Raw genomic sequence first — 54,027 nt, 5'->3', positions numbered from 1 at the left:
TAATTTCGGATAACAATCATCCGTATTCAAACTTGAAGGTGTTTTTATTTGTCTCATCTTATGGGGTCAGTCCCACCCGCCGGGGTGTTTTTTTTACAGCTCATTCCTCAGACGGCCGTTTTGTAAGAGCTTTCTCCGAAAATCTTTTTGACGGAATTTAATATACAATATATAATATATCACATGTAAGGAGTTCGTTTTCCTAATTATTGTAAGTTAATATCAGAACATCAGAATCGGGGGTGTCTATCCTGGAAAAACACGCTGCTCTTTCTTATTCACGAACAACAGGCATTTGGCTTGTGCTTACAGGAGCTATCTTATGGGGGGTCTCGGGAACGGTTGCCCAGTATCTGTTCCAGCACCGCCATTTTAATACAGAATGGCTGACTTCGGTGCGCCTTCTGGTGTCAGGGGCGCTTCTGCTCGGCATCGCGTACCGCAAAGAAAAAGGACGGATATGGGCTGTTTGGAAAGACAGACGGGACAGAATTCCCCTTCTTTTATTCGGGATTTTCGGAATGTTAGGCGTTCAATACACCTACTTCGCGGCAATTGAGTACGGCAACGCGGCAACTGCTACCGTTCTTCAGTATTTAGGGCCAGCGATCATTACATGCTTTTTAGCGATTCGCGCAAAGAGAATTCCTTCAGGAAAAGAGCTGCTCGCCGTCTTATTGGCGGTTGCCGGCACATTCATTTTGGTCACGCACGGGAATGTCGGAAGCCTGTCCGTATCCGGTCTGGCCGTCTTTTGGGGCATCAGTTCGGCGTTTGCACTGGCGTTTTACACCCTTCAGCCGCATCGTCTGCTGAAGAAATGGGGATCTGCCATTATTGTCGGATGGGGCATGCTGATCGGCGGAGCCGCCCTCAGCTTGATCCGCCCGCCCTGGAAATTTGAAGGCGAGTGGTCCTTTCCTGCATATGCCGCGATTGTGTTTATCATCATTTTCGGAACGCTCATCGCTTTTTATTGCTACTTGGAAAGCCTGAAATATCTGAGTGCCTCTGAAACCAGCCTGCTCGCTTGTGCAGAGCCGCTGTCGGCAGCTTTTTTAGCTGTGATCTGGCTGCATGTTCCCTTCGGAATATCAGAATGGCTGGGTACTTTGCTGATTTTAGCTACCATCGCTTTATTATCTATCAAGAAAAAATAACCTCTCTTTTTTAGAGAGGTTTTTTCCTAGGCCCAGAGCATCCCTTAGTCTCAATTACCCATATATTAAAAGGCCTTTTTTCATTTTACTATCATCCAAAAGAGGAAAATAGACCAGTTGTCAATAGAATCAGAGTCTAATAGAATGATGTCGACAAGTAAATCATGCAGGATTGTTACTGATAAAGCAGGCAAGACCTAAAATGTGTTAAGGGCAAAGTGTATTCTTTGGCGTCACCCCATACATATTTTAGGTCTTTTTTTCTGTAACAAACCTGCCATCCATGAATGCAGGAGGATCGAATCGGCAGATCGCAAAAAAAGGTACATACAAAAGGAGACATGAACATGAACATCAAAAAATTTGCAAAACGAGCCACAGTTCTAACTTTTACGACTGCACTTCTGGCAGGGGGAGCGACTCAAGCCTTCGCGAAAGAAAATACCCAAAAACCTTACAAAGAAACGTACGGCGTCTCTCACATCACACGCCATGATATGCTGCAGATCCCTAAACAGCAGCAAAGTGAAAAATACCAAGTGCCTCAATTCGACCAATCAACAATTAAAAATATCGAGTCCGCAAAAGGACTGGATGTGTGGGACAGCTGGCCGCTCCAAAACGCTGACGGAACAGTAGCTGAATACAACGGCTATCACGTCGTGTTTGCTCTTGCCGGAAGCCCGAAAGACGCTGATGACACATCCATCTACATGTTTTATCAAAAAGTCGGCGACAACTCGATCGACAGCTGGAAAAACGCGGGCCGTGTCTTTAAAGACAGCGATAAGTTCGACGCCAACGATGAAATCCTGAAAGAACAGACACAAGAATGGTCCGGTTCTGCAACCTTTACATCTGACGGGAAAATTCGTTTATTCTACACTGACTTTTCCGGTAAACATTACGGCAAACAAAGCCTGACAACGGCGCAGGTAAATGTGTCAAAATCTGATGACACGCTCAAGATCAACGGAGTGGAAGATCATAAAACGATTTTTGACGGTGACGGAAAAACATATCAAAACGTTCAGCAGTTTATCGATGAAGGGAACTATACATCCGGCGACAACCATACGCTGAGAGACCCTCACTACGTTGAAGACAAAGGCCATAAATACCTTGTATTCGAAGCCAACACGGGAACAGATAACGGATACCAAGGCGAAGAATCTTTATTTAACAAAGCGTACTACGGCGGCAGCACAAACTTCTTCCGTAAAGAAAGTCAGAAGCTTCAGCAAAGTGCTAAAAAACGCGATGCTGAATTAGCGAACGGCGCCCTCGGCATCGTAGAATTAAACAATGACTACACATTGAAAAAAGTCATGAAGCCGTTGATCACTTCAAACACGGTAACTGATGAAATCGAGCGCGCGAATGTTTTCAAAATGAACGGCAAATGGTACCTGTTCACTGATTCACGCGGTTCAAAAATGACGATCGACGGTATTAACTCCAACGATATCTACATGCTTGGTTATGTATCAAACTCTTTAACAGGTCCTTACAAGCCGCTGAACAAAACTGGTCTTGTACTGCAAATGGGTCTTGATCCTAACGATGTAACGTTCACTTACTCTCACTTCGCAGTGCCGCAAGCCAAAGGCAACAATGTCGTGATCACAAGCTACATGACAAACAGAGGCTTCTTTGAGGATAAAAAGGCAACATTTGCGCCAAGCTTCTTAATGAACATCAAAGGCAAGAAAACATCCGTTGTTAAAAACAGCATCCTTGAACAAGGACAGCTTACGGTTAACAACTAATAACAACAAAAAGAAAATGCCGATACTTCATTGGCATTTTCTTTTATTTCTCAACAAGATGGTGAACTCAATCATGGCACGAAAATGGCCCGTTGTAATATTGATCTTTTTGGGTGCGTTCCTGTTTGTCGGCTTACTGCCGAACAAAAGCCACAATTCCTCTGACACAAACACGGAGCATAAGAAAGATTACCGTGCGGCGTATCATTTTACGACCCCGGACAAATGGAAAAACGACCCTCAAAAGCCCATTTTTTTCGAGGGGAAATATCATTACTACTATCTTTATAATCGGGATTACCCGAACGGCAACGGCACAGAATGGCGGCACGCCGTATCAGAGGACTTGGTGCACTGGACGGACGAAGGCACGGCTATTCCGAAATACACCAACGAAAACGGCGATATATGGTCCGGTTCTGTCGTCATTGATAAACACAACACCGCGGGCTTCGGCAAAAACGCGCTGGTCGCCGTCACAACGCAGCCGACAGCCAAAACAAAAGCCCAGGAACAATATTTATGGTACAGCACGGACAAAGGAAAAACGTTTACTTCCTATAGTGATCAGCCCGTGATGAAAAATCCGGGAACTAAGGATTTCCGGGACCCGAAAGTGATCTGGGATGAACAGGATGACAAATGGGTGATGGCCATGGCCGAAGGCGAAAAAATCGGTTTTTATGAATCACCCGATTTAAAAAATTGGAAATACACGGGCGGTTTTATCACTCAGCAGATCGGCCTCGTCGAATGCCCCGACCTTTATATGATGCGTGCAGATGACGGAACAGCCAAGTGGGTTCTGGGCGCAAGCGCAAACGGCAAACCCGCAGGCAAACCGAATACGTACGCGTATTGGACCGGAAACTTTGACGGGAAGGAATTTTCCGCCGATCAAGAAGAACCGCAATGGCTCGATTACGGCTTTGACTGGTACGGCGGCGTCACATTTAAGGACGGTAATAGCGAAGATCCGCTGACAAAACGCTATGCGCTGGCATGGATGAACAATTGGGATTATCCGAATGAAACACCGACACTAAAAAACGGCTTTAACGGTACGGATTCTATCGTCCGTGAAATCCGCCTTCAGCAGCAGGACGGCGGCACATACAGCCTTGTGTCAGAGCCGGTTGAAGCATTGAACCAATTAACCTCTTCAACTGACAGCATAGAACACAAACAGGTGAACGGTTCAGAGACACTGCCGATCAAAGGTGATACATATCAGCTTGATATGGATATCGCTTGGTCAGATATCAAAAATGCAGGCGTCAGACTCAGAGAATCAGCAGACCAAAGTCGGCATATTGATGTCGGTATTTCGGCAGAAGACGGCTATGCCTATGTGAACAGATCGTTTACAGACCAGCCTGATAAAACCGGTGCATACGCCGAAAGCAAAGCCCCATTTGACGGAAACAAAGGGCGCGTCCATCTGAAAATTCTCGTGGATAAAACAAGTATTGAAGTATTTGCAGACGACGGAAAAACCGTTTTGACAAATGAAGTGTTCCCAAAACACGAAGATCAGGGAATCACGCTCTTTTCTGAAGGCGGCTCCGCTGACTTTCAGCATATTGAGATGAAGCATCTCGGTTCGATTCATTCTTAGACGTCCCTCTTCATTTCTAACCAGCGCCCGGACTGTGGTAAAATGCAAATATGTATACTACGATTCATGAGGTGTTCCATTGGATAATCAAAACAAAGAACCTGTGCTGAAAAGAACCATCATGCGGGACGAAGTGTATCGCACACTCAGAAACTGGATCATAACGGGCAAGCTCAAACCGGAAACAAAGTTAAAGGACAAGGATTTGTCGGAAACATTGGGAATCAGCCGCACCCCGATACGGGAAGCCTTATTGCGGCTGGAAGATGACGGCTTGGTGATAACAAAAGCGAACAGATGGACGCTTGTCGCTCCGATTGAGTTAAAAGAAGCGGAAAACTTGTATTCCATCGTCTGGACGCTTGAAAAACTCGCATTGCAGCAAGCTCTCCCGCATGTGGACGATGCCGTGATTCAGGAATTGAAACAGCTGAATGAAAATCTTCTTCAAACAATGAAAGACGGCGATAAACTGGCCATCCTGGAAGCGGACAATGCATTTCACCATCGCATCATTCTGCTTGCGGACAACGCCGAACTTCACAAATTGCTAGTAAGCCTGAAAGTCAAAATTCAGAGAATGGAAATCCGCTATTTCAGTGAAAACGGCGCTTTAAACAGATCATATAATGAACACTCTGATATCATTCACGCATTAGAACAGCAAGATGCCGCCGCTGCTTTTACAGCGCTTGAAGCGAATTGGAAAAACAGTTTAGAACGGCTGCAGAACATGGCATAGCAAATGAAAAAGCCAAATCACTCATATGATTTGGCTTTTTTACGGATATCACAAGACAGCCGCGTTGGCTGTCTTGTTTACTTATTGTTTATATATAAATACATACCGTAATCCGTCGGCACAGAAGCATACCCCATCTGTCTGAGCATGGCTGTTATATTCCCGCGATGATACGTTCCGTGGTTCACAACATGGAGGATCATATCGGCCGCTGCGGTTTTCATGATGTCACCTGACGGATGCTCTATTTCAAGAGGGAGACTGATATTTTCTTCCTTTTGCAAAAATAATTGATACCGGTCTGATAATTCCGAGAACATATCTTCCAGCTCTTCTATCTCTTTAGACAAGATGTGCTCTTTTTGCTGTTCAGCTGATTTCAGCGTATCCTCCAGACGCTCTCCGGAGAACACATCAAACCACCCCTTATCCGACAGATACACATGAGTCAATACACCGGCTATCGACGGAAAGACACTTTGAATCTCCTTACGGTACACATCCTCCGGAAGCTCTTTAAGCCGGGTGAATATTTGCTGATTTGCCCAAAGATGATAATCATACAATTGCAGTGCCAGATGTCCCACATTACCCTCTCCTCTCTCGATATAGAACGTACGTTCCTAATTATACTACACTACATGCGGCTTTGTACCATCTTCTTCATTCGCAGCTGAGAAAATCCGATAAAAGCCGAAATTAATAAGAGGAGGCCTGCGCCAATATAAATAAACCGCACGCCGAATACATCCGAGATAACCCCCGTTCCGATAATGGAAAACATAAAAATGAACTGAACTAAAGCTGATCTCGCCGCTAATATATTGACCCGTGTCTTTTCGGTCGTGATGTTTTGAAGGAATGTTTCCTGCGTGAGATCTCGTAATACACAAGCCGGCCCCATACACAGCACCAGAAAAAGGGCCGTAACGGCGCTTGTGATCAACCCATAAATAAACGTGAACATTCCATATGCCAAGGCTCCCGTCAGCATAAGCGGAATGAGATGATGCTGAAACTTACCGGATAACTTATAGATGATCAGTCCGCCGATCATCGTCCCTGCATAATAGACTCCGTTGACATACCCCCACCAAGCCTCTCCTTTATGAAGGACGTCATGCACATAAGTCAAGGACACAGACCCAATCCATATCATGCCTGCCCACGATTCGATCACATCCATCACAATGAGAACCCTGAGCTGTTTTTGCTGAAATAAATACACCCAGCCGCTTGCCGCATCTGCAAAAAGGGAACGTTCCCTGACTGCTGCCGGCGCACACAAGCGTACTTGAAGAAACAGAATGATGCCCAAAACCGAAGAAACCAATAACATGACAGTGACGATCATTGTATCGCTCTCTCCCAAGAACGCTATGATGACGCCGCCCAGAGACCACCCCGCAAACTGAACGGTCTGATCCGCCGCAGATAATAAACCGTTCGCTTTCGCCCTTCGATCAGGAGGAATGATTTCCCCAATCAGTGCGCTTTTTATCGGAGCAAACCATCCGTTGCAAAAAGAAATGCCTCCGATCAGACAAAACATCAGAAAAAAGAATGCGGATGAACCGGTTTGGATGACAAAAAACAAACAGACTAACAGTGTGATCTGTATCAATTGAGAACCGATTAACAAAGACCGAAGCGTGAACCGGCCGGTGACCAGCGGCAAAATGGCGCTGCCCAATACGCGACATACAATGCTGACGAACGTCATAAGAGAGGCCATCGCCGTCGAACCGGTTTTTGTAAACAAAAACAAGATGACAGCCATCGTATAAAGTGAGAACCCCAAGTTGATAGCGGTCTGGCTGTATAAAATAGCATAATACGGTCTCTTCATATTCATCTTCTCACTCCCTGATTATGTAAATCATACCATATTTGCTGATCAGCTCTCTTTTTTTAAAAAAGGTAGGTATGGAGTCAAAGCTGGCTGACATCGAAAATGTCATTAAGATTCCGGACAAAAACAAAAGCCGATGCGCGCAGGCATCGGCTTTCAAATTAACCTATCATCTCAAGAACAAGCGACACAAAAGCTTCAGCGGCCGGAAGCTGCCATTTTTTCTTTTTGACCAGCATATGAGAATAAAGCCGCTCGAACGGCTCAGACTGCTGAAGAATTTTCAGCTTCCCCGCTTTTACCTCTTCTTTTACCGTAATATAAGGTAAAACGGAGAAACCGAGTCCGCTCATCACCGTCTGCTTAATTGCTTCTATACTCCACAATTCCATTGTTTGTAAATGACTGATATCATGCTTGACGAGAAATCGTTCAAACATAGTCCGATAGCTGCATCCTTCTTCATTTGTAATAAAAAAGTGCTTGCCGCTTTGTTGATAGTCGTCAAAATGTTCCGGTGCGTCACTGCCCGCCACGAGGACGATGCGTTCCTCCAATAAAGAATGATGTATGCATTTTTCCATTTGTATCTCCGGATACACCATAAATGCGATATCCACGCGGCCGCTTACTAATTCCACCTGATTCTGCCCGCATGTTCCGTTGCTCAATATGATATTGACGTTCGGATACTTCATGGAATATTCTCTGATAATCGGCCCCAGTCTGGAAATGGTCAAAGACTCCGGCGCCGCAATTTTTAAAACGCCCTTCACCTCGTGAATGCTTTGCATATTTTTGATCTTGTCATGGGCGGAAAGTAAATCCTCGGCTAACGGTATCAGCTCTCTCCCTAAAGGCGTCAGTTTCAGACGCCTTTTTTCGTACGTAAATAATGCGCCGCCGATCTCCTGTTCAAGCGCCTGAATATGAGTCGTAATCGTCGACTGCGTATATCCCAGCTTCGCCGCGGCCCCTGTATAGCTTCCCTTATCTACAATGGCCTGAAATGTAATAAGATGTCTGATCTCCATATGAATTCACCTCTAAGATGTATCGAAAAAATCAATAATGCGATTTTATTTTTCAATTTTATTTATAACTATTCTTATCATACAATAAAAAACGGTTCCATCACATTAGCAAATGAAGGTGATTTAATGAGTATCATAGCTTTTCTTTCTTATGTCCTAATGACATCTATTACACCCGGACCGAGCAATATTTTAATGATGAATGAAGCGCGCAGAGCCGGCTTTATCGGTTCATGGCGTTTTAACGGCGGCATCCTGACGGGATTTGCAGTGCTCGGCATTCTCAGCGGTCTGTTTACCATGAGTGTTTATCATTGGATTCCCGTCGTGGAACCTTACTTTAAAATTGCCGGAGCCGTCTATTTGCTCTATTTGGCTTGGCAGATCTCGCTGCCCAAAACATCAAAAGGCGATTCTGAAAAAACCCGATCGTCTTTTCTATCGGGATTTCTGTTTCAAATGATCAATATAAAGAGTATTTTATTCTTTTTAACCTTAATGAGCGCTTTTATATTGCCATTTCAGCACACGTATCCATTGATTGCGTTCTGGCTCGCGTCGGCTATTCTCCTGGGCTGGGCGGCTTTACTGCTGTGGTCGGCGTTCGGCTCTGTTTTTAAACATCTCTTTGAGAAACACGATAAAGCGTTTCGCATCGTGATGTGTCTGCTGCTCATCTATTCTGCGGTAAGCATTTATCTGTAATTCAAAAAAGATCCGCCTAAGGAATGATTTTCAAAACAGAATAAAAAAAGAGGGCTTCCTTTCCGGAAGCCCTCTTTCCGTCTGCTACGCCAATAAAAGAAAAATAAGCGCTAAAACAGCCGGAAGTCCTTGTTTTACGATAATTGATTTGTTTGAAGTAAAGCCTCCGAAAATGGCCGCGATGACCACGCAGATGACGAAAAACATTTGAATCATATGGCCAATCGGATCAGCTCCGAGGATCAGCCCCCAAATGAGGCCGGCAGCCAGAAATCCATTATACAGACCCTGATTTGCAAACATGACCGCTACATTCCGATCACCTTCTAAATGCTTCGGCAATTTGAAGGACCGCTTAGCTGCCTTCGAATTGATAAAAAACATTTCAAGTATCATGATAAATACATGTTCTAAAGCTACAATTCCGACGAAAACAGCTGCAATAATCTCCACTGTCCCTCTCCCCTCAGCTTCACTTCAACCTTATTTCCATTGTGCGATTGTTTCGATAGGAAGACGGTAGGAAGCATATCCTTCGTCTGCCGCTTTTCCGATTGATAACAGCATGACCGGTACATAACGCTCTTTATCCATTCCGAAAACCTCGGCAATCTTTTCTTTATCGTAGCCGCCGATCGGGTTTGTGTCATAGCCGTGCGCGCGCGCCGTAAGCATCAGCTGCATGGAAACGAGTCCTCCGTCAATCAGAATCGTTTCACGGTTCACTTGCTCCGGCAGTTTTTCAAAATGCGCCGTCAACGCAGCGATTTGTCTGTCTTTTACTTCCTGCGGCATGTAGCCCAGTTCGACCGCTTTTGAATAAATTTCTTCTAAATAGTCATCACTGTTCATATCTGCGAAAACCGCGATCACCGCAGATGATGTGCTGACTTGTGTTTGGTTAAAGCTGGCAAGCGGCGCGAGTTTTTCTTTTCCTTCAGGGCTGTCAATGACGAGAAAACGCCACGGCTGCGCGTTGACTGAAGACGGTGCTGTCGTTGCTTCTTCCAGGATTTGAGTCATTTCTTCTTTGCTGATTTTAACAGCCGGATCGTAATTCCGAATGGAACGGCGGCCTTTCATAATGTCCATAAAGTCGTTTGTTTTCAGTTCTGTTTTCATGTGTAAAACACTCCTATGCTTTCATATTTTCTATATTATTCTGCATCTGTGACAATACGTTTTTTAACATACTGCGTTCTTCCGCGCTGACACCGGCAAGCATTTCCTTTATGAAACGCTCCTTCTCCTTTTTGGAAGCCTCAATTCTCTCCCGCCCCTGTTCAGTAAGCCGGACAAGTATAATTCGGTTGTCCTCGGGCTTCCGCCTTCTCGTAACCATTTCTTTGGCTTCAAGCTGTTTCAAGTGTCGCGTAACAGCTGCACCATCAATATTCACCTTTTTCTGAAGATCGCTTTGGCTGATCTCGTCGACGTAAAAAAGCACGGCGAGAAGCTCAAGGCGGGATTGGCTGATTCCGGTGCACGCTTCAAACTTCGTGCCGATCACTTTATGCAGTGATTGGAGCTGATATAAAATCTCGCCTTCCTCTGAACAACATGCTGTCAAAACCCATCCCCACTTTCTTTTGCGCAATTAATTGACTAGTCAATGTTTGATATATCAATAATATACAGCCGTCATTCTATTTTTGCAAGTTTTTTCTCCTTTTTTAAAAAAAGCTGCCGATTAACGGCAGCTCTCTACTTAATGATTATGGACTTTTCTGAAATTACTGCCTTTTACTTCTGCGACATCATATACCGTCACAAAGGCTTGTTTATCAATGTCATTAATAATTTCTTTCAGTTTGGTTTCTTCCAAACGGTTGATGACACATGTGATTTCTTGGAATTTTTCATGAGAAAAACCGCCGTATGCTTCTTTATAAGTAGCGCTCCGGCCCAATTCTTCACGAATGGTCTCTACCATTAATGCAGGCTCATTGGTGATAATCTGAAAAGTTTTAGAACCGCTTAAGCCTTCCTCAACCACATGGATCACCTTAGATGCAATGTAGTAAGCAATGACGGAAAGCAATGCGCCTTGCAGCCCGAATACAAAAGAAACAAAAATAAACACAAACATGTTTAAAAATAAAATGAGGTCGCTCGTGCCAAACGGCAATTTCCGTGACAGAAGCACAGCCAGCATATCAATTCCATCTAAGGCGCCGCCGTTGCGCAATGCCAATCCCATTCCCAAGCCGAGAATAATCCCGCCGACAACGGTGATTAACAGGGTATCTCCCTCAATGATAGCCGGTGTGTGGTGGAAAAAACTCGTGCCCGCGGCAAGTGAGACAATACCGATAATTGATAGAAACGCAAAACCTTTCCCGATTTGCTTATATCCTAACCAGACAAACGGTATATTGATCACCGCAATTAAGATCCCAAGAGGCAAATGAAACAGCTGTGAACCGACAATGCTGAGTCCGGTCACACCGCCGTCAGATACACTATTCGGAATCAATACGGTTTCCAGTCCATACGCGGCAATAATTCCGCCGATGATGACCATGATGGCCCGTACGATTGATTTCGCTCTGAATTTCTTACGTCTTTGTTTTTCGATTGTACTCATATCATTCCCCGCTTCAATTATTTTTTCTTATTTAAATATACCATAATTGATACTTTTCGTTAAAAATAAGCCTATCGGCTATGTTGAAGCAGGAACCGAGGAAGGAGATTTCACAGATAACGTATCCATTTATGACTTTAATCATTCACAACGCAATCATTCACTAAAAGGAATTAATGACCATTAATAATCTCTTTTATTCCCCTTCTTCACAAATTCCCAATCATGTTCTATATTTTTTCTCACCCGCTGAAGAAGGCTGAAAATGGTTTCTTTTTCCTCAGATGTAAAGCCGGACAGGGCTACCTCCGCAGAATGCTCTCCTTCTCTTTGCAATAACGGATAAACCTTTCTCCCTTTTTCAGTCGGAAACAGTTTTTTTATTTTTTTATTTTGATCATCAGGACGCTTTTCAATAAACCCTTGTATTTCCAATTTTTTGATTGCTCTCGCCGCTGTTGTTCGGTCGACTTTAATCATTTCCGCCACTTTTTCCTGTATCACTCCCGGGTTTTCACATATCCGCACAAGATAGAGATACTGCCCTTTTGTTAAGTCTAATTCTTTAAATTCAATATTGCTGATGGAATCCAGTGCCCGTGCGATCATGCCGATTTCCCGCAAAATATCAGTCATATCTTTTCAAACCCTTCATGTTTTTGTTGCATATGCAATATAATTGTTTTATCGTTACTTCTATAAGACCACAAGCAAGCCGTGCAGTCCAGACTAATATGTGAAAAGGATTGATTGATCATGAGGATAAAAAGAATAACAACGGAAATTGGTTTGCAAGCAGCGCTTGAGATTAGAAAAGCAGTATTCATTGAGGAACAGCAAGTACCTGAATCCGATGAATTTGATCAGTTCGATACGCTTCAGGAACAGTGCGGGCATGTCTTGGTTTATCATGAAAATCAGCCTGCCGGCACAGGACGCGTCCGCATTGTAAACCATACAGGCAAGCTCGAACGAATCTGCATCCTGAAGCCTTACCGTAAATACGGGTTGGGCAAAGTCATCATAAGCGAATTAGAAAACATGGTAAAAGAAAAAGGCATCACCCAATGTAAACTGCATGGACAAACACATGCGGAAGGCTTTTATCACAAACTGGGCTATCAGACAGATTCACCGGAATTTATGGAAGACGGCATCCCGCATGTCTTGATGACAAAAGAGCTGTGAGCTGTCACTGAATGAGCAGCCAAACGGCTGTATATGAATTATTTACCGAAAGCCTTGTATAAAGGCTTTTTTTCTTAGCCTGAAACTCAAATTAAAAGGGATGTGTGCTCAGCCGGTGCTTGTCACAAATGGCCGCCACAAAAAAATTAAAGCTGGAATAAAACTACCAATTTAAGCTTTTAATCTATTAAAAATTAACAGTTAAAGAGATTATAAAAAGGGAAGAAAATCTCAAATTATACAAGGAAGGCTGATTCTCTCTAATATGGACTGCTGACGCGTTACATTTTTTCTATCTTCACATATCTTTAATACTACGTACGTTATAAATAGATTCCAGGAGGAGATATGAAGTGGAAGAAACGAGTATGGAGCCATCACGGCTCTGCAAAGAATTTGCTAGAATTCTCAATTCAACGCCCAGTGTCGTAAACGGCGTATGTACGGCGACAAGATTTCGAAGCAACATTCATCCGGTGGTACTCGGAAGAAGAGCCGAGGCATTTCCTTTTATTCCTCAGGCCTTTTCATTTGAAAGCATGGATCGGGAAGGCAGAGCTTTATGTTTAGGTGAGACTGTTTTACTGCAAGAAGAAGTGAACCCGTTAATGAGTGAGCTGCGCAAATTCGGTATCATCGTAACTGCCGTTCATAACCATTGGCTGTTTGATAAACCGCGCCTGATGTTTATGCATTTTGAATCAATTGATAAACCTCTCAATTTTGCAAGAAAAGTGAGAGAGGCCCTGAGGGTTCTAACTACTAAAACTGTGCGTGCGGTACCAAAAACTGACGGGGAAATGATTGAACGGCATGGTCTTTGTGACGAGTTCAACGATATTCTAGGCGGAACCATGCATACGTTTGAAAATGGAATTTGTACAGTAATGAGATCACGAACGAATATAAAACCTGTAGTACTTGGACGGCCCGGAAGATCATTCTTGCTCATTCCGCAAATGTTTTCATTTGAATCAATGACAAAAGACGGCCGTGCTCTTTGCAGCGGAGAAACTGTCATTCTGCAAAAAGAAATCAATCCATTTATCAGCGTTCTTCGGAAACATGATCTGATTGTAACGTCACTTCACAATCACTGGCTGTTTGATAAACCGAGACTGATGTATATTCATTTCGAATCGATTGATAAACCTGTCAACTTCGCCTTAAAAGTGAGAGATGCTTTAAAAGTGCTTACTGATAAAGAGGTCAAAGCTTAGCATGTTTTGAAGTATCAAAAAGCGATTAAAATAATCGCTTTTACATATGATCAACCGAAAACAAAAAAGAGACCATATATAGGCCTGGCACAGACTTTTTTTATGATAAGCGAGACTATTAAAAAACAGCCTTATAGGCTGTCGTTTTGTGTATATTCTATTGATGAGTTTATACTAATTCATCCCGCATTCCCCAAGCTCTTTATTTCTCAATGGTTTTCTACATGTCGTTGTGCAAACACTTTCTTAGCCACTGAAAGAGCATTAAGTACACGCGGGAATCCTGTATAAGGAACCAATTGGGTGATACTCTCTACAATCTCAGTCGGTGTTAATCCGGATGTAAGCCCTGTATTGATATGAAGTTCAAGCTGCGGTTCGGTTCCCTGCGTGACAAGGGATGAGATGGTGACAAGGGCACGCTGTTGGTTGGTTAATCCCGGTCGTGAATATATATCTCCATAAGCAAATTCTATAATGTACTTACTTACATCCGGAGCGATATCTTTCAAGTCTTCTGAAATCTTTAAATGCGTAGAGATTTTATCATCGCTTGTTAAAGTGTACTCCATTAATTTGTCTAATCCTTGTTGGTAACGGTTTTGATCCATTTGAATTTCCTCCTGAAAGGTACTGATTTTCTGATATAAGATAATATATCGCAGCCCTCTCTAACCGTAAAATACATAAAAACTATAAAAATCATTCATTTTTTTCATGAGTTATTCTTTATCTGCGTAATTACTCTTACAAAAAGTTGAAATATACCGGATAAATTCGCGTACTGCGTATGAAACATATTTGCCTTTTTTTAAAATAATCGCCACTTTCCAAGGAATTGATGGATTGACAATGGAAATTGCTTTAACTAAACTTTGATCAGTCTTTTTCACTATAGACTGAGGGAAAATGGAAATCCCTAGTTCTTCTCCAATCATTTCGCTGATAAAATCCCATTGAGAACTTTCATAAACAACATTCGGCCGGAAACCAGCTCTAATGCACTCTTGAATAATCCGATCGTGGAGAGAAAAGTCTTCACTAAACAGGATGAAAGGTTCATTTTTCAAGTCTTGCATTTCCACAATCTCTTTATGAACAAGCGGGTGAGCGGAATGAACGAAGAGCATCAGTTCTTCATTAAGCAATGGAATGATATCAAACTGCTCTTCGTCCACTGGTTCAATAACCACGCCAAGATCCAGTACCCCATCTTCAACCTCCTGTTTCACCTTGTTTCCCCCATGTTCTATCAGCTTGATGCTCACATCAGGATACAATTGTTTAAATCCTCTAATGATTTTAGGAAAAAACAAGACACCGATAAGCGGCGGTATTCCAATTTTCACTTTTCCTTTTTTTAAATGTAAGAGATCGTATAAGTTCGTCGACAAGTCATCTATTGACTTCATAATCATTTGGCCTTGCTCAAATACAATTTCGCCTGCATCTGTCAAAGCGATTTGTCTAGCTGATCGATCAATGAGCTCAACCTTTAATTCCTCTTCCAAACTTTTCACCATCTTACTTAAGGCAGGCTGTGACAAATGCAGATTTTCTGATGCCTTAGTAAAACTGTTGGATTTAGCAACTTCAAGAAAGTAAGTGATTTGGCGTATATCCATCGTATGATCTCCATTCCATAAGTTTAACGAATACATTATATTCTTTTTATTCATTTTACTTATACAACTGCTGGGTGTAAACTTTTAGGAGACCAAAATGAATCCTGGAGGGGTTACTATGAGTAAATTATTGGAAAGTAAAGTTGCTCTTGTTACAGGCGCGGCGAGTGGAATTGGTTTAGAAATTGCACGTGAATTCGCTAAAGAAGGCGCAAAAGTTGTGATTTCCGATTTGAACGAAAAAGCCGTGCAACATGCAGCTGAGGAACTTACGGAACAAGGATACGAAGTCCTCTCTGCGGTTTGTGATGTAACAAACGAAGAACAAGTAGAAAAAAGTGTCTCTAAGACACTTGAAACCTTTGGACGATTGGATATTCTGGTAAACAATGCGGGGATTCAGCATGTGTCGGATATAGAAAACTTCCCGACTGATAAGTTTGAATTTATGCTGAAATTAATGCTTACTGCTCCTTTTAGTGCGACAAAAAGAGTATTCCCTTTGATGAAAAAACAAAAATTTGGCCGCATCATCAATATGGCTTCCATAAATGGTTTAATTGGTTTTGCAGGGAAAGCGGCTTATTGCAGCGCCAAACACGGTCTGATCGGTTTAACTAAAGTATCAGCATTGGAAGGAGCGGAATACGGAATTACCGTCAACGCCTTGTGCCCGGGATATATCGACACTCCATTGGTGCAAAACCAGTTAAACGATATTGCAGAGACTAGAGGCATTTCTAAAGAAAAGGTATTTGAAGAAGTCATTTACCCCTTGGTTCCTCAAAAACGTTTGTTAGCCGTGCAAGAAATCGCTGATTACGCAGTATTCCTCGCCAGTGACAAAGCGAAAGGCGTTACAGGGCAGGCAGTCGTAATGGATGGCGGTTATACGGCCCAATGATCTGAATTTCATCTGCAGGAGTCATAGCGCTTTGGATTAAATGATTTACTCTTCAAGAACCAAGCCGCTGTTCTTCTAGGAGAGACATAGCCATACAGATTGAAGTTTGAATAAAAACAAGGAGAGCAGAAATTAACATTTTTTTGACATTCGGCATCTTAACTTAAGAAAAGCCGCTTTGTTGGCGGCTTTTTTACTGGTTTTCATGAGGGAGAAGAAGCCTTTGAATAAGCGAAACGCGAAAACAAGCCGATTCTTGTCATTGATAGCATGTCCCTGTCTTTTAGTAATCATTATATATTTATCTGCTTGCCAATTCCTTAATCATCAAACCCAATTCATAAATTCCCTTTTGAAGGTCTTCAAGAGATGCATAAGCATATGATAAGCGAATATAATTCCCTTTTTCTTGAGCATAGATACTGCCGAGATTGAGAAGTATCCCTTTTGTCAAAGCTTTTGTATAAAGTAATTTCATAGATAGTGAAGGCAATATTTTTACCCAGACAAAGAATCCTCCCTTCGGCATATTCCATGCAGCGACATTCTTCAAATTGGTTTCTAAGAGACTCATGACCAATTGCCTTCTCACCTTTAATTGACTTCTCACCTGTTCTAGATGTTGCTGGTATTCACCGGATGTAAACCACTCTGCCGCTACTCTCTGAGATAACGAACTGGAGCCGTAATCTGTTTGCATTTTTATGTCGGATAAACGTTCAATCACTGGTTCCGGACCGACGATCCATCCAATCCTCAAACCCGGACTTAACGTTTTCGATAAACTGCCTATGTAAAGCACATGCCCATTTTTATCTATTGTTTTAATAGGATCTGGAGGAATCTCATCTATCCATAACTCACGATAAATGTCATCTTCAATAATGGGAAGCTGTGCATTCTCACTTGCCGCAAGGATTTCTTCCCGTCTCTTTTTTGACATTAAAATACCTGTCGGATTATGAAAACAAGGATTTGTATATAAGATAGCCCTCCCCCGTTCCCCCCTTGCCATGTGGATGTGTTCCGGCAAAAGCCCATCGTTATCCATAGGAACTCCAGTCAGCTTCATACCGGCTGATTGAAATACGTGTAATGAATAAAGATAGGACGGCTGATCGAGAAATACGGTCGATCCCCTTTGTAAAAGCCCCATTGATATAAGCTGCAAGGCTTGCAGTGCGCCCGAAACAATAAGAATGGAAGAAGGAGACGCTTGAATGCCGATTGTTCTTAAATAGCCGCTTAATGCCTCTCTCAAAGGCAAATAGCCTTTTGGTTCCTCATATCCGAATGCCTCTATGTTTTGAGATACCTTTCCCATGATCTCTTTCATAACAGCTAAAGGAAAAATCTCATGTGAAAGTTCTCCTTTACTGAGCTGTATAAGATCAGAATTTGATTCTGATTTATTGATCTCTTGAACGATTTTTTGGCTTGGCTGCTGGATTCCGGAGGTTACATACTGATCCCAATCGGGGGCGGAATTCTTAGCCAAAAGTGTCCATGTATTGTTCGTAACAACTGTCCCTTTGCCCATTCTGCCTTCGATTAATCCATCCGCCGTCAATTCCTCTAAAGCTGTAATGACTGTGCTCCTGTTCACCTCAAAGTGTTTAGCAAGCGTGCGCTGGCTTGGAATCTTACTTCCAATCGGCCATTCTCCATTTCCTATTTTCTCTTTTATAAATTGAATGATTTGTATGTACTTAGGAAGCTTTTTCATCTTTTTTTCTTCTGGAGCGCTCATAAAAAGGATCCTCCTTAAAAGTGGTTGGGTCAAAATCTATTTAACTGGTTGAAGTCATATCATCAAATCTTTATTAATATAGAAACACATTAAATAACTGGTTGGTTTTTGTAAAGAGGAGTGAGAAAGCTGCAAAAGAAAACAGTTCGAATCGGCATATCTTACAGTCTGATGATTGGGTTGTGGGCATCAGCTTTCCCGGGAATTCGCGCGGGTTTGGAGAGTTACACGCCGGAACACCTCGCTTTGTTTCGCTTGTTGATTGGGTCAATGGTGCTGGTGGTTTTTGCTATTTTGACTCATATGCGTTTACCTGACATGAAGGATATTCCTGCTATTTTATCGTTAGGATTTTTAGGTTTTGCACTATATCACATTTTGCTGAATATCGGAGAAAAAACAGTCAGCGCAGGGGTAGCAAGCTTACTCGTGACCATGACACCTATTTTTTCTGCAATGTTATCCCGTCTGTTTTTTGGTGAACATTTTGGGCTTTATAAATGGATTGGCTCTATCATAAGTTTATTGGGTGTGTCGATCATTTCATTTGGGGCAGGAAACTATACAAATTCAGTGAACGGCATTTTGTTAATCCTGCTGGCAGCTTTTTCGGAGAGTATTTATTTCGTTTTTCAAGCTCGCTATATAAAAAAATATGGATTTATTCCATTCGTTACATTCACTATTTGGGGCGGGACAGTACCTATGCTTGTATTTCTGCCTGGCTTAGGGGAAGAGTTTTTGAACGCTTCAATGAACTCAACATTGTCTATCGTTTACTTAGGTTTATTACCAACGGTTGTGCCTTACTTTGCACTTGCTTATGTAACTTCACTCGTCGGTGCTTCAGAAGCAACCATTTCACTTTATTTAACACCCGCTATAGCCTTGGTCATTTCTTGGGTGTGGTTAGGTGAAGTACCTGCGTTTATTGCACTGACAGGCGGGATGGTTACAGTCGCCGGAGTGTGTTTCACCTATCTAACAGTAAATAAAACGATAAAGATTTTAAATCCTTACTTCTTATCTAAAAAGCAATAAGGTAGATGAAGTTTAACCCCGAAAATAGAGTCATAAGCAGTTCTCCTTTTTAATGACTTGGGTGTGGTTCACAAAGTTGAGTGTATGAATTTTTTTAGAGGATTGTGGTATGTTAAACATACAAATATTAATAGAAAGCAGGTGAGCCCATGCCAAACAATAGTAAACCCAACAGTTTAATCACGGAGAAGTCCCCCTATCTGCTCCAACACGCCCACAACCCCGTAAACTGGCATCCTTGGGGAAAAGAAGCCTTCGAAAAAGCAAAACGCGAAAACAAGCCGGTTCTTGTCAGCATCGGCTATTCGACGTGTCACTGGTGTCACGTAATGGCCCACGAGTCCTTTGAGGACGAAGAGATCGCCGGTATATTAAACGATAAATTCATAGCCATCAAGGTTGATCGTGAGGAGCGGCCTGATGTGGATTCCGTGTATATGAGAATCTGCCAGCTGATGACGGGGCAGGGCGGGTGGCCGCTGAACGTGTTCGTCACCCCAGATCAGAAGCCGTTTTATGCGGGGACATATTTTCCGAAGACGAGCAAATTTAACCGTCCGGGCTTTATCGATGTGCTTGAACATCTGTCCGAAACGTTTGCGAATGACCGGCAGCATGTCGAGGATATCGCCGAAAACGCCGCCGCTCATCTTGAAGTCAAGGTTCACCCGGCCGAGGGCATGCTTGGCGAACAGGCTGTTCATGACACGTATCGCCAGCTGGCCGGCGGGTTTGATCCAGTGTACGGCGGGTTCGGCCAGGCTCCAAAATTTCCGATGCCGCATATGCTCATGTTTCTGCTTCGCTACTACAGCTATACGGGCAAGGAACAGGCTTTGGCCGGCGTAACCAAGACACTCGACGGCATGGCGAACGGCGGGATTTTTGACCACATCGGGTTCGGCTTTGCCCGCTACTCGACTGATAATGAATGGCTCGTGCCGCATTTTGAGAAAATGCTGTATGACAACGCCCTTCTCCTGACCGCATATACAGAAGCCTGCCAAGTCACGGGTAATGAGCGCTACAAACAGATTGCGATGCAGATCGTAACGTTTATTCAGCGGGAAATGATGCATGAAGACGGCAGCTTTTTCTCAGCTTTAGACGCTGATACCGAAGGCCGTGAGGGGAAATATTACATATGGTCCAAAAAAGAGGTTATGAACCTTCTCGGTGATGAACTCGGCCCGCTTTACTGCAAGGTGTATAACATCACAGATCAAGGCAATTTTGAAGGCGAAAACATCCCGCACCTCATTTTCACGCGGCGTGAGGCCATCCTCGAAGAGACCGGCCTCACCGGACATGAGCTGGCCGAACGCCTTGAAGAGGCAAGAACAAAATTGCTGGAAGCGCGTGAAAACAGAAGCTATCCGCATACAGATGACAAAGTGCTGACCTCATGGAACGCGCTCATGATTGCCGGGCTGGCAAAAGCCGCAAAGGTATTTCACGAGCCTGACTTTCTCAGCATGGCGGAAACAGCGATCCGCTTTCTCGAACGGCACCTCATGCCGGACGGGCGCGTCATGGTCCGCTATCGCGAGGGCGAAGTGAAAAACAAAGGGTTTATCGATGATTATGCTTTTCTCATCTGGGCTTATCTTGAACTGTATGAAGCGGGTTTTAATCCGTCTTATCTGCAGAAAGCGAAAACGTTATGTACAAGCATGCTGGAGCTGTTCTGGGATGAACGGCACGGAGGTTTCTTCTTTACGGGGAATGATGCCGAGACCCTTCTTGTCAGGGAAAAAGAGGTTTATGACGGGGCCGTGCCTTCCGGAAACAGCGCGGCTGCCGTACAGCTGCTTCGTCTCGGCCGCCTGACGGGTGATATATCACTGATTGAAAAAGCCGAAGCGATGTTTTCCGTGTTCAAACGGGAAATAGAGGCCTATCCGAGCAGCAACGCTTTCTTCATGCAAAGCGTACTGGCACATACAATGCCCCAAAAAGAAATCGTTGTTTTCGGAAGGAAAGATGACCCGGACAGAAAACGTTTCATTGAGGCGCTTCAGGAGCATTTCACTCCCGCCTATACGATTCTCGCCGCAGAACATCCGGAAGAGCTTGCCGGCATTTCTGACTTTGCCGCGGGTTATCGAATGATCGATGGGAGGACAACGGTCTACATTTGCGAGAATTTCGCCTGCCGGAGGCCGACGACGGATATTGATGAAGCGATGAACACCTTACAAATCAGCAGCAGAGCCTAGGCGGCCTGCTGCTTTTCTTTTTTCACAAAACGGAATGCGAGCCATGCGAAGATGATATTGATCACCAGAGTCGATATGCAATCATATATTTCATAGCCGCCGGCTGCTGTTGTAAATATCGACGGAATGCCGCCGTACACCGAATGATCCTCTGTGAGAAAGATAAATAAAAACATATTATTGGCAGCGTGACCGCCAAGGGACATCTCCAGACTGCCCGTTTTAATCGTGATAAAGGTCCAGATCATGCCGATGGTGACATATCCGATTCCCGCCCAGAGAGCTCCATTTTCCATCTCCGGATTCCCGAAATGAAGTGCGCCGAATAATCCGCCGATAATGACTGTCAGAACCACCGCGTTTGCCGTCAATTTTCCGGCGAACTGAAGCAGAAAACCGCGAAAGAGAAATTCCTCCGCAGAGGTTTGAATCGGCACCAACAAGACGGCCGCCGCTAACAGCAGCAGAAAACGTGAAGCATGGAATTCCTGAAGCATGAAACGATCCGGATGAATTGTAAAATCAATCAGCCCCGCGACAAACATCAGCACAACATATGTGCCGAATCCAAAGAAAATCCTCTTCCAGTTCAGCGACTGATTCGGTGTGATGATGGATAAAAACCGCCGTTTCATAATGAAACGAACCGCTATCCAAATGCCCGGAATCGCTATGAAATAGACGATATGCTGTAAATAAATATCCGCCAGCGGGTCACTTAATGCCCCCTCATCCCAATTTATCGTCAGTGAAGGATTGAAAGCGGACGTGAGAAACATATAAAACACGGTCAGTATGCTTCCGAAAAAGAACAAACCCACAATGACCAACAGAGAAAGGAGATATCTCGATACACTATTTTTTCCCTCTGCGGGCCGTACAAACGTATTCATATTTATGCATCAACTTCCTTTCCTTCAACATTTTACAATATAAACAAAAACAGATATAGGAAATGTTATATATTTTAAGAAGAAAGCGCTATGCCGTTTCCTTTGGCTCTGGTTATTTACACTCTGTTTTTGCCAAAAAAAGACCTTTATAATGTATTCGTCAGATAAATTCACAGTATTTTCTGATTACAATTGCAAAGTCAGGGGGTTGTTTATGAAACATCAGACATTCTCAAATGTAGCGAACCGATTAGACCGTCTCCCCATTTCACGTGTGCATTATCAAGTATTAACCGCTCTCGGAATCATCTATTTTTTTGATCTCGCTGATCTGTTTACGCTCAGCAACGTGGCTCCGGCGCTGATTGAGCATTGGGGCGTGAAGCTGTCCACCATTGCCGACATCACGGCCGCATCATTCCTGGGCATGTTTTTAGGCGCGTCCATCGGCGGAAGGCTGTCCGATCGGATCGGCAGGAAAAAAGCGCTGAATTGTTTTGTCCTTGTCTTTTCGATCTCATCTTTTCTGAATGCGCTGGCATGGGACATTCCGTCCTTAATGATTTTCCGCTTCTTGACCGGGCTCGGCGTCGCGGCCGCCATGATTGTGACGAACAGCTATTTGGCAGAATTTTTTCCATCCTCCGTACGGGGAAAATACATCTCCCTTTGCGCCATGATCGGGCTAATCGGCGTTCCCGTTACAAACGTTGTTTCCGCTTTTGTCATTCCTTTAGGCTCATGGGGGTGGCGGATCGTATTCGTATGGGGGGCAGCCGGTCTCATTTATTTCTTTTTTATCCGCCGGCTTGAGGAATCGCCGCGCTGGCACGAAAATCGGGGCGCATATGATCAGGCAAACGCCATTATGAACCGTCTTGAAGCACGTGCAGAGAAAGAAAAAGGCCCGCTTCCCGCGCCAAAAGAGGCGGCAGAAGTACATACAGTGAAGCGCGCAGGCTACTTAGGGCTGTTTCAGGGCAGGAATTTAAAGATCACCATCATCCTGTCAGCGGTATGGATTCTTGAAACCTTTGGCTTTTACGGCTTTGCTTCATGGGTGCCCAGCCTGCTGAAAAGCAACGGCATCACCATGGAAAAAACACTGTGGTACAATGTGCTTCACTCTGTCGGCGCACCGCTTGGCGCATTGCTCGGTTCCATGATATCCGAGACGTTCCAAAGGAAATGGATTCTGGCCGCAAGCGCCTTTCTGACTGCCATTGCCGGACTGTTATACGGCATGACGTTTATTCCCGTCATGATTATTGTGTTTGGGTTTGTCGTCAACGTCACGGAACGGATCTTCACCTCAAACTTATACGCCTACACATCGGAGCCGTATCCTACGGAATATCGCTCGGCCGGGAGCGGGCTGGCATACGGGCTCGGCCGTTTTTCCAACATATTCGGCTCCCTGCTCGTCGGATTTATTGCCGTTAAGCTCGGCTACATCAGCGTCTTTTTGTTCATCGGCGGCTGCTGGCTTCTATGTTCCGTTTTGTTAATCCTCTTCGGCCCGAAAACAAATGCACAGCAAATTTAATCAAAAAAACAGTGCGGAATCACTCCGCACTGTTACACTGTGATTTCTATCAAATTGCCTTCCCCATCCTCTATCACGCTCTCATAATATCCGTCACCCGTCACGCGCGGGCCGCTTACAACCTGAAATCCATCATTTTTAAACGTTTCCGTCAATTCATTCACCCGCTCCTTGCTGCCTGTAGAAAATGCGAGATGCGCCCATCCGGTCATATTCTGTGCCGGAGCTTCATCAATGCCGCCTTTTTTCATAAGTTCCAGCCTGCATCCGGAGTCAAATATCAGAAAATACGATTTGAAATCTTTTTTCTCATTATGATAAAGGTCATTGGCCTTGGCGCCGAAGTATTTCTCATAAAATTTTTTCATCCGTTCCAAGTCTTTCACCCATATCGCTGCATGTTCAATTCGCATATGTCCGCCTCCCTTTTTTTCTCAATCTATTTATAAAGCATGAAACCCATTTCAGCTCAAGACTTTTTCCGCTGAAATTGATGCATAATTTGTTTTTTAGCTGTTTCTTCGTGAAAAAACAATAAAAATGCTTCCTTTCCGACCCGTTCCAAATGAAGTTCCAGGGATGGAATATTCAATGCCCGGCTGACGCTCAGATTTCCCTCGCCGATGATCTCCGCATCCCATTTCTGTTCTTTCGCAAACTGGCACAAGCCGGCAGCCACGTCATCACTGTGCGCATAGATGGCCGTCGGCGCCTTGTCGAAACCCCAGAAGTGCTCACCCGCACGCTTTCCGTCGTCCATATCATGGCATCCGACCAGAATGCGGGTTTCATCAAGAGAGCCGAAAACCGCCTTATATGCGGTTACCTTGTCGGCCGTACTCGGGCTTTTTTCCGCTTCCCGCACACATGTAAAAGCAACGTCTTGATGTCCGCGGTTTTTCAAATACAAAAAGCTTTCTCTGTATGCTGCCTGCCTGTCATTATAAGCGCAGGGAATCTCTTGATGCTGTGTATATTCACAAGCGACAATGGGACCGTATTCCAGGTAAGGCACGGCGGTTTCCCATTCATTCGCCCGGGACGTGACAATCAGTCCGTCAATCTTTTTCATTTTCAGCAGTTCGAAATAGGTCATCTCTATAGCGGGGTCATAATTGGTGGGGAGAAGGGTTGTCACGTAATCATGGGCAAACGCTTCCTTCGTGATACCGTTTACAATTTTGTCAAAGCAGGGATGGTCACTGTACGGCAAAATCACGCCGATTGTATTGGTCTTTCCGCGAATCAGATCAATGGCGGTTCGATTAGGGGTATAATCCAGCTCCTTCATCACTTGATTCACAAGACGCCTTTTCTCCTCAGATACGTACGGGTGTCGGTTTAATACACGTGATACGGTGGCCACCGACACATTCGCCAGTTTCGCAATCTCTTTTATATTTGCCATGTGCTCCTCCATTTTCGGTGATAAAAAAGCAGCAAGAGTGGATTTCTCTTACTGCTATCTCATCATAAATCCACTGTCATTTCAACAGGACAATGGTCAGAACCCATGATATCGGCACAAATGGCCGCTTGGCTGATCCGCTGCTTCAGTCTGTCTGAAACAATGACGTAATCAAGCCGCCAGCCGATGTTTTTCTCACGTGCGTTCGTCCTGTAAGACCACCAGGAATAGGCGCCTTCCCGATCAGGATATAAATAGCGGAATGAGTCGGTAAATCCCGCGTTCAGCAGGGCGCTGAACGCTTCCCGCTCCTGCTCCGAGAAACCGGCGTTCTTCCGGTTGGCTTTCGGATTTTTTAAGTCTATCTCCCTGTGTGCGACATTCAGATCGCCGCATAAGATCACAGGCTTCTTCCGGTCAAGCTTCTGCAGATAATCCTTAAAATCGGCTTCCCATTGAAGACGGTAATCAATTCGCTCTAATCCGCGTTTGGCATTCGGCGTATAACAGTTGACGACAAACACATGCTCAAATTCAAGCGTGATCACCCGTCCTTCTTGATCATGGTCGTCAATCCCCAGTCCATAGAACACGTGCAGCGGCTTTTCTTTCGAAAAAACAGCCGTGCCTGAGTAGCCTTTTTTCACCGCATAGTTCCAATAGGCGTGATATCCTTCAGGCTGTAATGATACTTGTCCGTCCTGTACTTTTGTTTCTTGCAGACATAGAATATCGGCTTCCGTTTCTTGAACGTAAGTATTGATATCTATCTTTTTCATTACGGCACGCAAGCCGTTTACATTCCAAGACATCAGTTTCATGTGATCCCTCCTGTCCGGCTCATCCGGTATTCCAGTGTTTCAATGTTTCTGCCCTCTAATGCCAGCAGCTGCTTTTTCATTTCTAAACCGCCTCTGAATCCGGTCAGTTTCCCGTTTTTTCCGATGACGCGATGGCACGGAACCGTAATCAATACCGGATTTTTTCCAATCGCAGCGCCCACGGCTCTTACGGCTGCCGGTTTCTGAATCATTTCTGCTATATCCGAATAGGAGTATGTCTCGCCGTACGGTATGTCCATAAGCGCTTTCCATACAGCAAGCTGAAATTCTGTCCCGTAAAGATCCACCGGCACTGAAAAAGCTGATCTGCCATTGTCAATGTACTCGGACAGCTCTGCCGTGTAAGGCGCCAGCTTTTCATCATCACGTGCCAATCGGTATTGCGGCAGTGATTTTTTTGCCCACTGCTCAAGCTCTTCAAAGCTTCCATGATTTGACCCTATAAAGCAAAGCCCCTTAGATGTGGCGGCTGTATACAGGCTCCAATCATTCCGTGTGAAGAGTGTCCAATAGATCATAGGCTCTTTACTCATATTGAACCTCCCTGTCCCATTTTGGCCGTTTTTCTGTATTCTGTGGGCGAACTCCCGGTTCCCTTTTTAAAAAGGGTGGCGAAATGCGCTGTGTTTGGAATTCCGACAGTCAGAGCGATCTCCATGACTGTCATATCAGTATGCTTTAAAAGGTGTTCCGCCTTCGACAATCTTATTTTCTGTATATACGCAATCGGGGATATTCCCCTGATTTTTTTAAATGTCCGCTGTAAATGATAGGGGCTGCCGTGACACATTTCGGCCAGTACACTCAGAGTCAGGGATTCGTGATAATGGCGTTCAATGTATTCAATGATTTGAGCAATCCATTCTTCATCAGGAAGACGAAGACCGTTCGGCCGGCACCTTTTACAGGGACGAAAATGTTTCTCGAGCGCTGCATCAGCCGTATCAAACACCAGCACGTTTTCTTTATTCGGAACTCTCGATTTACAAGAAGGCCGGCAGAAAATTCCCGTCGTTTTTACTGCATAATAAAATGCCCCGTCATAAGAAGCATCATTATGTATGATTGCGCTCCACTTTTCATCAGTCAGGATATTTCTGTCTGTCTCCATCTCAGCCACCCCCTGTTTTTCAGTATAAACAAATTCATTGCATAAGTACGCGTTTTTGAATAGAGGAGCAAGATAACAAAGGTGTAAGAAGCACTTCCATGTTTCATGTGAAACATTTCGGCAGGATGGAGGGGGACTGATATAAAAAAAGAGCAGGAGCCCGCAGGCTCTTGCTCTTTTTTCGGCTTACTCGCCAGTTACGTATGGAAGTAAAGCCATTTGACGTGCGCGTTTGATCGCGATAGTCAATTTACGTTGGTATTTCGCGTTTGTTCCAGTTACACGGCGAGGTAAAATTTTACCACGCTCAGAAACAAACTTTCTAAGAAGATCTACATCTTTGTAATCGATGTGCGTAATGCCGTTAGAAGTGAAGTAACAAACCTTACGGCGTTTCGCACGACCGCCTCTGCGTCCTCCTGCCATTGTCATTTCCCACCTTTCTCGTTATGAATATAGCGATAATCTATTAGAACGGAAGATCATCATCCGAGATGTCAATCGGCTTGCCGTCGTTGGCAAATGGATCATCATTAAAGCTGTTCCCTTGATTTCGTCTCTGGTTGTTCTGATTTCCGCCGAACGGATTATCATTTTGGCCTCCGCCAAAGTATTGGCCTCCGCCGCTGTTTCCTTCGTTGTATCCGCCTGATCCAGAACCGCCGCTGTTTTTAGGCTCAAGAAATTGAACACTTTCAGCTTGGACTTCTGTCACGAAGACACGCTGTCCCTGCTGGTTTTCATAATTTCTTGTCTGGAGTCGGCCGTCTACGCCGGCAAGGCTTCCTTTTTTAAGAAAGTTTGCAACGTTTTCGGCTTGTCTTCTCCAAGTGACACAATTAATGAAATCGGCTTCACGTTCTCCGGACTGGTTCGTGAATGTACGATTCACAGCAAGAGTGAACGTGGCGACAGCCGCACCGCTTGGCGTATAACGAAGCTCTGGGTCTTTTGTCAGTCTTCCGACTAATACAACTCGGTTAAGCATATGAAAGACCACCTTTTAACATTATATATTTCAAATTGCTTATTCTTCTTCTTTAACAACGATGTGGCGAATGATATCGTCACTGATCTTAGCTAAACGGTCGAATTCAGCAACCGCTGCAGCTTCAGACTGAACGTTTAAGATTTGGTAGAAACCGTCACGAAAATCGTTGATTTCGTAAGCAAGACGACGTTTACCCCAATCTTTTGTTCCAGTGATCTCCGCTCCGTTAGAAGTCAATACGTTGTTGAAACGCTCGATAACTGCCTTCTTTGACTCTTCGTCAATGTTCGGACGGATAATGTACATAACTTCGTACTTTTTCATCTGTTTGCACCTCCTTTTGGTCTAAGCGGCCCTATAATGGGCAAGGAGCAATAATTCTATTACTCACAAGTTTATATTATACCAAAGCTCTTGTCCCTTTACAACTGTGTCCTATACATTAAATCGGAAATGAATGACATCTCCGTCTTGGACTACATATTCTTTACCTTCCAGACGCACTTTTCCGGCTTCTTTCGCTCCGGACATTCCGCCGCCTGCCAAAAGGTCTTCATAAGCAACCGTTTCAGCGCGGATAAAGCCGCGTTCAAAATCAGTGTGGATGATACCCGCACACTCAGGAGCTTTCATGCCTTTTCTGAATGTCCATGCGCGCACTTCCTGTTCGCCCGCCGTAAAGTATGTCGCAAGGCCGAGAAGAGAGTATGACGCTTTAATCAGCTGATCAAGACCTGATTCTTCAATGCCGAGCTCCTCAAGGAACATTTGCTTTTCTTCGCCTTCCAATTCAGCAATTTCAGACTCAATTTTCGCACAGACGACGATAACTTCGGCGTTTTCACCCGCGGCGTACTCCCGGATTTTCGCAACATATTCATTATCTGAAGGATCAGCCACTTCATCCTCGCTTACATTTGCTACATAAAGCACGGGTTTTGACGTAAGCAAATGAAGCTGCTTCACAAGCTTTTGCTGTTCTTCCGTAAATTCAACGGAACGGGCAGGCTTTTCTTGTTCGAAAGCTTCTTTTAATTTAGACAGAATGTCAAATTCAAAAACCGCTTCTTTGTCTTTTTGCTTTGCAAGCTTGCTTACACGCGTGATGCGTTTTTCGACTGTCTCCATGTCGGCAAGAATCAATTCAAGATTGATCGTTTCAATATCGTCAATCGGATCGACTTTCCCTGACACGTGCGTAATATTGTCATCAGCGAATGCGCGTACAACGTGGCAGATCGCATCAACCTGACGGATATGAGAAAGAAACTTATTTCCGAGTCCTTCACCTTTTGATGCGCCTTTTACGATCCCCGCGATATCAGTGAATTCAAACGCAGTCGGCACCGTTTTTTTCGGGTTCACCAATTCAGTCAGCTTTTGCAGACGTTCATCCGGCACTTCCACGATTCCCACGTTCGGATCAATTGTACAGAACGGGTAGTTGGCTGATTCGGCACCAGCCTGGGTAATTGCATTAAATAACGTCGATTTTCCGACATTCGGCAAACCGACAATTCCAGCAGTTAAAGCCATTCTTTCATCTCCTCTATATCAAACCATCATCGTATAAACGTATTGTAAACCTAGAGCAATTATAAGGAGGTTCATAGGAAAAGACAAGCTGAGAAAAAAGCATTTCCCGCCCTCTCTCTCCTTAGATTATCCTTTTTTAACCGCTACCAGACAGTCAAAAAGCGTACTTCCCATTCCATTATCGGAATTTGAATCCTTTGTGAGCATGTTGACGGAGCCTCCGAATGCCGCCCACATGCCTTCATCTATATTCACCGTCTTCGGGTGAGCCTGCTTCATGATTTTCACCCTGCCGCGCAGACGGCCGCGGTCATTGTATACCTCTGCCGTATCTCCGTCTTGAAGTGAAAGCTCCTTGGCGATATCCGGCGACAGATCCACCTGAATCTGCTGAAGCTTTTCAATAAACGGTACGTGCTGTGAATGATTGGAGCGCTGCGGGTGAATGGACAGCAGCGTATACGGATATTTCCCGGCCAGTCCGGCGTCATGATAAACAGACTCCTCCGGCACCTCCAATTGAGGGAGGCCGCTGTATCCTTTCTCTTCTGCCAGTGACGAGACGAATTCAAATTTTCCGCTCGGGGTTAAAAATTGAAAATCACTCCACGGAACCTGTTTGACCGGAAGCGGCATATGTCCTTTTTCCTTTAATTGCTCAAGGGTGATTCCTTCTTTCTCCAAAGAAGAGAGCCCCATTTTTAAGAAATCTTCCGTACTGTAATCAAAGAGCTCCCCGAATCCGAGACGCTTTGCGAGTTCCGTCCAGATCCAGCGGTCTGATTTTGCCTCTCCCTGCGGTTCCGCAAGCTTCTTGCCATATTGAACATAGTGATGATACATGCTGGAATAATAAATATCTTCCTCTTCGAAAACAACGGCCGTCGGCAGCACATAGTCACAGAGCTTCGCCGTATCGGTCATGACCGAATCAATGGCCACTGTGACCGGTGTTTTTTCAAATGCTTCCTTCACTTTTTTTGTATTCGGCACCTGTGTCAGCGGATTGCCGCACGTCACGATGATCATCTCAATCGGCGGATCGGCTGCATTCAGCGCCTCTTCGGCTTGAGTCATCATCGAAAACGTTCTCGAACTTTTCTTCAGATCAGGCCGGGTGAGCTCGGCCTTTGCAAAGCTTTCACCGACTTGCACATTTCCGAAGTTTGCGCCGCCGCCTTTGATACCGACATTTCCGCTCGCCGCAGCTAAAGCGTCAATCCACCGTATCGTCCCGCCCCCGTTTTTATATCTCTGCATCCCAAGACCCATAAAAGTGGAGGCGGGACCGTCAGCATATAAATCAGCAAGATATTCAAGCACTTCTAAAGACGTTTCTGTTTTCTCAATGATCTCCTCAATAGAAATCGTCTGCAGAAGCTTTTCTATTTCTTCAAAACCGACCGAATGCCTTTGAATGAAATCGGAATCGGTTCTGCCGGTTTGGCATAATATTTTTAAAACACCCGCCGCAAGCCAGCCATCCATGCCGGGTTTGACGGATATATACCGATCGGCAAGCTTGGCAGTCGGGTTAAAAATAGGATCAATGACCGTCAGTGTCGCTCCTTTTTTCTTCACCTGCTGCAGATGATGATAGAGGTGCATATTCGTCCGGGACACGTTTCTGCCCCATACGATCACATGCTTGCTGTGATAAATATCAAGCGGTCCATGCCCGTAAGAACGCCCGAAATCCCAGCGCTGCGCTTCAATGCCGGAACCCCAGCAAATGCTGCCCGCAATCTCCGTCACACCGCCGTATCCATTGAAAAAACGCTGGTCGAGCGCCTTCAAAAGACCGTTATTGGCGTAATCATGACTGTGCAGCACTGCGGCAGTGCCCAACGTCTCCTTAATCACCGCCATTTTTTCAGCAATTTCCTCTAACGCCTGCTCCCAGGAAATGCGGACAAATTCGCCGTCTATCTTTTTTAAAGGAAAACGAAGCCGTTCCGGCGCATTCGTTTTCGTCTCCAGCATTCTGCCCCGGCCGCAAATTTTCCCTTCCGTAATGGGATGATTCGGGTCTCCGTCTACTTTCGTCACCTTTCCATCCTCAACTGTCACCAAAAAGCCGCAGCTGTCCCAGCAATTCAGCGGGCACGCTGACTGATGCACTTTGCTCATCGGGCCTCTTCCTCTCCTCTATATGAAAAAGCATGAGCGCCAGCCCTTATGATGTAGGCTCCTCATGCTTGACGAGTACTTTTTTCAGCTTTCTCTCAAAATCTCTTCTCGGAATCATGACACTGTGGGAACAACCCGTGCATTTAATCCGAATATCCATTCCCATCCGAATGATTTTCCACCTGTTTTCACCGCAAGGATGCGGTTTCTTCATTTCAACAATATCATTCAGGCCAAAGTCTTTATCCGCCAAGACCCTTCACCTCTCTCCATAGACTGCTTTATTTATTGTACAAAAAAAAACAGGATAAGAGCAACGGCCGCACTCAAAATGAGCATTATACTTTTTTCCATCTCCCTAAAATAGGGTAAAGAAGAAGACATACCAGCAAATAAAGACTTAAAAGCCCGTAAATAGGATATAAAATGGCGATCAAATCTGAAAAACCGATTGTCGTAAAAGGCACCATCACAGCTAAAAGAAGAGATACGAGCGTCCATCTCGGCAATTTCACAAATGCAAGCATGCGGCTGGACAGCCCGAACAGACCGGTCACGGTTGTCGTATAGATGGCTAAAAAAAGCACGGCGGCCATACAAAGAAATAACGGATAAGGAGCGCCTTCAAGGACGGCGAAAAGAGGAATCTCATATTGTGTAAGACTGCCTGAAAGCTGTACAAGCGTTTCATTGTAAACAAATGAAATCATACCGAAAATCAGCCCGCTTGCAACGCTTGCGATTTTCGCTTCTCCCAGTCCCTTCATATCTTTCCCGATTGAAGAAAGAACAGCGACAACAGAAAGGATGTTTAAGGACGTGAAGGTAATGCTTGCCGGCCAATTATACTGGCGGGTCAAATCTATCGTCCACGTGTAATGATGGGTTGTCTGAAAAAAGACCAATGCATATAACAGCCCCGCTACAAGAATCGGTATCAAAATACTATTCAGAGATAATATTCCTTTTATATCCCAAAAGAATAAACCGACGGTCACAATGCAAAGAAGAAAAATACCGATCCAAAACGGCAGCTTGTACATTTGCAGCGTCACACCGCCGCCGGCAATCATAACCATCGTCATTGAAAACAAATAAAACATAATAAGCACATCATAGACTTTAGCAAGAGCCGGCCCCATCAGATGCTCAAGCACAGGTAAAAAGTGCGTTGATTGAACCCGATAGCTGATCTTCAACACAATATAAGCCGAAATCGTAAACATGACTGTAAACAATACAATAGCCAGTCCGCTTTCAACACCGAAAAACTGCCATATTTCCTGCCCGCTTGCATACCCAGCCCCAATCTGGCTGCTTAATATGAGCAGCATCCACTTCATCCCGGCTCTCCACACCCTCATCACCTCATAAAATTTCTGATCATCTCCGCATATTGCTACTATATTGAGTGACAGCGGCAAACATTCATACAAATGGGACAAATATGGTATGATAACGACGATTAACTATTCAGAAAATTTTATTTATATAAGGAGCTCAAATCATGTACATCAGGCGTTTAACCGCAAGTGATACCCAGCCTTACTCCGATATCAGGCTCAAAGCTTTAAAAGATCACCCCGACGCATTCGCCGTCAGCTATGAGGAGGAGAAAGAATGGCCGTCCGAAAAATTCAAAGCCAGGCTTGAAGCCGGCAATGCCATCGTGCTTGGCGCCTTTGAACAAGACAGACTGATAGGAATCCTCAAGATCTCCAAGCATCCGCTGTTTAAACTAAGACACATTGCGGTTATCGGTTCTATGTATATTTCCCCCAAACACCGAGGGTCAGGCGCGGGAAAAGCTTTAATGACGGAAGCCATCAGCCGTGCAAAAAAGATGAAGGACACAGAACAGCTCCATCTCTCTGTTACCTCAACAAATGAACCCGCAAAAAAACTCTACGCCCAGTTAGGATTTATCCTCTTCTCTACAGAAAAAAGAGCGCTGAAATTAGATCATCAGCGATATGTTGATGTAGATCAAATGGTCTTATTTCTTTCATGAACTTAGAGAACAATCGCTCTGGGTTCTTTTTTCTATCCCGCTCTTTTCAAACAACCGGCATGCTGATCACGCTTAAGCATAAAAAAAGGAAGCGCTGGATATACTGTAAACAACCATACAACACCAAAAACAACAATGTAATACTCGTATGACATGACAAGGAAGTGAACCTTATGAATCGAAAAGGCGGGCTTTTTTCTCAAGAACGGGCAAAACAATATGTATCTCATACGGATTCTTCTGCTGCGAATCAAATACAAGCGATCCTTACTTCATCTTTACGTAAAGCAGCCGGCAGACCGTTAGTCACCGTGTGTATCGGCACAGATCGGTCGACCGGAGATTCATTAGGTCCGCTCGTAGGAACAAAGTTAGAAAAAATGAATTTAGGCAGATTGCACGTTTACGGCACGCTGTCAGATCCTGTTCACGCCGTCAATATGAAAGACAAGCTGAAAGATATTCAACATCTACATAAAAATCCGTTTATTATAGCGGTTGATGCTTGTTTAGGCCGCGTCAAAAGCGTAGGGTCATTTCAAATCGGCGATGGGCCGCTGAAGCCCGGAGCAGGTGTTCAAAAAGACCTTCCTGAAATCGGTGACGTCCATATCAATGGAATCGTCAATGTCAGCGGGTTTATGGAGTATTTTGTCCTGCAGAATACGAGGCTTCATCTTGTTATGAGCATGGCAAATGTTTTAGCAGAGGGGTTACAGCTGACAGATAAATCAGAAGGCCGGCAGGAACGGCTCAGTCCATTTCATAAGCTGACAAGACGTATATAAAAAACCATCTTTTTTTTAAAAGATGGTTTTTACGCTTCTCTTTCAGACAATAGTTCTAGGATACGTTCAAGATCTTCATTTGAGAAAAACTCAATCTCAATCTTCCCTTTTTTCTTTTGTCTCTTTATATTTACTGTTGTTCCGAAGTAATTTTGCAAATACGATTCCCGCTCTTTTAACACCACATCTTGGACAGGTTCTTTTTTCTTTGTTTCACGTGGAACATTGTTGTTTAACTGCTGAATCAGCTGCTCAAGCTGACGGACGTTCAGCTGTTCTTCAACCACTTTCTTCACAAGCGGTTCAAGCTTGTTTTTATTTTTCAAACCAAGCAAGGTTCTGCCGTGTCCCATGGATAACGTACCTTCTGCAATGAGGTTCTGGATGCTTTCCGGCAGCGTCAGCAGTCTTAAATGGTTGGCAATATGAGGCCTGCTTTTTCCGAGCCGTTTAGCGAGCTGTTCCTGGGTTAAATCCAAATGCTTCAGCAGTGAGTCATATGCCAGAGCTTCTTCAAGCGGTGATAAGTCTTCACGCTGAAGGTTTTCCAAAAGAGCGATTTCCCGCATCAGCGATTCAGATAAATCCCGCACGATGGCCGGCACTGTCTCTTTACCGGCAAGTTTTGCGGCGCGGTAACGGCGTTCGCCGGCTACAATATCATAGCCCTTCAATGATTTTCTCACGATAATGGGCTGAAGAATGCCATGCTGAATGATGGATTCCTTCAGTTCAGCTAATGACTCATCGTCAAATTGTTTTCTTGGCTGATAAGGATTGGGGCGCAAATCACTGATTTTAATCTCTTCCACTGTCTCTTCAGACAAATCAACCTGATTAAACAACGCGTTAATCCCTTTTCCGAGCCCGCCTTTAGCCATTCGCTGCCACTTCCTTTGCTAAATCTAAATATACTTCCGCACCTCTCGAACGCGGATCGTATAATATGATCGGCTTGCCGTGACTCGGCGCCTCACTTAAACGGACATTTCGAGGAATAATGGTTTGATACACTTTATCTCTAAAGTATTTCTTTACCTCTTCTATCACTTGAATGCCGAGATTCGTTCTGGCATCAAGCATCGTCAGAAGCACTCCTTCTATCATTAAGTCGGTATTTAAATGTTTTTGCACAAGCCGAACTGTATTTAATAATTGACTCAATCCTTCAAGAGCGTAGTATTCGCACTGAACCGGGATAACGACTGAATCTGAAGCGGTAAGCGCATTAATCGTTAATAACCCGAGAGACGGAGGACAATCAATAATCATGTAATCGTAATTTTGTTTCACTGATTCTAATGCTCTTTTCAGCCTGACCTCCCGTGAGATCGTCGGAACCAATTCGATTTCCGCTCCCGCAAGCTGGATCGTGGCCGGAATGACATCTAAGTTCTCTACTGAAGTCGGTTTAATAATATCTGTAACATCTGCATCATCTACTAAAATGTCGTACACACAATGATCCACATCGGCTTTTTCAATCCCTAATCCGCTCGTTGCATTGCCCTGCGGATCAATATCAACAAGAAGAACCCTTTTACCTATGTAAGCCAAGCAAGCCCCCAGATTAACAGAAGTCGTCGTCTTCCCGACTCCGCCTTTTTGGTTCGTAATTGCTATGATTTTTCCCACGATGTCACCTACCTTCACATGAACATGTACTGTCTTGTTTCTATCTTATCAAAAAAAGAGTAAAGCGTTTTATTTTTTTCATAATTTGTTTATCAGCAAGTGAAAAAAATGTAAACGAAAAAGACACTTTCTAATATAAGTTCTCCGATAAAGTGACTTTTTTGACTGTAAAAAGACAATTCACGACACAAAAAGATAAAATTTTACATAAATAATGTATAGTGCACAATAAATCTATCATTATCTCAAAATAGTTTTTTGATTAAAATAAAAACTCCCCTGCTGATCAGGAGAGTTTTTATTTAGGTATCCGAATGGTAAGCTGGATGTACTCTTCAAATTCTTCTTCTTCAGTGTTCAGCCTGACGCCGCTGTCTTCTACCATAGACAGTGACTGACGAATCGTATTCATCGCAATTCTTGTATCCCTGCTGAACGCTTTGCGTCTCGGCTTTGGTTTCTGCTTATTCTGTTCAAGCATTTTCACCACTCTGTCTTCCGTCTGCTTAACGTTTAAGCTTTTCTCAATGATTTCCGCAAGCAATGTGACCTGAAACTCCGGCTGTTTGAGCGGAATCAGTGCTCTTGCATGACGTTCCGTAATTTTTTTCTCCATAATCGCATCCTGGACGGGTTCCGGGAGCTTTAACAATCGGAGCTTGTTCGCAATCGTTGACTGGCCTTTTCCTAAGCGCTGCGCCAAGGCTTCCTGTGTTAAATCATGAAGTTCTAACAGCCTTGCGTACGCATGAGCTTCCTCAATGGAGGACAATTCTTCCCTTTGCAGGTTTTCAATCAAAGCGACAGATGCTGTTTCCGTATCAGAAAAATCTTTAATAATTGCGGGAATCTTCTCCCATTCAAGCGTCTGTACCGCTCTCCAGCGCCTTTCACCCGCAATGAGCTCATATTGTCCTTCATCTTCTGTATGTCTGACAACAATCGGCTGAATGATGCCGTGTGTATGGATAGTCATTGCTAACTCTTTGATTTTTTCATCTGAGAAAATGGTGCGTGGCTGAAAACGGTTGGGAACGATAGCATGTACCGGTATTTCGAGTATCTCTTCTTTGTTTGTATCATGCTCAGCTATCTCCGGTTCCTCTTCCTTCTCACCAAACCCGAAGAAACGAGAGAATGAATGCTTCATGTACCTACACCACCTTTAAAAACTGCCATTTTTATAATTCTATTTTCTCATGGTTTTTCCTGCTGTATCTTCATCAATTTTGCAGAAAATATGATGGAATTGTCACATCAGGCTGTCTAAATTACCCTTCAATTGGCGATTTATTTGGAGTACCCGGTTTTCTCGGATATTTTTTCGGAGTGCTTTTCGTCTTGCGAATGATCATGATGTTCCGTTCACTTTCTTCAACAGGAAGTGTAAAGGAATGAACTTGTTCAAGCTCTCCTCCCAATACTTTAATCGCCTTTTGCCCCGCTTTCAGCTCTTCATCAGCTGCTGCTGCTTTTAGTGCCGCAAATACGCCGTTTTTCTTGGCCAGCGGCAGACAAAGCTCACTCAGGACCGACAGACGCGCCACCGCACGGGCCGTCACGAGATCGAAGCTTTCCCGTACGTCTTTCCGTTGTCCGAATGTCTCCGCTCTGTCATGGACAAATGTCGTATGCTCTAATTGTAAAGTATCAGAGAGAGTTTCCAAAAACGTAATCCGCTTATTCAGTGAATCGACGATGGTGACATGCAGATGCGGGAAACAGATTTTGATGGGCAGGCTTGGAAAACCGGCGCCGGCGCCGACATCACAAAGAGTGGTGACCTTTTCAAAATCAATATAAAATGCCGCCGTTATCGAATCATAAAAATGCTTGAGATAAACTTCCTTTTTCTCAGTGATGGATGTCAGATTCATTTTTTCGTTCCATTCCACGAGCATCCGGTAATACAACTCGAATTGCTCCAGCTGGCGGTCAGAAAGGGAAATCCCTTTCTCCGCTAAACTGGATGTAAATTCCTCTATATTCATGCCGTCATCCTTTCTATTCAGCTACCTTGGCAATACGGCCCTGCTCCAGGTATACCAGCAGGATTGAAATGTCTGCCGGATTGACGCCGGAAATACGGGACGCTTGAGCAACTGATAAAGGACGCACTTCTTTCAGCTTTTGACGGGCTTCAGTAGCAATTCCTTTAATGGCGTCATAATCAATCCGATCAGGGATTTTTTTGTTTTCCATTTTCTTCAGCTTTTCCACTTGCTGCAAGGATTTTTCGATATATCCTTCATATTTCACCTGAATTTCCACTTGTTCCGCCACATCTTGCGGAACCGGAGAATCTGCAGGCGCAAGTTTTGTCACTGTTTCATAGTTCATTTCCGGACGTTTCATTAAATCTGTGCCGCGCACTCCGTCTTTCAGCTCGCTTCCGCCGAGTGAACGGATATATTCCTGATTCTCAGGAGACGGCTTGATAATAACAGACCAGAGACGTTTTTTCTCTGCCTCGATCGCCGCTTTTTTCTTCTCAAACGCTTCATAGCGCTCATCAGAAATTAAGCCGATATCGTGGCCGATTTCCGTCAGACGAAGATCCGCGTTGTCGTGACGGAGCAGCAGTCTGTATTCCGCCCGTGAAGTCAGCAGACGGTACGGTTCATTGGTTCCTTTCGTTACCAAATCATCAATCAATACACCGATATAAGCATCGGAACGGCTGAGGATCACTTCTTCTTTTCCAAGCGCTTTGCGGCCTGCGTTGATCCCTGCCATAATTCCTTGCCCGGCTGCTTCCTCATAACCTGATGTACCGTTAATTTGACCGGCCGTGTACAGGTTAGGGATTTTTTTCGTCTCCAGTGTAGGCCAGAGCTGCGTCGGTACAATCGCGTCATACTCAATCGCGTATCCGGCTCTCATCATCTGCACCTTTTCCAGTCCCGGAATGGTCGCCAGCATCCGCTGCTGCACGTCCTCAGGAAGACTCGTGGATAAACCTTGAACGTATACTTCCTGCGTATTTCTGCCTTCCGGCTCAAGGAAAATCTGATGACGCGGTTTATCATTAAACCGAACGACTTTATCTTCAATCGAAGGGCAGTATCTCGGTCCCGTTCCTTTAATCATACCGGAATACATTGGCGAACGATGCAGGTTGCTGTCGATGATCTCATGAGTCTCAGGACTCGTGTAAGTCAGCCAGCAAGGCAGCTGATCGGTAATGTATTCAACCGTTTCATATGAGAAAGCGCGCGGAACCGGGTCCCCCGGCTGGATTTCTGTTTTGCTGTAATCAATGGAATCGCTTGAGACACGAGGAGGCGTGCCCGTTTTAAAACGGACGAGATCAAAACCGAGCTCCTCTAAGTGCTCAGAAAGTTTAATAGACGGCTGCTGGTTATTCGGACCGCTTGAGTAAGACAGATCACCGAGAATGATCCGCCCTCTTAAATACGTTCCGGTTGTCAGCACGACCGTTTTTGCCTTATATTCAGCACCGGTTTGCGTAATGACACCGCGGCACTCCCCGTCTTCAATGATTAAACGCTCGGCAATCCCTTGAAGAAGTGTCAAATTCGGTGTTTTTTCCAGCGTATGCTTCATTTCGTGCTGATATTGGAATTTATCCGCCTGCGCACGCAGCGCCCGTACGGCCGGACCTTTTCCTGTATTCAGCATTCTCATTTGAATATGAGTTTTATCTATATTTCTAGCCATTTCTCCGCCGAGCGCGTCAATTTCGCGGACGACAATCCCTTTCGCGGGGCCGCCGACAGACGGATTACATGGCATAAACGCAACCATATCAAGATTGATCGTCAAAACAAGCGTTTTGGCTCCCTGGCGCGCGGATGCGAGGGCAGCCTCAACACCGGCATGCCCGGCGCCGATGACAATCACGTCGTATTGGCCTGCTTCATACCCCATGGTTTTTTCCTCCCTTTTATTTACCTAAACAAAATTGTGAAAAGAGCTGATCAATTAAGCTTTCGTGGACGGCATCACCGATGATTTCGCCCAGCAGCTCCCAGCACCTTGTCAAATCAATTTGCACCATATCAATCGGAACATCCTGTTCAATTCCGTTCAGCGCATCATCAATCGCTTGCTTTGCCTGATGCAGAATCGAGATATGACGGGTGTTGCTGACATAGGTGAGATCTCCGCTTTCGATCGCTCCTGTATAAAATAGCGACTGAATCGCTTCCTCTAAATCTTGAATGCCTTCTTCTTTCAGCAATGAGGTCGTGACGACAGGCCGGCCTTTCGCCAGTTCCTTGACGCGCTCAGCGTCAATCTTAGCCTCAAGGTCCGTCTTATTCATAATGACAATGACATCCATTCCCTCAACCGCTTCAAACAATTTCACATCTTCTTCAGAAAGCTCTTCGCTGTGGTTAAGCACAAGCAAAATGAGATCCGCTTCCTTCAGAACCTGCCGTGACCGTTCCACACCGATTCTTTCGACGATGTCTTCTGTCTCACGGATTCCGGCGGTATCGACAAGCCGAAGCGGCACGCCTCGGACATTGACATATTCCTCAATCACATCACGCGTCGTTCCCGGAATATCGGTTACGATCGCCTTCGTTTCATGGACAAGGCTGTTAAGCAGAGAGGATTTTCCGACGTTCGGACGGCCGATGATCACGGTAGACAGTCCCTCACGCAAAATTTTTCCCTGCTCAGACGTACGGAGCAGCGCCTCGATTTCTTTCTTCACGCCGCTTGCCTTCTCCACTAAAAGCTGATGCGTCATTTCTTCGACGTCATCATATTCCGGATAATCTATATTAACCTCAACATGGGCAAGTGTTTCTAACAACTCATCACGCAGACGGCGGACAAGCGCGGAAAGCCGTCCTTCCATCTGGTTCATGGCGACATTCATGGCACGGTCCGTTTTGGCCCTGATCAGATCCATCACCGCTTCTGCCTGTGATAGGTCAATCCGTCCGTTTAAAAATGCGCGCTTCGTAAACTCACCGGGTTCTGCCAGTCTCGCACCTTCTCTTAAAGCAAGCTGGAGCACCTGATTAACCGTCACAATACCCCCGTGACAGTTGATTTCAATGACATCTTCCCTTGTGAATGTTCTGGGCGCTCTTAAAACAGACACCATGACTTCCTCAATAATCCGTCCCGTCGTGCTGTCCGCGATATGCCCGTAATGAATGGTATGCGATTCTGCCGAACTGAGCGTTTTGCCTTTCGGACCCTTGTACATTTTGTCGGCGATCTTTACGGCTTCCGGGCCGCTCAGCCGAACGATCGCGATCGCGCCTTCACCCATCGGAGTTGAAATCGCTGCAATTGTATCCATGCTGTTCACCTCTCTTTATCTCTGTTTCCATCTATATAAAAAATTTTATTTACGCCAAAATTAAAAGATAACATAGTTTGGTTTGAAGTGGAAGATACGTTATCCACAAAGGCAGAAATTCATCCCTTATTACTTTAACTTATCCACATGTGAATAACAATTAATTTTATTTCCTAAAACCTTTTTTATCAACAGCATAGACCGAAAAAGAAAAAACTTAAACGCGAAAAGTGCGATTCTGCTTAGGAATAGAGCCATTTTTACCAATAAAAAAACCGAAGTTCCGATTTTACCCGGACTTCGGTTTTCTGCTATCTTTATGGGAAATAACGAGATGGCGGTATCGGCCTTCACCGGTAGAAAACGTTTTGATATTTGGATGCTTTGACAGCGCGTCATGGATGATTTTTCTTTCACCTGACGGCATCGGTTCTAAATGCACATCTTTTTTCGTTTTCGACACTTGCTTGGCCAGCCTGTTTGCCAGCTGCTCCAGAATTTCTCTTCTTTTCCGCCGATAATTCTCAGCGTCGACAACGGCTTGGCGATACTGGCCGGAGCCGCGGTTCAAAACAAGCTGCGTCAATGTTTCCAGGGCATTGAGTGTTTGTCCTCTTTTGCCAATAAGCAGCGCCGCTTTTTCACCTTTAATGTGAAAACAGACTGTTTTCTTGTTTTCTTCCGTAACAATCTCAGAAGGTCCGGCAATGGAATGGATGATTTCTTCCAAATACACTTTCGCTTCATGAACAGGATTTTTTTTCTCTTCCAGTTCTACGATCGCATTCTTTTTTCCGAAAATACCCAAAAACCCTTTGTATTCTTCTTGCACCACCGTTATTTCTACTTGATCTTTCGTCAGTTGAAGTTCCTGAAGGCCTGATTGAACTGCTTCTTCGACATTCCGTCCCGCAGCAGTCACCTTCTTCACTTTTTCTTTCCTCCCGCTTTCTGCGTTTCCGGATCGTGTTTAATGTCAGGTCCTTTAATAAGGAATGTCTGAGCAATCATAAACAGGTTTCCGACTACCCAATACAGAGAAAGCGCGCTCGGGAAGTTGATCGCAAATACGATGATCATGATCGGCATAATCCATACCATCATTGCCATTTGAGGATTCTGAGTCGGATTTCCGGCCATCATCAGCTTCTGCTGGACAAAAGTGGCCACACCGGCAACGATAGGAAGAATATAGTAAGGATCCTTCTCTCCTAAATCAAACCATAAAAAGCTGTGCTGTGATATGGCTTGCGTACGCATAATGGCGTGGTAGAATCCGATCAAAATCGGCATTTGAATCAGGATCGGGAAACATCCCGCCAGCGGGTTTACCCCGTGCTTTGAAAACAGGGCCATCGTTTCCTGCTGAAGCTTCTGCTGCGTTTTTTGATCTTTAGAGCTGTATTTTTCTCTGAGCTTCTGCATTTCAGGCTGCAGCGCCTGCATCGCTTTTGAGCTTCGAAGCTGCTTGATCATCAGCGGCAGAATCAGCAGACGAATTAAAATCGTAACGATGATGATCGATAAACCATAGTTATCGCCCGTCAGTTTCGCTACGTACGTAATGACTTCTGACAATGGATACACAACATATTTGTCCCAGAAATGCGGACTATTCGCCGTAATCGGCTCTTTCACACTCGAGCACCCGGCCAGCAGCACGAGCATACCGACCATACTCAGTAGTAACCATATTCTCCTTTTCAAGAACGTTTCCTCCTATACCAATCTTTATGAACCTTGTATGTATTTTAGCATCTTTCAGTTTCAAATGGCGTTCATTTTTCGCCAAATAAAAGGAAGCGCTTTTAAAAACGTGAAGAAAACAAAATATGAGCTATTTTGACGAAGATTTCTTATATAATGAGGTTTTTCTGAATAAGTGCTGCAGACTCTTTTTCGTTTCTTCAAAACTGAGGTCGCCGGCGGGTTTTCTTGCGATAATAATAAAATCTTTCGGCTTGAGCAGCTCTTTTTCCTCCTGAACAGCCTGTCTGATTAACCGCTTCACCCGATTGCGCACGACGGCATTGCCGATTTTTTTACTGACAGAAAGCCCTACCCGGAGCTCTTCCTGTTTCGGCTGATCAAGCGTATACAGCACGAACTGGCGGTTTGCCATAGACGTTCCGCGTTTAAACACTTTTTGAAAATCTTCATTTTTCTTTAACCGATTTCGCTTCTTCACTTTAATTCACTCCGATATTCACTCGCAGAAACTTTTATTTCTATCTAAAAAAAACGGGCCGCCGGAATACTGAAGAAATTTCTCCAGTACCGGGCGACGCATGACATCTCACTCTCTTAATGTGAAAAAAGACCACTGACATTATTCAGTGGCCTAAGCTGATAATACTTTTCTGCCTTTGCGGCGACGGCGTGCTAATACTAGACGACCGTTTTTTGAACTCATACGGCTTCTGAAGCCATGAACTTTACTGCGTTTACGGTTATTCGGTTGGAATGTTCTTTTCATTTATGACACCTCCCTCGAGGAATAGCTGTTAAAGACAGTCTTACTTATTATATTTGTGCTGCCTATTCATTGTCAACTTCAGCAGTGCTTTTATTTCTTACAACCATAATAGGATAACATACCTTAACCAGTTTAGAAACCTTATTTTTCATATTCCTTTTTTTAACGCAAAAAAAAAAGCCGCGCTCCCCCGAAAAAACGACATGTGGATAGTTTTTTGGCCTTTTTTTAATATCCACAGCCGTTATCGACAACATTTTCACATTGCTAACCCCTGTGGACAAAGATTTTTCAACAAGTTGTCAGGTTTGTGGATAAGATTACGAGAACCATTGCAAGTCCTCGCTTAATTTGATATTATATTTGTGTTTTAACTCTTAATTACTTATCCAGCCCATTCTCTTTATCCACAAACTGTGGATAAGTTGTGGATTGTTTTCACACAGCTTGTGTAGATTGTTGTCCACAACTTGTGGAATTTGTCGAAAAGCTGTTTTTCTACTATACTATATGTTTTCAACATTTCGTGTGTACGAATGGTCAGAGCCATATGCTCTTTTTTTGTGTTCTATAACAGGGAAAGGGCGCTGATTTTTAAAGAAAAGGAGGGCTGTGCCGGATAATGGAGAATATATTGGATCTTTGGAATCAAGCTCTAGCTCAAATTGAGAAAAAGCTAAGCAAACCGAGTTTCGAAACTTGGATGAAGTCGACGAAAGCCCATTCGCTGCAAGGGGATACCTTAACCATCACCGCTCCCAATGAATTTGCCAGAGACTGGCTGGAGTCCAGGTACTTACATCTCATTGCAGATACCATATACGAATTAACCGGGGAAGAATTGAGCGTCAAATTTGTCATTCCTCAAAATCAGGACGAAGAAAACTTTTTACCGAAACCGCAAGTGAAAAAAGCGGCAAAAGAGGAACCGTCTGATTTTCCCCAAAGCATGCTCAACCCGAAATATACATTCGACACATTCGTCATCGGATCGGGAAACCGATTCGCCCATGCAGCATCACTGGCTGTGGCGGAAGCACCCGCTAAAGCGTACAACCCTTTATTTATATACGGGGGAGTCGGCTTAGGAAAAACCCACTTAATGCACGCGATCGGCCATTATGTCATTGATCATAATCCTTCAGCCAAAGTGGTGTACCTGTCTTCTGAAAAATTCACAAATGAATTCATCAACTCAATCCGCGATAATAAAGCCGTTGATTTCCGCAACCGCTACCGGAACGTTGATGTACTTTTGATAGATGATATTCAATTTTTAGCCGGAAAAGAACAAACACAGGAAGAGTTTTTCCATACATTCAACACGCTTCATGAAGAAAGCAAACAAATCGTGATTTCCAGCGACAGACCGCCGAAAGAGATCCCAACCCTTGAAGACCGCCTGCGTTCGCGGTTCGAATGGGGATTGATTACGGATATCACACCGCCGGATCTGGAAACGCGGATTGCCATCCTGAGAAAAAAAGCGAAGGCGGAAGGTCTTGATATTCCGAACGAGGTCATGCTTTACATCGCGAATCAGATTGACAGCAACATCCGCGAACTGGAAGGGGCATTAATCCGGGTTGTCGCCTATTCATCCTTAATCAATAAAGACATTAACGCAGACCTGGCTGCAGAAGCATTGAAAGATATTATTCCGTCTTCTAAGCCGAAGGTCATTACGATAAAAGAGATTCAGCGGATTGTCGGACAGCAGTTCAACATTAAGCTTGAAGATTTCAAAGCGAAAAAGCGCACGAAATCCGTGGCGTTCCCAAGACAAATTGCGATGTATCTTTCAAGAGAAATGACGGATTCTTCTTTGCCTAAAATCGGGGAAGAATTTGGCGGCAGAGACCATACAACCGTCATTCACGCCCATGAAAAGATTTCAAAACTGCTGATTGATGACGAGCAGCTTCAGCAGCAGGTGAAAGAAATAAAAGAACTGCTTAAATAATAGTGCCCTCGGATGAATCGGGGAAAGTGTGAATAACTTTTTCATAGCCATACACAGTCTGTCCACATGTGGATAGGCTGTGTTTCCTGTCTTTTTCACAACTTATCCACAAATCCACAGGCCCTACTATTACTACTGCTATTTTTAAAATATATTAATTATATTATCCGTTAGGAGGATAAACATGAAATTTACGATTCAAAAAGATCGTTTAGTCGAAAGTGTACAAGACGTTCTAAAAGCCGTTTCATCCAGAACCACAATTCCCATTCTCACCGGTATTAAGATCGTCGCCTCAGATGAAGGAGTATCTTTCACAGGAAGTGACTCTGATATTTCAATCGAGTCATTCATTCCGAAAGAAGAAGATGATAAAGAAATCGTGACGATCGATCAGCCGGGAAGTATCGTGCTGCAAGCCCGTTTCTTCAGCGAAATCGTTAAAAAACTTCCGATGGCGACTGTTGAAATCGAAGTTCAAAATCAATATTTAACGATTATCCGTTCCGGAAAAGCCGAATTTAATTTAAACGGCCTTGATGCAGATGAATATCCGCATCTGCCGCAAATCGAAGAGCATCACGCCATTCAGATTCCGACGGATCTTTTGAAAAACCTGATTCGCCAAACCGTGTTCGCTGTGTCCGCCTCAGAAACACGCCCTATCTTGACAGGTGTAAACTGGAAAGTCGAAAACGGTGAATTATTATGCACTGCCACGGATAGCCACCGACTCGCTTTAAGAAAGGCGAAGCTTGATATTCCGGAAGACAGCTCTTATAACGTGGTCATTCCTGGGAAAAGCTTAACCGAGCTGAGCAAAATTCTTGATGACAACCAAGAACTGGTTGATATCGTCATTACAGAAACCCAAGTTCTGTTCAAAGCGAAAAACGTATTGTTCTTCTCAAGATTGCTTGACGGAAACTATCCGGACACGACCAGCTTAATTCCGCAGGAAAGCAAAACGGAAATCGTCGTGAACACGAAGGAATTTTTACAGGCGATAGACCGTGCTTCTTTATTGGCGAGAGAAGGCCGCAACAACGTTGTAAAGCTTTCTGCCAAACCGGCGGATTCGCTGGAGATTTCATCAAATTCTCCGGAAATCGGGAAAGTGGTCGAAGCTGTGCTGGCTGACCAGATTGACGGCGAGGAATTAAATATTTCATTCAGTCCAAAATATATGATGGACGCACTGAAAGTACTTGAAGGAGCGGACATCCGTATCAGTTTTACGGGAGCGATGAGACCGTTTCTTATCCGTACGCCGAATGATGAAACCATCGTTCAGCTCATCCTTCCGGTCAGAACGTATTAATCAAACAGAATGTGCTGCCGGCTTAGTTCGGCAGCTTTTCTATTCATCAGCCGCTCCCTCAAGTTTTCCCTTTCCTTATTTCAGGATTTTTTAGTACAATTAGATATTAGTGATATTTGAAAGAGGTCGATATTATGGCAAATCCGATTTCGATTGATACAGAAATGATTACGCTTGGCCAGTTTTTAAAATTAGCCGATGTGATTCAGTCCGGCGGCATGGCGAAGTGGTTTCTGAGCGAGCATGAGGTGACTGTCAACAATGAACCTGACAATCGCCGCGGCAGAAAGCTTTACGTTGGAGACGTGGTCGCGATTGAAGGATTTGGTTCATTTCAAGTCGTCAATTAAAGCGGGTGACAGCGGTTGTATATCCAAAATTTAGAATTAACATCCTACCGTAATTATGAGCGCGCTGAGCTTCAATTCGAAAACAAGGTGAATGTGATCATCGGGGAAAATGCCCAAGGCAAAACCAATCTGATGGAAGCCATCTATGTCCTTTCGATGGCAAAATCACACCGCACCTCAAATGACAAAGAACTTATACGGTGGGACGAAGACTATGCTAAAATAGAAGGAAGAGTGATGAAGCGAAACGGGGACATCCCGATGCAGCTTGTCATCTCCAAAAAAGGTAAAAAGGGCAAGGTCAATCATATAGAGCAGCAAAAACTCAGTCAGTATGTCGGAGCGCTGAACACCATTATGTTTGCCCCTGAGGATTTAAATCTCGTCAAAGGAAGCCCCCAGGTGAGGAGGAGATTTCTCGATATGGAGATCGGGCAGGTTTCTGCCGTTTATCTGTATGATTTATCTCTTTATCAAAAAATCCTTTCACAGCGGAATCATTTTCTGAAACAGCTGCAAAGCCGGAAACAGACTGACCGGACCATGCTTGACGTTCTCACTGATCAGCTGATTGAAGCAGCCGCAAAAGTTGTCGCCAAACGTCTGCAGTTTACGGCGCAGCTTGAAAAATGGGCGCAGCCGATCCATTCCGGCATTTCCCGGGGACTTGAAGAACTGACGCTTAAGTACCACACGGCGCTTGATGTATCAGATCCCAAAGATTTGTCGAAAATAGGTAACAGCTACCAGGAGTCTTTTTCGAAATTAAAAGAAAAAGAAATAGAACGAGGCGTCACATTATTCGGACCGCATCGGGATGATGTCCTTTTTTATGTGAACGGACGCGATGTGCAGACGTACGGTTCGCAGGGACAGCAGCGTACGACGGCTTTGTCTTTGAAGCTGGCCGAAATAGATTTGATTCATGAAGAAATCGGAGAATACCCCATTTTACTTTTGGATGATGTACTAAGCGAGCTGGATGATTACCGACAGTCCCATTTGCTTCATACGATCCAAGGCCGTGTGCAGACATTTGTCACCACGACAAGCGTGGATGGCATTGACCACGATACCTTACATCAAGCAGGAATGTTCCGTGTGGAAAACGGTACGTTAGTGAAGTGAAGAAATGAGGTGAGCGATTGTATATTCATTTAGGTGACGACTTTGTCGTTTCAACACGCGATATCGTCGGCATTTTTGACTGCAAGGTCAATGTATCGCCGATCGTTGAAGAATTTCTGGACAGACAGAAAGAAAAAGTAGTGCCGTCCGTAAACGGCACGCCAAAGTCTATCGTAGTCACGACTGAGAATATATATTACTCTCCCTTATCTTCCGGCACACTGAAGAAACGTGCGCAATTTATGTTAGAAATAGATTCTTAGCGGATCTTTACAATGAATATATCGTTTAAGAAAAGTGTAGGTGAATGTGCATGGCTATGGAACAGCAGCAAAATAGTTATGATGAGAATCAGATACAGGTATTAGAAGGTTTGGAAGCTGTTCGAAAGAGACCGGGGATGTACATCGGATCAACTAACAGCAAAGGCCTTCACCACTTGGTGTGGGAAATCGTCGACAACAGTATTGACGAAGCCCTGGCCGGTTATTGTACAGATATTAACATCGAGATTGAAAAAGATAACAGCATTACCGTTAAGGACAACGGGCGCGGAATTCCGGTCGGTATCCAGGAGAAGATGGGCCGCCCTGCGGTTGAAGTCATCATGACCGTTCTCCACGCCGGCGGTAAATTTGACGGAAGCGGATATAAAGTATCCGGCGGTCTTCACGGTGTAGGGGCATCTGTCGTAAACGCCTTGTCGACCACTCTTGACGTTACGGTTCATCGTGACGGAAAAATCCACTATCAGGCGTACGAGCGCGGTGTACCTGTGGCCGATCTTGAAGTGATCGGTGATACTGATAAGACCGGAACGATTACGCACTTCGTTCCGGATCCGGAAATCTTCAAAGAAACAACCGTATACGACTATGATCTGCTTTCAAACCGTGTCCGGGAATTGGCCTTCCTGACAAAAGGCGTAAACATCACGATTGAAGACAAACGTGAAGGACAAGAACGGAAAAACGAGTACCACTACGAAGGCGGAATCAAAAGCTATGTTGAGTACTTAAACCGTTCCAAAGAAGTCGTTCATGAAGAGCCGATTTATATCGAAGGCGAGAAAGACGGCATAACGGTTGAAGTTGCATTGCAATACAACGACAGCTATACAAGCAATATTTATTCTTTCACGAATAATATCAACACATACGAAGGCGGGACGCACGAAGCCGGATTTAAAACCGGTCTGACCCGTGTCATAAACGACTATGCAAGAAGAAAAGGGATTTTCAAAGAAAATGATCCGAATTTAAGCGGGGATGATGTGAGAGAAGGGCTGACTGCCATTATTTCAATTAAGCACCCTGATCCGCAATTCGAAGGGCAGACGAAAACCAAGCTCGGCAACTCCGAAGCGAGAACGATCACTGATACGCTGTTTTCTTCTGCGCTGGAAACATTCCTTCTTGAAAATCCGGACTCAGCCCGCAAAATCGTTGAAAAAGGTTTAATGGCCGCAAGAGCGCGGATGGCAGCGAAAAAAGCACGGGAATTGACCCGGCGCAAAAGTGCGCTTGAGATTTCCAATCTGCCGGGCAAACTGGCGGACTGTTCTTCTAAAGATCCGAGCATTTCCGAGCTGTATATCGTAGAGGGTGACTCTGCGGGCGGATCAGCGAAACAAGGACGGGACCGTCATTTCCAAGCTATTCTGCCGCTGCGCGGTAAGATTCTGAACGTTGAGAAAGCCAGACTTGATAAGATCCTCTCAAACAATGAGGTCAGATCAATGATCACGGCTCTCGGAACAGGAATCGGAGAAGATTTTAATCTTGAAAAAGCGCGTTATCATAAAGTGGTCATCATGACGGATGCCGATGTTGACGGCGCCCACATCAGAACGCTTTTATTAACGTTCTTCTACAGATACATGCGGGAAATCATCGAAAACGGCTATGTCTACATTGCCCAGCCGCCGCTTTATAAAGTGCAGCAGGGAAAACGGGTGGAATACGCTTATAACGATAAGCAGCTTGATGAGCTGTTAAAAGAGCTTCCGCAATCACCTAAGCCCGGCCTCCAGCGTTATAAAGGTCTTGGAGAAATGAACGCGACTCAGCTTTGGGAAACGACAATGGACCCTGCGACCAGAACGCTTCTGCAAGTCAATCTTGAAGATGCAATGGACGCTGACGAGACTTTTGAAATGCTGATGGGTGACAAAGTAGAACCGCGGAGAAACTTCATAGAAGCAAACGCCAGATACGTGAAAAATCTTGATATTTAACCAAGAAAGCCTTATTTTCGTTAAGAAATAAGGCTTTTTTCTCAAAGCGGCTTCTAAAGCCTCTGAAAACCCGCAAAACCCGTATATTCTACTAAATTAATGTGTATAAACACAAGTTTATTGATATAATGGAGAATAGTGAAATCGTATTGAAGATCATAATGGACAATCTACTCCCACATTATTTCATGTGATACTTCAGGGAGGTTTTTTTAATGAGTGAACAAAACACACCACAAGTACGTGAAGTCAATATCAGTCAGGAAATGCGGACATCCTTCCTGGACTATGCAATGAGCGTTATCGTCTCCCGGGCGCTTCCGGATGTGCGTGACGGTCTGAAGCCGGTTCACAGGCGGATTTTGTACGCAATGAATGATTTAGGCATGACCAGTGACAAACCATATAAAAAATCTGCCCGTATCGTCGGTGAAGTTATCGGTAAGTACCACCCGCACGGTGACTCAGCGGTTTACGAATCAATGGTCAGAATGGCGCAGGATTTTAACTACCGCTACATGCTTGTTGACGGACACGGCAACTTCGGTTCGGTTGACGGCGACTCAGCGGCCGCGATGCGTTACACAGAAGCGAGAATGTCAAAAATCGCAATGGAAATCCTCCGGGACATTACGAAAGATACGATTGATTATCAAGATAACTATGACGGCGCAGAAAGAGAACCTGTCGTCATGCCTTCGAGATTTCCGAATCTGCTCGTCAACGGAGCTGCCGGTATTGCGGTCGGAATGGCGACAAATATTCCTCCGCATCAGCTTGGGGAAGTCATTGAAGGCGTGCTTGCCGTAAGTGAGAATCCTGAGATTACAAACCAGGAGCTGATGGAATACATCCCGGGCCCGGATTTTCCGACTGCAGGTCAGATTTTAGGCCGGAGCGGCATCCGCAAGGCATATGAATCCGGACGGGGATCCATTACGATCCGGGCTAAGGCTGAAATCGAAGAGACATCATCGGGAAAAGAAAGAATTATTGTCACGGAACTTCCTTATCAGGTGAACAAAGCGAGATTAATTGAAAAAATCGCAGATCTTGTCCGGGACAAAAAAATCGAAGGAATTACGGATCTGCGTGACGAATCCGACCGTAACGGAATGAGAATCGTCATTGAGATTCGCCGTGACGCCAATGCTCACGTCATTTTGAATAACCTGTACAAACAAACGGCCCTGCAGACGTCTTTCGGAATCAACCTGCTGGCGCTCGTTGACGGACAGCCGAAGGTACTAAGCCTGAAACAATGTCTGGAGCATTATCTTGATCACCAAAAGGTTGTGATCCGGCGCAGAACGGCTTACGAACTCCGCAAAGCGGAAGCGAGAGCTCACATTCTGGAAGGTTTAAGAATTGCTCTCGATCATTTAGATGCCGTTATTTCTCTTATCCGCAATTCCCAGACGGCTGAAATTGCGAGAACAGGTTTGATCGAACAATTCTCACTGACTGAAAAACAAGCGCAAGCCATTCTGGATATGCGCCTTCAGCGATTAACCGGTCTGGAGCGCGAAAAGATTGAAGAGGAATATCAATCACTTGTTGCGCTTATCGCCGAGCTGAAAGATATTTTAGCCAATGAAGCAAGAGTTCTTGAGATCATTCGTGAAGAGCTCAATGAAATCAAAGAGCGTTTCAATGATGAGAGACGCACTGAAATCGTGACGTCCGGTCTTGAAACAATTGAAGATGAAGATCTTATCGAGAGAGAAAATATCGTCATCACACTGACCCATAACGGCTATGTTAAACGTCTCCCGGCGTCCACATACCGCAGCCAAAAACGGGGCGGAAAAGGCGTACAGGGAATGGGAACGAATGAAGATGACTTTGTGGAACACTTAATTTCCACATCAACGCACGATACGATCCTGTTCTTCTCTAATAAAGGGAAGGTATACCGTTCTAAAGGATATGAAATCCCTGAATACGGCCGTACGGCAAAAGGCATTCCGATTATTAACCTTCTGGAGGTTGAAAAAGGCGAATGGATTAATGCTATTATTCCGGTCAGCACGTTTGATGAGGAGCAATACCTCTTCTTTACGACCAAACAAGGGGTGTCGAAACGTACGGCACTGTCCCAGTTTGCGAATATACGGAATAACGGGCTGATCGCCCTAGGTCTCCGGGAAGACGATGAACTGATGGCCGTCCGCCTGACTGACGGCAAGAAACAAATCATCATCGGAACGAAGAACGGTTTGCTGATCCGTTTCCCTGAAGCAGATGTAAGACAAATGGGACGCACAGCTGCGGGTGTTAAAGGCATCACGCTGACAGACGATGATGTCGTGGTAGGCATGGAGATTCTTGAAGAAGACTCCCATGTCCTCATAGTGACAGAAAACGGCTACGGCAAACGCACACCGGCTTCAGAATACAGAGTTCAAAGCAGGGGCGGAAAAGGCCTTAAAACATGTAAAATCACTGACAGCAACGGTCCGTTAGTAACCGTGAAAGCAACAAAAGGCGAAGAGGACTTAATGATTATTACGGCAAGCGGCGTGTTAATCAGAATGGATATTAATGATATTTCCACTACGGGACGCGTAACACAAGGCGTCCGTCTGATCCGCATGTCTGATCAAGAGCATGTAGCCACTGTGGCGCTTGTGGAAAAGAATGAAGAAGAGCCGGAAGAAACGGAAGAAGTATAAACGTAGAAGCGCAGCTGTAGCAGGCTGCGCTTTTACTATATAAAGAAATGAAAAAAAGCTTTGACACATAGTGATGATGCTGATATAATCATTTTTGTTGTCTTTTTAATAGAAAGGCAAGCCTAGCGAAAATATTTTTTTAAAAAGTATTGACCTAGCAAACTGAAAATGTTATGATTAAGAGGTCGCTTCGAGAGAAGCAACAAAGTTCTTTGAAAACTAAACAAGACAAAACGTACCTGTTAATTCAAAGTTTTAAATAAATCGCACAGCGATGTGCGTAGTC

Annotated in this window: 54 protein-coding genes; 20 read left to right on the top strand and 34 right to left on the bottom strand. The window is 44.5% G+C overall.

The genetic code is table 11. The annotated features are described in order from the left end of the window. Positions 1 to 242: 242 nt before the first annotated feature. From AC3WTF_RS18385 to AC3WTF_RS18370, 4 genes are all read left to right on the top strand, one after another. Entirely contained in the window at positions 243 to 1,160 is a 918-nt protein-coding gene (locus AC3WTF_RS18385; RefSeq protein WP_007409862.1) for a DMT family transporter, read from the top strand. Between the two features lie 347 nt (positions 1,161 to 1,507). Continuing rightward, the gene (locus AC3WTF_RS18380; RefSeq protein ID WP_015240964.1) at positions 1,508 to 2,929 is read left to right on the top strand and encodes a glycoside hydrolase family 68 protein; all 1,422 of its coding nucleotides are present in this window, start codon (positions 1,508 to 1,510) and stop codon (positions 2,927 to 2,929) included. A gap of 61 nt (positions 2,930 to 2,990) precedes the next feature. Beyond that, positions 2,991 to 4,547: a glycoside hydrolase family 32 protein gene (locus AC3WTF_RS18375; RefSeq protein ID WP_129003287.1), complete on the top strand. Its 1,557-nt coding sequence runs from the start codon at positions 2,991 to 2,993 to the stop codon at positions 4,545 to 4,547. Positions 4,548 to 4,626: 79 nt separating this feature from the next. Beyond that, on the top strand, positions 4,627 to 5,289 hold the full coding sequence (locus tag AC3WTF_RS18370; RefSeq protein WP_007409865.1) for a GntR family transcriptional regulator: 663 nt from the start codon (positions 4,627 to 4,629) through the stop codon (positions 5,287 to 5,289). Positions 5,290 to 5,366: 77 nt separating this feature from the next. On the opposite strand, the gene AC3WTF_RS18365 is transcribed toward AC3WTF_RS18370, so the two are convergent. The 3 genes from AC3WTF_RS18365 to AC3WTF_RS18355 all read right to left on the bottom strand — a co-directional run bounded on the left by AC3WTF_RS18365 (position 5,367) and on the right by AC3WTF_RS18355 (position 8,175). After that, entirely contained in the window at positions 5,367 to 5,876 is a 510-nt protein-coding gene (locus AC3WTF_RS18365; RefSeq protein ID WP_326254614.1) for a DinB family protein, read from the bottom strand. 50 nt (positions 5,877 to 5,926) lie between these two features. Further along, complete coding sequence (locus AC3WTF_RS18360) at positions 5,927 to 7,144, bottom strand: MFS transporter (protein ID WP_277507082.1); 1,218 nt, start codon at positions 7,142 to 7,144, stop codon at positions 5,927 to 5,929. Between the two features lie 158 nt (positions 7,145 to 7,302). Beyond that, positions 7,303 to 8,175: a LysR family transcriptional regulator gene (locus AC3WTF_RS18355; protein WP_007409874.1), complete on the bottom strand. Its 873-nt coding sequence runs from the start codon at positions 8,173 to 8,175 to the stop codon at positions 7,303 to 7,305. A gap of 126 nt (positions 8,176 to 8,301) precedes the next feature. On the opposite strand from AC3WTF_RS18355, the gene AC3WTF_RS18350 reads away from it, so the two are divergent. Beyond that, the gene (locus tag AC3WTF_RS18350) at positions 8,302 to 8,880 is read left to right on the top strand and encodes a LysE family translocator (RefSeq protein WP_012118916.1); all 579 of its coding nucleotides are present in this window, start codon (positions 8,302 to 8,304) and stop codon (positions 8,878 to 8,880) included. Positions 8,881 to 8,964: 84 nt separating this feature from the next. Here the strand turns inward: AC3WTF_RS18350 and AC3WTF_RS18345 are convergent, their stop codons facing one another. The 5 genes from AC3WTF_RS18345 to AC3WTF_RS18325 all read right to left on the bottom strand — a co-directional run bounded on the left by AC3WTF_RS18345 (position 8,965) and on the right by AC3WTF_RS18325 (position 12,103). Then, positions 8,965 to 9,333: a DUF1304 domain-containing protein gene (locus AC3WTF_RS18345; protein ID WP_015240972.1), complete on the bottom strand. Its 369-nt coding sequence runs from the start codon at positions 9,331 to 9,333 to the stop codon at positions 8,965 to 8,967. Positions 9,334 to 9,363: 30 nt separating this feature from the next. Then, entirely contained in the window at positions 9,364 to 10,002 is a 639-nt protein-coding gene (locus AC3WTF_RS18340; RefSeq protein WP_004393039.1) for a nitroreductase family protein, read from the bottom strand. Positions 10,003 to 10,015: 13 nt separating this feature from the next. Then, positions 10,016 to 10,477, bottom strand: coding sequence for a MarR family winged helix-turn-helix transcriptional regulator (locus AC3WTF_RS18335; protein WP_172437936.1), 462 nt, complete (start codon positions 10,475 to 10,477; stop codon positions 10,016 to 10,018). Between the two features lie 111 nt (positions 10,478 to 10,588). Then, complete coding sequence (locus AC3WTF_RS18330; protein WP_007409878.1) at positions 10,589 to 11,467, bottom strand: YitT family protein; 879 nt, start codon at positions 11,465 to 11,467, stop codon at positions 10,589 to 10,591. A gap of 183 nt (positions 11,468 to 11,650) precedes the next feature. After that, positions 11,651 to 12,103 (bottom strand): MarR family winged helix-turn-helix transcriptional regulator, encoded by a 453-nt coding sequence (locus tag AC3WTF_RS18325; RefSeq protein WP_007409879.1) that lies wholly within the window; start codon positions 12,101 to 12,103, stop codon positions 11,651 to 11,653. A 120-nt stretch (positions 12,104 to 12,223) separates the two neighbouring features. On the opposite strand from AC3WTF_RS18325, the gene AC3WTF_RS18320 reads away from it, so the two are divergent. Together AC3WTF_RS18320 and AC3WTF_RS18315 are read left to right on the top strand one after the other, a co-directional pair. Beyond that, the gene (locus tag AC3WTF_RS18320; protein ID WP_053104738.1) at positions 12,224 to 12,655 is read left to right on the top strand and encodes a GNAT family N-acetyltransferase; all 432 of its coding nucleotides are present in this window, start codon (positions 12,224 to 12,226) and stop codon (positions 12,653 to 12,655) included. A gap of 353 nt (positions 12,656 to 13,008) precedes the next feature. Then, positions 13,009 to 13,875: a DUF1259 domain-containing protein gene (locus AC3WTF_RS18315; RefSeq protein WP_492314327.1), complete on the top strand. Its 867-nt coding sequence runs from the start codon at positions 13,009 to 13,011 to the stop codon at positions 13,873 to 13,875. Positions 13,876 to 14,084: 209 nt separating this feature from the next. On the opposite strand, the gene AC3WTF_RS18310 is transcribed toward AC3WTF_RS18315, so the two are convergent. Both AC3WTF_RS18310 and AC3WTF_RS18305 read right to left on the bottom strand, forming a co-directional pair. Continuing rightward, entirely contained in the window at positions 14,085 to 14,486 is a 402-nt protein-coding gene (locus tag AC3WTF_RS18310) for a carboxymuconolactone decarboxylase family protein (RefSeq protein WP_047936366.1), read from the bottom strand. A 111-nt stretch (positions 14,487 to 14,597) separates the two neighbouring features. Then, positions 14,598 to 15,500, bottom strand: a complete 903-nt coding sequence (locus tag AC3WTF_RS18305; RefSeq protein WP_047936367.1) for a LysR family transcriptional regulator — start codon at positions 15,498 to 15,500, stop codon at positions 14,598 to 14,600. Between the two features lie 118 nt (positions 15,501 to 15,618). Between AC3WTF_RS18305 and AC3WTF_RS18300 the strand changes: the two genes are divergently transcribed. After that, positions 15,619 to 16,404 (top strand): 3-hydroxybutyrate dehydrogenase, encoded by a 786-nt coding sequence (locus tag AC3WTF_RS18300; RefSeq protein WP_007409884.1) that lies wholly within the window; start codon positions 15,619 to 15,621, stop codon positions 16,402 to 16,404. Positions 16,405 to 16,705: 301 nt separating this feature from the next. Here the strand turns inward: AC3WTF_RS18300 and pdxR are convergent, their stop codons facing one another. Further along, positions 16,706 to 18,154, bottom strand: coding sequence for a MocR-like pyridoxine biosynthesis transcription factor PdxR (pdxR, locus tag AC3WTF_RS18295; RefSeq protein WP_492314326.1), 1,449 nt, complete (start codon positions 18,152 to 18,154; stop codon positions 16,706 to 16,708). A 129-nt stretch (positions 18,155 to 18,283) separates the two neighbouring features. Between pdxR and AC3WTF_RS18290 the strand changes: the two genes are divergently transcribed. Beyond that, complete coding sequence (locus AC3WTF_RS18290; RefSeq protein WP_047936443.1) at positions 18,284 to 19,195, top strand: DMT family transporter; 912 nt, start codon at positions 18,284 to 18,286, stop codon at positions 19,193 to 19,195. A 149-nt stretch (positions 19,196 to 19,344) separates the two neighbouring features. Next, a complete protein-coding gene (locus tag AC3WTF_RS18285) occupies positions 19,345 to 21,414 on the top strand; it encodes a thioredoxin domain-containing protein (protein WP_047936368.1) in 2,070 nt (689 codons plus the stop codon). On the opposite strand, the gene AC3WTF_RS18280 is transcribed toward AC3WTF_RS18285, so the two are convergent. Then, a complete protein-coding gene (locus AC3WTF_RS18280; protein WP_007409889.1) occupies positions 21,411 to 22,307 on the bottom strand; it encodes a CPBP family intramembrane glutamic endopeptidase in 897 nt (298 codons plus the stop codon). The two genes, AC3WTF_RS18285 and AC3WTF_RS18280, sit on opposite strands and share 4 nt — an antisense overlap. A gap of 214 nt (positions 22,308 to 22,521) precedes the next feature. Here AC3WTF_RS18280 and AC3WTF_RS18275 point away from each other — a divergent pair, with 214 nt between their 5' ends. After that, on the top strand, positions 22,522 to 23,853 hold the full coding sequence (locus AC3WTF_RS18275; RefSeq protein ID WP_007409890.1) for an MFS transporter: 1,332 nt from the start codon (positions 22,522 to 22,524) through the stop codon (positions 23,851 to 23,853). 32 nt (positions 23,854 to 23,885) lie between these two features. On the opposite strand, the gene AC3WTF_RS18270 is transcribed toward AC3WTF_RS18275, so the two are convergent. The 12 genes from AC3WTF_RS18270 to AC3WTF_RS18215 all read right to left on the bottom strand — a co-directional run bounded on the left by AC3WTF_RS18270 (position 23,886) and on the right by AC3WTF_RS18215 (position 33,235). Then, positions 23,886 to 24,266 (bottom strand): VOC family protein, encoded by a 381-nt coding sequence (locus AC3WTF_RS18270; RefSeq protein WP_047936369.1) that lies wholly within the window; start codon positions 24,264 to 24,266, stop codon positions 23,886 to 23,888. A gap of 56 nt (positions 24,267 to 24,322) precedes the next feature. Further along, on the bottom strand, positions 24,323 to 25,261 hold the full coding sequence (locus tag AC3WTF_RS18265; protein ID WP_047936370.1) for a LacI family DNA-binding transcriptional regulator: 939 nt from the start codon (positions 25,259 to 25,261) through the stop codon (positions 24,323 to 24,325). A gap of 62 nt (positions 25,262 to 25,323) precedes the next feature. After that, positions 25,324 to 26,082, bottom strand: coding sequence for an exodeoxyribonuclease III (xth, locus tag AC3WTF_RS18260; RefSeq protein WP_047936371.1), 759 nt, complete (start codon positions 26,080 to 26,082; stop codon positions 25,324 to 25,326). Then, positions 26,079 to 26,636, bottom strand: a complete 558-nt coding sequence (locus AC3WTF_RS18255; RefSeq protein WP_047936372.1) for a methylated-DNA--[protein]-cysteine S-methyltransferase — start codon at positions 26,634 to 26,636, stop codon at positions 26,079 to 26,081. Before AC3WTF_RS18255 ends, xth begins: the two co-directional genes overlap by 4 nt. After that, a complete protein-coding gene (locus tag AC3WTF_RS18250) occupies positions 26,633 to 27,214 on the bottom strand; it encodes a bifunctional transcriptional activator/DNA repair enzyme AdaA (RefSeq protein ID WP_020958118.1) in 582 nt (193 codons plus the stop codon). Before AC3WTF_RS18250 ends, AC3WTF_RS18255 begins: the two co-directional genes overlap by 4 nt. A gap of 186 nt (positions 27,215 to 27,400) precedes the next feature. Further along, positions 27,401 to 27,640: a 30S ribosomal protein S18 gene (gene rpsR, locus AC3WTF_RS18245; RefSeq protein ID WP_004392983.1), complete on the bottom strand. Its 240-nt coding sequence runs from the start codon at positions 27,638 to 27,640 to the stop codon at positions 27,401 to 27,403. 43 nt (positions 27,641 to 27,683) lie between these two features. Next, positions 27,684 to 28,202 carry a single-stranded DNA-binding protein SsbA gene (gene ssbA, locus AC3WTF_RS18240; RefSeq protein WP_004392979.1) on the bottom strand — a complete coding sequence of 173 codons (519 nt, stop codon included), beginning with the start codon at positions 28,200 to 28,202 and terminating at the stop codon, positions 27,684 to 27,686. A gap of 39 nt (positions 28,203 to 28,241) precedes the next feature. Then, on the bottom strand, positions 28,242 to 28,529 hold the full coding sequence (gene rpsF / locus AC3WTF_RS18235; RefSeq protein ID WP_004392977.1) for a 30S ribosomal protein S6: 288 nt from the start codon (positions 28,527 to 28,529) through the stop codon (positions 28,242 to 28,244). A 111-nt stretch (positions 28,530 to 28,640) separates the two neighbouring features. Continuing rightward, positions 28,641 to 29,741, bottom strand: a complete 1,101-nt coding sequence (ychF, locus tag AC3WTF_RS18230; RefSeq protein ID WP_004392975.1) for a redox-regulated ATPase YchF — start codon at positions 29,739 to 29,741, stop codon at positions 28,641 to 28,643. Positions 29,742 to 29,867: 126 nt separating this feature from the next. Further along, on the bottom strand, positions 29,868 to 31,871 hold the full coding sequence (locus AC3WTF_RS18225; RefSeq protein ID WP_047936373.1) for a molybdopterin-dependent oxidoreductase: 2,004 nt from the start codon (positions 31,869 to 31,871) through the stop codon (positions 29,868 to 29,870). 46 nt (positions 31,872 to 31,917) lie between these two features. Then, positions 31,918 to 32,124 (bottom strand): DUF951 domain-containing protein, encoded by a 207-nt coding sequence (locus AC3WTF_RS18220; protein ID WP_004392973.1) that lies wholly within the window; start codon positions 32,122 to 32,124, stop codon positions 31,918 to 31,920. 85 nt (positions 32,125 to 32,209) lie between these two features. After that, a complete protein-coding gene (locus AC3WTF_RS18215; protein WP_088005468.1) occupies positions 32,210 to 33,235 on the bottom strand; it encodes a YkvI family membrane protein in 1,026 nt (341 codons plus the stop codon). Positions 33,236 to 33,378: 143 nt separating this feature from the next. Here AC3WTF_RS18215 and AC3WTF_RS18210 point away from each other — a divergent pair, with 143 nt between their 5' ends. Both AC3WTF_RS18210 and yyaC read left to right on the top strand, forming a co-directional pair. Further along, complete coding sequence (locus AC3WTF_RS18210) at positions 33,379 to 33,882, top strand: GNAT family N-acetyltransferase (RefSeq protein ID WP_492314325.1); 504 nt, start codon at positions 33,379 to 33,381, stop codon at positions 33,880 to 33,882. Between the two features lie 173 nt (positions 33,883 to 34,055). Further along, positions 34,056 to 34,670, top strand: a complete 615-nt coding sequence (gene yyaC, locus AC3WTF_RS18205; protein WP_004392969.1) for a spore protease YyaC — start codon at positions 34,056 to 34,058, stop codon at positions 34,668 to 34,670. 29 nt (positions 34,671 to 34,699) lie between these two features. Here the strand turns inward: yyaC and AC3WTF_RS18200 are convergent, their stop codons facing one another. The 10 genes from AC3WTF_RS18200 to rpmH form a co-directional block, all read right to left on the bottom strand. After that, complete coding sequence (locus AC3WTF_RS18200) at positions 34,700 to 35,551, bottom strand: ParB/RepB/Spo0J family partition protein (RefSeq protein WP_004392966.1); 852 nt, start codon at positions 35,549 to 35,551, stop codon at positions 34,700 to 34,702. After that, the gene (gene soj / locus AC3WTF_RS18195; protein WP_007409899.1) at positions 35,544 to 36,305 is read right to left on the bottom strand and encodes a sporulation initiation inhibitor protein Soj; all 762 of its coding nucleotides are present in this window, start codon (positions 36,303 to 36,305) and stop codon (positions 35,544 to 35,546) included. The genes AC3WTF_RS18200 and soj overlap by 8 nt, the downstream gene beginning before the upstream one ends. Positions 36,306 to 36,603: 298 nt before the next feature. Continuing rightward, positions 36,604 to 37,455: a nucleoid occlusion protein gene (gene noc, locus AC3WTF_RS18190; RefSeq protein WP_007409900.1), complete on the bottom strand. Its 852-nt coding sequence runs from the start codon at positions 37,453 to 37,455 to the stop codon at positions 36,604 to 36,606. 121 nt (positions 37,456 to 37,576) lie between these two features. Next, entirely contained in the window at positions 37,577 to 38,296 is a 720-nt protein-coding gene (gene rsmG, locus AC3WTF_RS18185) for a 16S rRNA (guanine(527)-N(7))-methyltransferase RsmG (RefSeq protein ID WP_076851331.1), read from the bottom strand. A gap of 13 nt (positions 38,297 to 38,309) precedes the next feature. Then, positions 38,310 to 40,196 (bottom strand): tRNA uridine-5-carboxymethylaminomethyl(34) synthesis enzyme MnmG, encoded by a 1,887-nt coding sequence (gene mnmG / locus AC3WTF_RS18180; RefSeq protein WP_007615086.1) that lies wholly within the window; start codon positions 40,194 to 40,196, stop codon positions 38,310 to 38,312. A 16-nt stretch (positions 40,197 to 40,212) separates the two neighbouring features. Next, entirely contained in the window at positions 40,213 to 41,592 is a 1,380-nt protein-coding gene (gene mnmE, locus AC3WTF_RS18175) for a tRNA uridine-5-carboxymethylaminomethyl(34) synthesis GTPase MnmE (RefSeq protein WP_007409903.1), read from the bottom strand. Between the two features lie 289 nt (positions 41,593 to 41,881). After that, a complete protein-coding gene (jag, locus tag AC3WTF_RS18170; protein ID WP_015418654.1) occupies positions 41,882 to 42,523 on the bottom strand; it encodes an RNA-binding cell elongation regulator Jag/EloR in 642 nt (213 codons plus the stop codon). Then, complete coding sequence (gene spoIIIJ, locus AC3WTF_RS18165) at positions 42,520 to 43,269, bottom strand: YidC family membrane integrase SpoIIIJ (protein WP_007409906.1); 750 nt, start codon at positions 43,267 to 43,269, stop codon at positions 42,520 to 42,522. The genes jag and spoIIIJ overlap by 4 nt, the downstream gene beginning before the upstream one ends. Before the next feature lie 160 nt (positions 43,270 to 43,429). Further along, positions 43,430 to 43,780: a ribonuclease P protein component gene (gene rnpA, locus AC3WTF_RS18160; RefSeq protein ID WP_004392944.1), complete on the bottom strand. Its 351-nt coding sequence runs from the start codon at positions 43,778 to 43,780 to the stop codon at positions 43,430 to 43,432. Between the two features lie 153 nt (positions 43,781 to 43,933). Further along, a complete protein-coding gene (rpmH, locus tag AC3WTF_RS18155; protein WP_003178075.1) occupies positions 43,934 to 44,068 on the bottom strand; it encodes a 50S ribosomal protein L34 in 135 nt (44 codons plus the stop codon). A 622-nt stretch (positions 44,069 to 44,690) separates the two neighbouring features. On the opposite strand from rpmH, the gene dnaA reads away from it, so the two are divergent. From dnaA to gyrA, 7 genes are all read left to right on the top strand, one after another. Further along, positions 44,691 to 46,031, top strand: a complete 1,341-nt coding sequence (gene dnaA, locus AC3WTF_RS18150; protein ID WP_007409908.1) for a chromosomal replication initiator protein DnaA — start codon at positions 44,691 to 44,693, stop codon at positions 46,029 to 46,031. A gap of 184 nt (positions 46,032 to 46,215) precedes the next feature. Further along, entirely contained in the window at positions 46,216 to 47,352 is a 1,137-nt protein-coding gene (gene dnaN, locus AC3WTF_RS18145; protein ID WP_014416704.1) for a DNA polymerase III subunit beta, read from the top strand. A gap of 134 nt (positions 47,353 to 47,486) precedes the next feature. Further along, a complete protein-coding gene (gene rlbA, locus AC3WTF_RS18140) occupies positions 47,487 to 47,702 on the top strand; it encodes a ribosome maturation protein RlbA (RefSeq protein WP_004392910.1) in 216 nt (71 codons plus the stop codon). Positions 47,703 to 47,717: 15 nt separating this feature from the next. Continuing rightward, positions 47,718 to 48,830 carry a DNA replication/repair protein RecF gene (gene recF / locus AC3WTF_RS18135; RefSeq protein WP_007409910.1) on the top strand — a complete coding sequence of 371 codons (1,113 nt, stop codon included), beginning with the start codon at positions 47,718 to 47,720 and terminating at the stop codon, positions 48,828 to 48,830. Positions 48,831 to 48,847: 17 nt separating this feature from the next. Beyond that, the gene (gene remB, locus AC3WTF_RS18130; RefSeq protein WP_004392908.1) at positions 48,848 to 49,093 is read left to right on the top strand and encodes an extracellular matrix regulator RemB; all 246 of its coding nucleotides are present in this window, start codon (positions 48,848 to 48,850) and stop codon (positions 49,091 to 49,093) included. A 56-nt stretch (positions 49,094 to 49,149) separates the two neighbouring features. Next, the gene (gene gyrB / locus AC3WTF_RS18125) at positions 49,150 to 51,066 is read left to right on the top strand and encodes a DNA topoisomerase (ATP-hydrolyzing) subunit B (RefSeq protein ID WP_014720600.1); all 1,917 of its coding nucleotides are present in this window, start codon (positions 49,150 to 49,152) and stop codon (positions 51,064 to 51,066) included. A 215-nt stretch (positions 51,067 to 51,281) separates the two neighbouring features. Further along, entirely contained in the window at positions 51,282 to 53,741 is a 2,460-nt protein-coding gene (gene gyrA, locus AC3WTF_RS18120; RefSeq protein ID WP_015239009.1) for a DNA gyrase subunit A, read from the top strand. Positions 53,742 to 54,027 lie beyond the last annotated feature (286 nt).

This window comes from Bacillus sp. EB106-06-01-XG163 (assembly GCF_058791615.1).
The sequence above is the reverse complement of the archived record's forward strand: the minus strand, read 5'-3'. Positions and strand labels throughout refer to the sequence as shown.

Bases quoted from the DNA above. Each gene is read 5' to 3' on its own strand.
- AC3WTF_RS18265 (WP_047936370.1), bottom strand. From the start codon at position 25,261: ATGGCAAATATAAAAGAGATTGCGAAACTGGCGAATGTGTCGGTGGCC.
- AC3WTF_RS18270 (WP_047936369.1), bottom strand. From the start codon at position 24,266: ATGCGAATTGAACATGCAGCGATATGGGTGAAAGACTTGGAACGGATG.
- mnmE (WP_007409903.1), bottom strand. From the start codon at position 41,592: ATGGATACAATTGCAGCGATTTCAACTCCGATGGGTGAAGGCGCGATC.
- rlbA (WP_004392910.1), top strand. From the start codon at position 47,487: ATGGCAAATCCGATTTCGATTGATACAGAAATGATTACGCTTGGCCAG.
- AC3WTF_RS18355 (WP_007409874.1), bottom strand. From the start codon at position 8,175: ATGGAGATCAGACATCTTATTACATTTCAGGCCATTGTAGATAAGGGA.
- gyrA (WP_015239009.1), top strand. From the start codon at position 51,282: ATGAGTGAACAAAACACACCACAAGTACGTGAAGTCAATATCAGTCAG.
- AC3WTF_RS18305 (WP_047936367.1), bottom strand. From the start codon at position 15,500: ATGGATATACGCCAAATCACTTACTTTCTTGAAGTTGCTAAATCCAAC.
- AC3WTF_RS18350 (WP_012118916.1), top strand. From the start codon at position 8,302: ATGAGTATCATAGCTTTTCTTTCTTATGTCCTAATGACATCTATTACA.
- AC3WTF_RS18210 (WP_492314325.1), top strand. From the start codon at position 33,379: ATGTACATCAGGCGTTTAACCGCAAGTGATACCCAGCCTTACTCCGAT.
- AC3WTF_RS18330 (WP_007409878.1), bottom strand. From the start codon at position 11,467: ATGAGTACAATCGAAAAACAAAGACGTAAGAAATTCAGAGCGAAATCA.
- ychF (WP_004392975.1), bottom strand. From the start codon at position 29,741: ATGGCTTTAACTGCTGGAATTGTCGGTTTGCCGAATGTCGGAAAATCG.
- AC3WTF_RS18285 (WP_047936368.1), top strand. From the start codon at position 19,345: ATGCCAAACAATAGTAAACCCAACAGTTTAATCACGGAGAAGTCCCCC.
- AC3WTF_RS18325 (WP_007409879.1), bottom strand. From the start codon at position 12,103: ATGACTGATATTTTGCGGGAAATCGGCATGATCGCACGGGCACTGGAT.
- rpmH (WP_003178075.1), bottom strand. From the start codon at position 44,068: ATGAAAAGAACATTCCAACCGAATAACCGTAAACGCAGTAAAGTTCAT.
- AC3WTF_RS18320 (WP_053104738.1), top strand. From the start codon at position 12,224: ATGAGGATAAAAAGAATAACAACGGAAATTGGTTTGCAAGCAGCGCTT.
- dnaN (WP_014416704.1), top strand. From the start codon at position 46,216: ATGAAATTTACGATTCAAAAAGATCGTTTAGTCGAAAGTGTACAAGAC.
- AC3WTF_RS18250 (WP_020958118.1), bottom strand. From the start codon at position 27,214: ATGGAGACAGACAGAAATATCCTGACTGATGAAAAGTGGAGCGCAATC.
- AC3WTF_RS18275 (WP_007409890.1), top strand. From the start codon at position 22,522: ATGAAACATCAGACATTCTCAAATGTAGCGAACCGATTAGACCGTCTC.
- rpsF (WP_004392977.1), bottom strand. From the start codon at position 28,529: ATGAAAAAGTACGAAGTTATGTACATTATCCGTCCGAACATTGACGAA.
- yyaC (WP_004392969.1), top strand. From the start codon at position 34,056: ATGAATCGAAAAGGCGGGCTTTTTTCTCAAGAACGGGCAAAACAATAT.
- AC3WTF_RS18360 (WP_277507082.1), bottom strand. From the start codon at position 7,144: ATGAATATGAAGAGACCGTATTATGCTATTTTATACAGCCAGACCGCT.
- gyrB (WP_014720600.1), top strand. From the start codon at position 49,150: ATGGAACAGCAGCAAAATAGTTATGATGAGAATCAGATACAGGTATTA.
- AC3WTF_RS18215 (WP_088005468.1), bottom strand. From the start codon at position 33,235: ATGAGGGTGTGGAGAGCCGGGATGAAGTGGATGCTGCTCATATTAAGC.
- noc (WP_007409900.1), bottom strand. From the start codon at position 37,455: ATGAAGCATTCATTCTCTCGTTTCTTCGGGTTTGGTGAGAAGGAAGAG.
- AC3WTF_RS18300 (WP_007409884.1), top strand. From the start codon at position 15,619: ATGAGTAAATTATTGGAAAGTAAAGTTGCTCTTGTTACAGGCGCGGCG.
- rsmG (WP_076851331.1), bottom strand. From the start codon at position 38,296: ATGAATATAGAGGAATTTACATCCAGTTTAGCGGAGAAAGGGATTTCC.
- AC3WTF_RS18200 (WP_004392966.1), bottom strand. From the start codon at position 35,551: ATGGCTAAAGGCGGGCTCGGAAAAGGGATTAACGCGTTGTTTAATCAG.
- pdxR (WP_492314326.1), bottom strand. From the start codon at position 18,154: ATGAGCGCTCCAGAAGAAAAAAAGATGAAAAAGCTTCCTAAGTACATA.
- AC3WTF_RS18310 (WP_047936366.1), bottom strand. From the start codon at position 14,486: ATGGATCAAAACCGTTACCAACAAGGATTAGACAAATTAATGGAGTAC.
- spoIIIJ (WP_007409906.1), bottom strand. From the start codon at position 43,269: ATGGTCGGTATGCTCGTGCTGCTGGCCGGGTGCTCGAGTGTGAAAGAG.
- AC3WTF_RS18340 (WP_004393039.1), bottom strand. From the start codon at position 10,002: ATGAAAACAGAACTGAAAACAAACGACTTTATGGACATTATGAAAGGC.
- AC3WTF_RS18280 (WP_007409889.1), bottom strand. From the start codon at position 22,307: ATGAATACGTTTGTACGGCCCGCAGAGGGAAAAAATAGTGTATCGAGA.
- AC3WTF_RS18255 (WP_047936372.1), bottom strand. From the start codon at position 26,636: ATGAGTAAAGAGCCTATGATCTATTGGACACTCTTCACACGGAATGAT.
- AC3WTF_RS18225 (WP_047936373.1), bottom strand. From the start codon at position 31,871: ATGAGCAAAGTGCATCAGTCAGCGTGCCCGCTGAATTGCTGGGACAGC.
- xth (WP_047936371.1), bottom strand. From the start codon at position 26,082: ATGAAACTGATGTCTTGGAATGTAAACGGCTTGCGTGCCGTAATGAAA.
- rpsR (WP_004392983.1), bottom strand. From the start codon at position 27,640: ATGGCAGGAGGACGCAGAGGCGGTCGTGCGAAACGCCGTAAGGTTTGT.
- AC3WTF_RS18380 (WP_015240964.1), top strand. From the start codon at position 1,508: ATGAACATCAAAAAATTTGCAAAACGAGCCACAGTTCTAACTTTTACG.
- ssbA (WP_004392979.1), bottom strand. From the start codon at position 28,202: ATGCTTAACCGAGTTGTATTAGTCGGAAGACTGACAAAAGACCCAGAG.
- mnmG (WP_007615086.1), bottom strand. From the start codon at position 40,196: ATGGGGTATGAAGCAGGCCAATACGACGTGATTGTCATCGGCGCCGGG.
- dnaA (WP_007409908.1), top strand. From the start codon at position 44,691: ATGGAGAATATATTGGATCTTTGGAATCAAGCTCTAGCTCAAATTGAG.